Here is a 52,534-nt window from a genome sequence, read left to right as displayed (position 1 = left end):
ACTTGCTAAAAAAAATATCCCTGGTGGTCCACTACAAGATTTCGAATTAGAAGCCTGGGTACATTTACAATCTAGAAATGCAGATCAAATGGGACGTGTGGAAATCATTCTACTCGATGAAACGAGCAATATGGTAGCCCAGATTAATATGAACGATTTATATTGGGAGGCTGAAATTACTAAGGCGCATATGACGCTTGGTGATAATGCAGTACCTGGAAGTAGACGTCTTTTAGTTGAGACCACTGGTGCGTATTCTAATACATTTAATCAATTTTATGGTCGGCTACGTATCGCTAGGAGAGGCAGAGAATGGTCTGTTTATGTAGCGCGTTTTAGAGACGGTACAGAGATTGATGATGCATCTTTAGTAGAGCGTTGGACGGATTCTGAGACTAATCCAAATCCTATGACGTCACGAAAAGTTGCACAAGTCATGATTGCAATTTGTCGTTGGGATAGAAATACACCGGTTTATACAATGCAAATTGACGACCTTAAAATTTGGAAGTTAAACAACATTGATACTAATGCTGTGCCGTACATTTTCGACACAGGAGATAAAGTGGTTATTGATTCAGAATATGGACATGTAACGATCAATGGTAAAAATGCTATTGATTTAAAAGAAGTAGTTTCTGAGTTTCCGCTGATAGTTCGAGGAGAAAATCGTATTGATATTAGACCTACGGAATTAGATGCAACAATTAGTTATAGGGAGCGATTTAAATGAAAAAGGTCAGTGGGCTATTTCATATCGTGGATTTTAAAACAGAAAAGATCATTGCAGTTTTACAACCAAAAGATTATTACGATGATTTAAGACATTGGGAATTAAAAAGTAATATTGATACCCTGACATTTAAAGTATTAATAGACAATCCTAATGCAGATGCCCTAATTCAGCAAAATTTAATTTTAAGACAAACTAGAGACGGTCGTTTTATTCCGTATGTTATCGAGGAAGCTATTCAAACAAAAGATGGAAGATTTATAGAAATCTTTTCATCTGCTGTATGGGTAGAAATTGCTCAATCAGGAATTATACGGCCGCAGCGTATCGAAGGTAAAACAGTCAATGAATTTATTGATATGGCTCTTATAGGTATGAAGTGGAAACGTGGAAAAACTGATTATGCAGGATTCCATACAATGACTATCGATGAATTCATTGATCCACTTACCTTTTTAGGAAAAATAGCTTCTTTATTTAAATTTGAAATACAGTACCGTGTAGAAGTTTTTGCTAATAAAATTGTCAATTGGTATGTCGATATGATAGCAAAACGAGGACGGTATACAGGTAAAGAAATTAACCTGGGAAAAGACTTAATTAATGTCAGAAGAATTGAAAATACCCGAAATATATGTACAGCTCTTGTAGGTTTTGTAAGAGGCGAGGGTGACAGTGTAATTACCATCGAAAGTATAAATAATGGACTTCCTTATATTGTAGATAACGAAGCCTTTCAGCGTTGGAATGTAAAAGGATTTCACAGGTTCGGATTTTACACACCCGAAACAGATAACCTGAATATGACACCACAACGTTTACTTACTTTAATGGAAATGGAAATAAAAAAAAGAAAAGCTGCTTCTGTTTCGTATGAAGTAGATGCACAAAACTTAGAACGTGTAAAAGGATTTGAGCATGAGCAAGTAGGTGAAGGAGACACGATAATTATTAAAGATCCAGGGTTCAAGCCTAAGCTTTATTTGGAAGCAAGGGTGATTGCTGGGGACGAGTCTTTTAAAGATCCTACTGCAGAGAAATATCTGTTTGGTAATTACAGAGAAATTACAGATCCGAACGAAGAAATGCGAAAATTATACAATAGACTCCTGGGGCAATTAAGTGGTAAGGCAAACAAAGAGTTGTTGGATCAACTAGAAAAATTGGTTGAAGAAAACGGAGAAACCATCGAAACTATACGAAAAGAATCTGAAGCAGTTAAAAAGTTGGCAGAAAAGGTTCAAGAAAACTTGAAGAATAATACTGTTAATATTATTGAATCTAAGCAGCAGCCTACAGATAATCTTCAAATTGGTAAGACGATATGGCGAGATATTAGTAACGGTAAACCTGGTGTTTTAAAAGTATGGAACGGGAAAGATTGGGAGCTCCTTATTCCTGATGTGGAATCAATTAAAAAAGATACGCTGGAGCAGGTTAATAAGGATATTAAACTCGCAAAAGAAGAATTAAATAAGAAAGTGGAAGAAGCGCAACAAGAAACCACTGGCCAATTTAATACAGTAACAGAAAGTCTTCAAAAAGTTACGAGAACTATTTCTGACGTACAAAGAGATCAAGGTGAAATTGATAAAAAAGTAACCCAGGTTGAACAGGATTCTGAGAAATTTAAACTGTCTATTGAAACATTAACGAAAAATAGTAGTGAGACTACAAATAAAATTAACACCTTAGAAAGTGATGTGGACGGAAATACGAAAGTTATTTCACAAGTTAAAGAAAGTGTAGCAAACATTAATGACGATGTAAGAAACTTGTTAATCGGCTCTAAATCTTTTGATGGTGCTTTGACCTTTGCACAAGCAGACAATCGTTGGTGGTTTAAATCAGCAGATAAAGTTAAAATTTCGAATGATGTTTTTCAAGGTAATGCAGTTGTTGAAACCCAATCATCATGGACTGCTTTAGCTTATAACTTCAAGGATTTAGTAGATCGAAAAGTTGTAAAAGTAGGAGATAAAGTAACCTATTCAATTTTTACTCGTGTAAAAGGTTTACCGGATGGCCAAGATTTACAACACACTTTCTATTTTGCACCAGGTGCTACTGGAATTCGTCCAAATAAATCTACTAATCAATGGCAAAGAGTAAGCGTTTCGTTCACAGTGACAGCAAGTATGATGTCATCACCGGGAACGGATAACGAGAGTCATTTTCGTGTAGAGCCTGATGCAAATCCTCCTGCTGGTTGTTGGTATCAGCAGAGTTCACCACAATTGACTATAGGCAGTAAAGATTATTCGTGGCGACCTGCTCCAGAAGATATTGCAGATGGTAATGTTTTTACCAAGATAACAACCGAGATCAAAGAAGAGGCTGGGAGAATCTCTAAAAAATTGGAGCAAGTTGAAGATCGTACTGTTGGAGTTGAAAACTGGCTTATCAACACTGGGCCAAACGAAAAACCGCAAACAATTGGAATGATTGGAGGCGCACAAGTAAACAAAGCTAACTTCGTTGTGCAGCCTGGTGAATACATTGTATTAGAATGTTTGGATCACACTGACTCTTTCTATCAATTTCATTTAGATAATACGAAAATGGGTGACTTTGAAAAAGATAAAGATATGACTATATCTCTGGACATACAAAATGATGCTCAAGTTGATTTCGTTTTATTCCAATTCATTAATGGTATATGGAATGAGTCTGTACAAAAAGGTTTACCTGCATCTAACGTATGGAAACGCGAGTCCTGGACTTTTAAGATTGACACAAGAGCTACAGGTTGGGGATTAAGGATAAGATTTGCTAGGAACGCAAATTCCGTAGGAAAAAGACTACGGATGAAGAAGCACAAACTTGAAAAAGGGTCGGTCCCTACAGATTTTACGAAATCGACTTATGAGTTGGAACAAAGTTTCAATGGCGTAAAAGAGCGTATTGAAAAAACGGAATCTATCGTTAATGATGCTGGTGATCGTAACTATGTACGTAACGGAGATTTCACACACTATTGGGCTGATGACGGCCTGCAATGGGATAAGAACCTAAACGGTAATTTGCGCGCTGGTAATTGGGCAACAGGTTATAATGCTGGAACAACAGATCCTACAAAAGGTTATCATATGCACGTTAATGACAAAAAGTTTGGGTATCCTGTAGTTGCTGTAATTAACAAAAACGGTCAATTCGGTCAAGCTAAAAGATGGCTTGGAATGCCTCAAGAAATGCCAGCTAGTTTCCGAAATGATTGCCAGCCAGGTGATACGTACACGATTGCCTTAGATGTATGGACAGAAACAGCAAACAACAGAATAGCGGTAGGATTACACCACTTTATTGAGGGTAACAATACAATGGGCTTTCATAGTGGAGGTACGCCAGAATTAATCGTTGAACCTGTTAAAAAGTGGGTTCGAGTTCATACAACAATGAAATTACATGATAAATCAGATATGAAAAAAGGTTTTAGTTTATATATTTATGGTGATCGTTCTGCTGATGGTAGTGAGTGCTACTTCAAAAATGTATCCGTGTTAAAAGGATCTATGCCAAAAGCATACGCTCCGTCTCCAGAAGATGGGGTAAAAGAAAATGTATTCAGCCAGAAAGTAACGGAGATTACGCGGAACGCCGAAGGGATAACAAGTGATGTAAAAAAAATACAGGAAATACAAACTCAACAAGGGCAAACACTGACTCAAGCTACAACAACGATCCTGCAACAATCTGAAGAATTGAAGCTAGCAATGAAAAAGAAAGATGTTGAAGCTTATGTAGGTGGTTTAGGTACTGTCAACGAGTTGCGCGATGCTAATTTTACGTTAGGACCGAAATATTGGTTTTGGAATAGCGGTAATGGGGCTACTGGTGCTGTTGATACGAATTTAAAATACAAAGGTATGAATACATTTGCAATTACCGTTACTGGCCAGTCCCAAGATCGTTGGTGGGGACTTACAAGTCAATTTATTGAGTGTCAAGTTAACGAAGACTTTGTTGCATCAGGTTATTTCAATACTGACGGGAAAACACCTATTGATAGTGTCGGTGCATTTATTGAAATTGAATGGTGGACTGCTGACAAAAAAACTCGCATTAAGACAGCTAGAACGAATATCACTGTTGTAAATCATACATGGGTTCGTGCTGTATGCACAGATAAAGCACCAGCCAATGCAGCGTTTGTGAGATGGCGTTATTACGTTACAAGAAATGGGCGTTTATGGTGTGCTGCTCCTATGTTACAACGTGGCACTATAGCTACAGAATTTTGGCTACATCCGAAAGATCAAACGGATGCTGACAAAATGCTAGAAGATATAGCCAATAGAATAGCTACTGAAGATTACAATAAAAAAGTTACAGAATTAGAAAGAAGTATTAGTACTAATAAAGAGGGCGTTTCAATCATTTCCGAAAAACAAGAAACGTTTATAAATGAGACTTACGCCGCTTATGTAAAAGAAACGGGTTCTAAACTTAAGGTTCTTGATGAAGGAATCCTTGCAGAAGTTAAAAAAGGTAATATCATCGCAGCTATTAACTTTTCATCGGAAAAATTAGAAATTGATGTTTCAAAGGTAGCTATTAATGCCGATACAATGGTGAAATGGTTAACGGCAAAAGGTATTGATACGAATCTTATTAGAATTGATGGTGATAAGATAACCATTGATAAAGATGGTGTAACTGTTAAAATGCTAGACTTCCTATTCCAAGACGAATGGGGAACGAAAACAACTGCGGTATCAAGACGAAACCTAATAGCAGATCCTGACTTTTCTAGTGTTACAAAGAAAAACATCGGACATAACGATTATTATGGGTTTGAAGGTGGATACGGCCTTACTTGGAAGTCATGGGGAAATGTTGTAATAGAAAAGAATACGCATATATTCGATTACGAGCAAATGGTAAATGCTGCAAGGGTAGATATGTATAACTATCCCGAAACAGTCGTGAATAATGGGATACATCCTGGTAACGAATATACAGTTTCTGCTCACTTTAGAACAGCTATGATAAATGGTGTACGTAAAACAGGGAAACCTCGTTTACAAGTATGCTGCGTTAAATTCCGAGACAATGTAAGTTACGATATATGGAATGAACAAAAAATGGATTTTCCTGAACCGTCTACATTTTATGGAGAAATCAGAAGATACTCTTTCACTTTCAAAGTGCCAACAAACTATATTCCGCAACAGCACGCATTAATTATTAAAGTTTGTTCTGGAAATGCTGACATGAGACAAGGGACAGCAATTTGTGTAAGTGGTGTAACGTTATACAGTGGCAAATATGCATCTATGTATAATTGGGATCGTGCTGCAGCAGAAAGAGCAGATGGTATTCAGCCGTTTAACGCGCTTGCTGTAGGTGGTGTGAATAATAATATAGCTCCAGCAGCAGACGGACAAACATTTGATATAAGCACTGAAAAAGAAGTTAAAATCTATAGAAACATCCGAGCGATGCAGGGAATTAACTTAGGTGGCGGTGGATTCCAACAATGGGGGCATATACGTTTTACAGACGGTAATGCTGGAGCAGGTTTTTATACGAGTACTCCAAGTGGTTGGAAATTTAACGCACTTGGATAGAAAGGAGAAATAAGAATGAATGAGAATCAAATGATGCCACTTCAAGCAGGTGAAGGCTTTCCTTTTGTGGGGAGGCTGGTGGATGCAGAGCGCACAGAGACAGGGATTTTTGTTCAAATACCTGCTGATATGTTAAATAATGCAGGTCTTCTAAAAGGTGTTAGCAGGGTTGAAGTATGGAGAGAGATGGATGGGACAGTAAAGTTTCGAATTGCCACGCTGTGTGAAATATGTAAACGAGGGGCGCGTTTGTACCCGCTAGATATGGGATTTGCGAAAAAGAACATTTGTTTAGAGTGTTATGCATCAATTACAGGGAATTACCCATCTCAAGAACCGCCAACACCAGCTAGTGAAAATAACACACAAACAGAGCAGGAGCAGCAATAGCTGGTCTTTTTTATTTTGCTTGAAAGGAGGTGAAATATGGATAGAATACAAGCGCTTATTAAAAGCATAAATATTAGTGATATCATCACCTCGACCGATTTTAGAGCTGCTTCAGTAGTAAGTGGTGGAATAGGCACGTTTTTAAGTCTGGTTTACGGAAAGACAAACTTGATTTGGATCTTCATCTTAATGATGGTTGTAGGTTTAGACTGGATTACTGGTAGTAAGGCATCTAAATTAGATGGAACATACTCATCACAATATGGCATTGAAGGCATCGCGCGTACCGTGGTGCTTTTTTTATTGCCGTGTTTAGCGCATATGTTTGATATCGCTTTTAAGCTACCTGATTTCTTCTTTTTCATGGTCACAGGTGGCTTGATTTATCACATTTTTAATAGTTTTACAGCAAACTGTGTAAGAGTTGGTTGGGATAAATGGATTCCGACCTGGTTGTTAGAGAGCGTTGCGAGTGAAATTCAAGCGAAAATACAACGTTCTGATGCGAGAAAAGATAAGGGAGGAAATGTAAATGAAACAGAAATTAAATAACCGTGGCTTATGGGTGGCACTCTTTGCGCTGCTAGGAATGGTTTTAATGGATACTGTTCCACATTTTAATGCAGGACGTTATCAGGAATACGTGGACATAATTCTAGTAGTCTTAATCGCTTTAGGGGTTATTTCTAATCCTGAGAGCGGGAAATGGTTCAGTGATACAAAAGAACATCAAGACAAGTAAAAACGTTGTACGAGTCTAAGAGAGGCGTTAAAACACGTCTCTTTTTTCGGTAAATAAAAAAAGAAAGAGGTAATTATTATGGGATATATTGTAGATATTTCAAAATGGAACGGTAATATTAATTGGGATGTAGCAGCACCACAATTAGATTTAGTTATTGCTAGGGTACAAGATGGTTCTAATGTTGTTGACCATATGTATCAAAAGTATGTAAGTGAAATGAAAAAGCGAGGTGTTCCGTTTGGAAATTATGCTTTTTGTCGTTTTGTATCTATTGCTGATGCAAGGAAGGAAGCGCAAGACTTTTGGGCACGTGGTGATAAAAGTGCAAAGTTCTGGGTTGCTGATGTAGAAGTACAAACGATGGATGATATGCAAGGCGGTACACAAGCATTTATCAATGAATTGCGTCGTTTAGGTGCTAAAAAGGTCGGTTTATATGTAGGTCATCATACGTATGTGTCATTTGGAGCAAGAAATATACAAGCAGATTTTGTGTGGATTCCTCGCTATGGAGAGAATAAGCCTGCATATCCATGTGATATTTGGCAATATACAGAGACAGGAAATATTTCTGGTATCGGGAAATGTGATATTAATAAATTAATTGGTGATAAACCATTATCTTGGTTTGTGGGTAGTTCTGTATCAAGCATCACCGCTAATAGCTCCGTAAAAGTGGAAGGCATTGGTATTGCAACATCAAAATACCCTGATGGATATGGTGTTAATTTATATGAGAACCCTGCTGATCCGCAGTATACAGGAAATATCACTCAAAAAATTCCATACCTTATTTTTAAAGGATATTGGGGTGGTGGAGATAAGGATATGATTTGCTTAGGTTCTGAGAAGCAGTGGGCAAAATTAGAGCATTTTGATGTAGAATGGTTCCATGCTTACTCAAAATATCCTCCTGGGTACGGAATTGCGGTACACAGTGAACCTGAGTGTATTAATCATATTGATGACATCGACGGAACGGTTCCATACCGTGTTTGGGGTAAACATTTAGATGCTATTGATATTGGTGGTAATAGATGGATTAAAGCGGAACATATAATGATAAAATAAGAGAAGCCGTCCTGAATGGGACGGCTTTTTTACTCTATTTTTGTTAGGTCGTCCTAACAAAAATAGAACAATGAATTATACATATAATAGACAGTTAAACATGTACGCTGAAGTTGGGATTTGTTTTGGTGTCCTGCAATGTTTAAAAGAAGCTTATATATCAAAGTATAAAGTCTATTTTTTATTTGTTAGGTCGTGATGACATTACATACCTAACAAATAAAAAATAGAAAAGTGATACGAAATATATAGTTATAAAAAAGTAATTTACCCTACCTTTTTCATTATTTTTTTGTTATAACTGTTGTCAGTTAGCAACGGTTATGGTATAATTATAAATGTAAAGGAGGTGACAACATGAAAGAGTGGTTGGAAAATATAAAAACAGTCCTCGAAATCATCACATTATCTTATGGCATCTACCAAATGACAAAAAAAGATAAGAAAGATGATAACGAAGACCAGTAAGAAAAGCGACTGACTGGTGTTACAGCACCAGTTGGTCATCTAAATTATAACACAAACTCTTTCGTGGATGAAAATGACAAAAACATCCAAAATAATCTTATTACTAGTAACCATGATTATAATTAACTCCGTTTTAAGTTGGATTGGAAGTACACTAACAATTGCAGCAGCGATTATTGTATCTTTATTTACACTATTGGCAATCGTCCGTTTGCGATGATTGCCAAATCAAAAAGCAGGTGAATGTATGGCAACGTACCATTTTAACAGTAGAGAAGAATTAATGCAGTTCATGGAAAATGATATTTTGACGGTTACAGAAGCAAGTGAGTTGATGGGTTTTTCACGTCAACGTTTTAATAAACTAGTATCAGAAGGACGGTTAATTCCAATTATGAAAGCCAAAAGTATGAAATCCCCTAATTTGTTCCTTCGATCTGATGTAGAGCAGTTGCACCAGGAGCTAAAAGCATTGAGAGGAAAATATAGACCGCACGAAGAAAAAGGAGCAAAATGATTTGCTCCTTTTTCATTTGAATTCTACATAAAATGTATTCTCAATTATTCCAAAAGCAACCTTACAAGGAAATGGATTTTTCCCTGCAGAAGCTGCCTGCATACAAGCAAGAACCCATTCTTCTAACTCTAAAGGTAGTCGGTATGCTTGGACAGTACTATCGTCATTTTTAATCGTGATAATAGGGGTATTTACCCTCGTTGTGGTAAAACCATCTGTTGTTACCATCGCTAAAGCATCTCTAGCATGGAAGCCCGCACTTAAAACCTCATACACTATCCCATGCTGTTCATCTATAACCATAGGAATATTTAAAAAAGCATGGTTATTTATATCATCATGAATAACTGCTCCTGCACCATTTTTCCTTAATTGATTTCCTGACATTTTGCACACTTCCTTTACAACTTATATAGTGTAATTGTTTAAATCTATTTTATTTCAAATCTGTAAATTCATCTATCTTAAATTTGGTATTTAAGTTATAAGCATCGGTACAATATACAGTTCTACTATGGATATCTATACCTGTGACTGTTATGTATTGTTCATGTAAGAACCCGTTACGATAGTATTCAATATTAATTTCTTTATTGCAGTGTAGAGACTCATTTAATGCTCGTTCAATTCGTTGCTTTGTATCATCAGTAATAGTAGGTTTGGATACCTTGTATTGTTCTTCTAACATGCGATCAATTCCTTCAAACTGCTCCGTAAGACTTGTGAACGGAAGCCACTTGACCATACCTCTCCCGCGAATCTTTGGTGCTCCCCAGTTTTCCATACCAAATCCCTCAATTCTTGTTATTTGTATACATTTTACACGAATGTATGTTCGATTGGAAGTGTGAAAAAGTTATTTGAAAAGAATAACTAAGACTCTTGTGATACTTGCAGCATGTTATTTGCGAGTTTGAAAAATCCTTGTGAGAAAACAAAGATTTTCCTCTTATTTAGGTTATATAAGAAGAGTAGAGATAAAAAAATTGTCTAAAAGTTATAAAAATGTGATCAAAAACTTCATTTTTGTCGAAAATGTTAGAAGTGGGGTGCAAAAAAAATACTTTTTTTCTTTTCTTGTAAGGGTTATATGTGAACTATAAGTAGATGAGATTTTGAAAGGAGTGTTGCCATTGGGCTTTTTTAGAATTTAGTAACAAGGAAGAAATATATTTTATAAGGGGGAAGAGGAATGAAAAAAATTGATTCAAATATTTTAACACAACTATATATTCTTTATGACATCTTAGCGAAATTAGCTCCGCTACATAGTTACGTAAATTGGTACATGCCAAAAGAGTTTGGTACTTATACCAATTCAATTGGTAGTCTAATTTCAACAAATTTGTTCACAGCAGTTTTAGTACTGGTTATCGTCTTTTTAATAGCAACAATATTCCGATTAAAAAAAGAGATTCGAAGCGTTGATAAACCAAAACCGAAAACGCGATGTGAAAGGTATCAACGCTCCGTAAAGTGACTGGCATCACTTTAAACATATTGTTAACAACAATAACTTAACATAACCCTAAAAAATAAAAAAGGGAATTACACAGAAGTTAGCCTGCTGCGGGACGACTTCTGTGTAAATATATTAGATTAAAAACAATTTCTTCTCTTTAATAAACCAATCGGGAATTTCTTTCTTTTGGTTTAGAATGCTTTTTGGAATCCAATGTACTGCAACTGCAGTATTTTTCACTTCTACTACGTACCTAGTAGCTTTTTGGGTAGTTCGTAGTAGTTTTATATCAGCTAATAAATAATAGGATTCTAAAGAGTAGCGCTTTGTGTATCGAATAATTGATTTAGTACCAGGATCGATATTATTTTTAAAGCCGATTACTTTATAAATTGCATTTAGCAGTTTTCTAGTAATAGGTTGGCCATCTTTTGCAAAAGGAAGCAGTACATTATGTACATATGCTGCATACTCCCGTTTAGTAGACTTCAGAGAGTCTAACATTTCTTCCATTGCTGCTAATTCAGCATTTAATTTCATTACTTTACGAACCTGCTCCCAAACAATTTTTAGAGAAGCAGATAGATATTCTTTAGCCTTTCCACCAAAACGAACAGCACCTCTTTTTGCCATATACCATGCTTCTTGCATAAGTTCTTTATGGTTTATCGTGTCCATGTCTTATACCTCGCCTTAAAAGCCGAATACGAGGCCAGATACAAGATAAGTGAACGTTACTAGGAAAATAGCAAAGGAAATAGTTCCGTAAAACCAAAGGCGATCTGAAGCAGCCTCATCTATACCGAACCATTCGTTAACCGCATTGTATTTGTCAGATACAAAGTGATAGAACATTCCGAAAAATTCCCTTTTATCTTTGCGTTGTGGTACAATAACCTCATTATTTGTGATTTTGTATAGGGTGTTTGCCATTGTAAATCATCCTTCCATTTCATAGATAATGTGTAGGGAAAGCTCTTTCGATGCCGCCAAGCTGGGAAGAGCTTTCCCTTTTTATTTAATTAGAAATCCATATCTTCTTTATCAGATGGATCAATACCACCTTCAACTACTTCTGCTTCAATAATTGTTCCCTCTGATAAAAATGCTTCTTCACTCTCTTTTTCATTTTGGAGATCCGTGTTTGGTTTTACCATAATCGAACCATTCTTTATTTCTTCTAAAGAAGATTCTATATTACTTAACTTATCCATGAGTATACGGATAAGTTGTTGATCTCTGTTTTGATTCTGGACTAAATCCACCACATATTCAGTTAAATTACGTTTAGAAGACTTTTCATCCAAAATTTCATAAACATCATCGGGCATATTCTTGCAGATTAACTGCATTTTTTTGCGTTTTTCCATTTAAAACACACCTTATGCTTCTACTTTTTTTGTTTCATCAATACTGCGTAACTCCAAAGCATTTAAATTTATTGTACGAGCTGTTGGAGCGAAGACTTCGTTATCTTCTTCCTCAATAATGTCACTTAAAAAGAAATGGTTGTTTTGAGCAGCTTCTTCATTCATATGTTTTAATAGATTTTCCTTAATGTAAGGCTCTAAAATCGGCGCTTCTCCACCAAAGTATATGAATTTCAAAACTTCATCACTAGATGCTGGGATGAATTCGTTTAAAACTTGAGTCACAAGTAAGCTAGCATACTCATTTAGCATTTCAGTAATTTGATCTGTTAAATCAGTTTCTTCACCATTGTTTTCATTTTTAAGCTTGTATGTTTCTTTGCTGTAATTTTTCACAATAAAGTTTTCGAATGAGCGTAGGCTACTGAATTGTTCTATTAATTTTTCTGTACGGAATTCTTCAATATTACCTAAATATGGTTTAATATCGATTACTTTGAAAGAATCACGGCTTGTTGGAGTCGTTAATCCTACCCCTAACGCTACCGCATCCGTTGAACCACCACCAATATCTACTAGAACTACTTTAGAGTTTTCAAATCGAATAGCAGATTTACGTTTTTCAATAGTAATTGCTTTTGCGGTATCATCTTTTTTAACCATTCTATATTTAATAGCATGGCGAGCAACTTCAGATTCAGTTCTACATTTTGCTTGTTTAACATTAATTTTTAATGTGCGTTCCATTCCTGGTGTATGTACTGTTACAACATGTTCTTTTAAGAAACGGTCCGACATTTTGTTTTGAGCAACACTGAATTTAGATTCTCGTTTTAACAGCCAAATTGGTAGCATCATGCTCATGTAATCGATATCAATCTCGTTACTATCCTTATCCCCTTTAAGTGCATGATAATAAGCTACAGCACTCAAAAATGATACATAAGGGATTGGACTTTTAATTTTGTCATGCATACGTTTCACATGTACGTTTGATACAGTTTGTGAAACCGCTGCTTCACCTACTAAGTAATATTGTTCTTCTCCATCAATCGTTGTAGAAATTAACATTTTCTTCAAAAGGTCTGTAGGTTCTTTAACAGAGTCCACAAAGTACGTTTCTGCTTTTTGTTTACTGATAGGTGCAACGTTTGTTGGCATCTCAAAATAGTAACCATTCACCATAAAATTGTTATTACTATTTCCGAAATCACCATTAAACCTTGAAATGTTCAAGACGTTTAATACACTCATTTTTCATCCTCCTAAATTAACAAGTAGGGTTTTAACACCACTTATAAGGTAATTTTACCATAATTAACCGTGAATGCAAGAATAAAATGAAATTAACCCTACTTAAACACCACTAGTGAACAAAAATAAAAGAAGCATCTTATAACGATGCTTCTTTTATCATGTTAACTTCTCCACAACCGCTCATAGCCACTAACAACAGTGAATGAACGTTCAAAAACAACATATCGGTGCATAGCTTCAATGCTCTTCATACCGAGCAGGACTTTTATCTCCGCAAAGTTAACTCCATCGCGTAACGAATCTAATATGTGACGGTTACGTAGTGTGGTGGGGGAGAGGTGGTGAATACCTGCACGTTTAATCTCTTTCTGGATCATACGTTGAATGGCAATTTTCGTTAGTTTCTTTGGGGATTCTGTACCGTAATCCCACTGAAATGTACTTGTCGCATGGTGAAACGTTACAAAAAACGGATCATTTGTATTTTGGCGCGGCTGCACGGCTTCCGGAATGTCTCTGTATGTAGCCAAGAGTAATTCACGATCTGCAGCATTCAAAGGGATTGCCCGTTTAACACCACCTGAAGATACAGGGAATAATACGCCTTGGCCGAAATTGATATCTTGCATAGTTAGGTTGGTGAGATCATGAATACTAAATCCGTAGTAGAGCATTAGATGCACTAAAAATAGATTGCGATTCATAATATATTTTCTTCCGGTTATTTGGTAGGGAGTTAAGCCCTCGAAACTTTTCACGGTTTGCAGCAAGCGATGAATTTCTGTATCAGAGGCAAAGTTTCTTAGTTGTAATAAATCCTGTTTTCCACGATCTACCGATTCCAGGAAGATACCATGATAATCTAGGAAGTTTACAATTACACCGCTCAACCTTTTTAGCGAAGCAGGCGAGCAATTCCTGGTCGTCTTTGCAGAATGTAAATGTTGGTTCAATTGGCCTGTAGTTATATTTCGTCTGAAGGGGCGTGTTAGAGCGTCTTCGCTATTTTCTATCCAGCAAGCAAATAATACTAAGTCATATCTATATCGGTGCATAGTAGACAATTTACGGCCATTTCCTTGCATATACAACAGGAATTCATTTATCGACTGGTCCCAAGTCAAAAATATCATCTCCATTTTTTAAAAATCGTGTACCACTATTGATGAAAGAAAAACAACAAGACGTCCACAAGGGATTCCTGCTGCTTTACTTATTTTAGTATTCGTTTGTACCACGGTTGTTTTTCTGCAGTGGCAGCTGCTTCCTGGAACTTTATGAGTGTATCCATTTTTTCAGTAAGTTCTTGCAGCTGTCCCTGGAGTTCCTGATTTCGCTTATCAGATTGTTGTAATTGCTCGTGAATTTTTTCTGCGCGTTGATCAGATTTGATAACTTGTTCAGCTAATAGAGTGTTTTGTTCGTATAAACTGCTTTGCTGACTAATTATTGTTTCTAAATTTTTCAGAAATGGCTCTATCTGTGCTACTGAAAAATTATTCACCACTTCACCAGCATCCTCTGCATCATGGTAAACGGGCATAGAACCTTGCAACTGTTCTAATATCTCGTGCGTTTGTACACCACTTGCATATAAATCTTTTATCTTTTTTAGTATTGGTAGTCCTTCACTAAAGATCATTTTCTTTCTACCTACTAATTTCACTTTAAAAAAATCCGGATACGTGTGTAAATACCTTGAAATCGAAGTATGACTAATCCCTAACGTATCAGCTGCATCTTGTATGGAATACCATTCTTTCATCACCACACCATCACCTCACCAGTACTAATTCGACGTGCGCGGCCAATGTCTTGCTAAAAGGTTGCAATTAGTTAACAAAAAGGGTAAAAATAGAGCCCTACTGTAATAAATACAATAGGGCTCTTGTAATATTGGCGTACTACGATTTAATACAGTCTGTTGGCGCAGTCTGTATTCTAGTTATGGATGCAATCACTGTTATTTTAAAATATATTATAACGGCTGTAAACATACAATTGCCCTAGAATAAATTCAGTTTTTCTAATAACCAGTCTTGAACTTCTTCTTTTAAATCAATACCTACAGCGATAGTTCCCAGCACTACACCTTTTCCGATAAGACTTATATCTACTGACATAGCTACTTTCCCAGTCTTAATTTCATATGTAACTGTTTCAATGTGTTTTTTAGGAACACGAACAAAATTAATTAGACCTGAGGATTCTACATATCTATCTGTAATTTTAATTTTATTATCTTTCCAAGAAAATTCTGTATCTGTTACTGTTTTAGGATTTTTAGTACTGAATAAGCCCATAAGTAATAGACCTCCCATATAGTATTATTACAATCTTAGCATATGGGTAGAGATACTTATAGTCTGCTTTAGGCATACAAAATAAGCGTATTACCGTACCTGTTTTTTAGATAATACTTTTATTTTACGATTTCATTAAAGGAGATTCTCTTAAAATTTTTGCTGTTTCTTGTAGAGTAAATCCCATGTTCATATATGTTCCAAATGTGTTAAAGTTCTCTACTGTCAATTCAGATACATTAATTTCCTTTTGCAAGTCATTAGCTTTTTGCAACAGATATTCTTTTAATTCATCTATATCTTTTTGCCCTATAGGACGATTTTGTTTAGTACTAGTAGCAGCTGCTTCCTGCTCATGTAACCAGTCAGGGCTCATTTCTGTACGTGATGGTATGCTTTTTGGTGTGATGGTATCACTTGATATTTCTGTTTTTAAGGATTTCTCTAAAAATCCACGGAAATTCGTTTTTATTTGAGATTTTAATACACGAGAAAGTACTGCATTAAAAGTAACCTCTGACATCGCTACTTTATATAATTCAAATAATTCTACAATGATATTTAATTTATCATCACTCAATCTATCAATATTTTTTTGAACAATAATTTTAGTAGAATCATGTAAATCAGTATTATTTAATCTATTAAGGATAGATTGATATTTAGGTTTTAATTTAGAAATATTAGGTTCTAATTTAGAAAGATTAAGTTCTAATTTACTTTCATTTTGCTTGTTACCGTAACTTTCATTTTGCTTGTTACTGTAACTTTCATTTTGCTTGTTACTAATTTTTTTCTGCTTCTCAGCTAGTTTTTGTGCTTTCTTCTCTGCTGCAGCTTTTCTTTTTTTCTCTGCATGTTTTTGTGCTCGCTCTGCTGCAGCTTTCTGTTTCTTTTCACGTAGTTCGTTAATTTCCTGTATATATTCCCATTTTTCCTGTAAGTCATCTAAGCTAGGCTCTAATGGGTAAAGGCGATTAGCTTTATTTTTAGTAGGAACTTCAAGTAATAGTCCAGCAATATGCAACTCTGCTTTTATACGAGTTACAGTAGATTCTGCAACATTAAGCAAATACTCTAGTTCTGTATTGTCCGCAATACAATATATATAACCGTCACTATCTCTATAGGACTTAGTACCTTTTAATGTTTCCCCGTTAGCAGCCGCTTCTTCCACCGCTAGTTCAGTTGCTGTAGTAATATTTGCGAAGTAGTTAATTTTATTTCTTAAAAAAGAATATAGAATTTTTGCGTTGGGTGATAATGTACGATAATTTTGATCGAACATGAGGAATTCAAAAAATTTAATGTAGGCATCTTTAGTAGCTTGTTTTCCAGATATTTTGTTACCTTGCTTATTTTTAGACATAAAAAAACCTCCAGTTTGTTCCCCGGTAAAAATGGGTACAGCAAACTAAAGGTTATATCTAGACGATTTTTTCAAAATGTGATAATATCGTTATAGATAACAACACATTTGAATACGTAAGACATAGCCTCTGCTGTTCCGAGTTTTCTCTGGTGTTTTGAGTTGGCCGCTCTACCATCGAAAACTGTATGCCGGGGTTTTTTCTTTTTTATTTTAAAAGTTTTGTTGAATTTTATATGTATCTAGCATCCATCATAGCAGAATTTTGTTGAAAAAAGAAGGGGCGAACTAAGTAGTAAGCCTAGGTTAAATGTATAATTGACCAATCATGCCATGAATTTTTATATGAACAGTATATAGCAAGATGTATGCTTTTAGCAACGTCTGTAACTCGAAAAGAGAGGATTATCTAATAGATATCCTCTCTTTTTTATTTATCTGCGATAAAGCATATATTCAATTGAAATATAAAAAACCCCTTAACTAGATTATTAAGGGGAGTGACACATGGCCACGATTTGAGTTCGCACTCAAAAAAAAAAAAAAATAGGGTGATGGACTGTTAGTAGCAATGGCATTAGCGATATAACAGTCCATACCTGCGTATCTTAACACGTATAGACTTCATTAGATATAGGTAATATGTTGTTTATATTACATATAATGTATATGTAATATTGCATATTAGAGTTAAAGTGAGAAAAATCCCTATATTTCTACTATTTATTGTATATTGAAGAATATTTTACCTCTAGAAACGGAAATAGATGGTAGGTACTATATAATCAAAAGACAGTAAGTACAGCGGTTACAGCGTCTGAAAATACAAAAAAGAGAGTCATGAGACCCTCTTCTTCATACGCTTCAAAAAAAAATATAAATTTTAAGGAACAAGTGTTCTGTTTTTCTCGTATCTTTGTTAAAATGAAGTAAGTTAGTCAACATAAATGAATACATCTGCAACATTAAACTTTCGTGACGAACCTTGTTCTGCGGATATTTTATTTAACGCTGTAATGATTAATTCTAATGTAGAGATATTAATGCGGCTACTTTGGTTGCTTACCATGTCAGCAATTGTATTGCTTCTTACAGTAGAAATAACGGAAAGACGGTACGGTGATATATCTAATTCGTTTAGCGTTTTTTCTAACGTGAAGTGAATTCGTCCCATTCTATATTACTCCTTACCCTCGTTTAGTTAAATAAATTATACTATACATGTTTAGTGTTTTTCATATTTTGTTTGAATTTTAACAAATATAGGTTATACTCTCTTTAGGAGCTTAACCCCAGGAGTAAGTGTATAGGAGAGTGAGGTTTTCTATGGATACATTGTCACTTTTGATTGAAATACATTCGGACATGAAGAAAAAAGGGATTACCAGTAATCAAGTGAAAGATAAATTAAACGTATCTAGTGGCTTAGTGAGTCAGTATTTTAGTGGGGCAACAAAGATTAGCTTTATAAATTTTGTGAAGCTTGTTCGTTATGTGTATGAAGAAGAATCATTAGTACAAGAATATATGTTAAGGTTTTGCGAAGCTACATCTAAACCGTTGAACTTGTGCATCGCAATGGAATTTGCTAGTTCACAAAGTAATATTGAATTGTTAAATGCTGTAGTTACTAGGGGTAAATCTTTTAGCAGTAAAATGGTGAAAGAATGGTCCTTACATTACGAGTTTCTCAGTGAGCGTGCGCAAGGGAAGCTCGTGGGAAAAGAATTGTTTAAAACCCTATCAAAGAGCACAATTAAGAGTACCTATGCTGAAATGAAAGTTTTAAAATCGATTATACTAATGTACTCGTTTTCTGATATGCAAGAATTCACTAGTCTAATAAAAACGGTACCTTATGTAGAAAACAAACAAGATGTACTGGAAGATCAAAGCGAAGAAGAACCAACCGTAGAAAGTTTAAAAGCAGGCTATTTTAAAGATGCATGTGATATCCGAATGAAAGAATTACAACTAGTGGCGAACCTCATGGATAATAATATTGAAATTGTAAGAGAAATTGGGCAAGGAGTTATTCAAAAGGAAATTTCGAAAGAGTTTCCACGATTTTTAGCATCCATATATGAATTTCTTGGGATTTCTTATATGTTTGAGGATGTATTTATAAGTCAGGTGCTAGTACAAAAAGCGATTGAAATTCTGAAAAATGAAAATACAGATAGATTTAATGATAAAATTGAAGAGTGCCAGCAAACATTAGACTTTATCCAAATAAATTATGAAATAGATTTGGATAAAATTAACCCTGCGGATTTGGGAGAAAAAGCACATTTAGCAATCAAAAGAGGGAATATTGAAGAAGGAATTCAAATACTTAATGATATCAAAAAAGATAAAGGTTCATGGACGGGGTTCCAATGGTATTACATGGGCTTGGCCACGGGTGAAGAGTACTATTTCCTACAATCAGTTCTATGCTTTGAGCAACATGGGAATAAGTTCTACGCACAGATACCTAAGCGTTTTATAAAGGGTTATCTATAATTACCTTAACATTTATGTTGAAAATTCCGGACTTAATGTTACAATAAGAATATATTATTTTCAATTTATTTATATATTTTCCAATCTTGGGTAGAGGTGAACAGAATGAAAAAAGTACTAGCAGCGTTGATTGCGCTATCCGTAACTATGGCGGTAGCAGGAAATGCAAGCGCAGAAAAAGCTTCAAAACAAGAAAGTAATAAACAAGTCTACTACATGGCTGATCCAGGAGGGTCAGTAGGCTAAATAGTAATTCTTTGAATGACACCGTATATAGCGGTGTCATTCAGTGTTTCAAGGGATGTTTAAGTTTTTTATAAAAAGAAAAACGCTAAACTTTTTAAAAAAACAAGGGGGATTTGAAGTAATGGAAAAGATAATCAATGCGATAAGTAACGCAGCTGCTAATCAAGATGGAAAACAAAAAGAGGTCGATTTACATAACGTTTTATCTGAATGTCTAGTAACAGGTGATATACCTGCAGGATTATATAAAAAAATTGAAAAATATATGAAAGAAACCGCATGAGGAAATCATGCGGTTTCTTTCATTTCGTTGAGATGGTTTGGAAATACCCACTTATTATATTTGCAATTTGTTCTTTCTGTTGCGAAGTTAATTTTTGTCCGTCCCAATTTAGATTTGTAGCTGCTAGTATAGCTCGTAAGTTATCGTTTAAAGGTTCTTCTATATCTGAATACCCGCTTAGATAATTCGGCGTAGTTTTTAATATTTCTGCCAATTTAGCCATTTTATCAGGCGGTGGAGTTCGATGTCCTTGTTCGTAGTTTGTATATGTACTTCTTGCTACATCTACATATTTACAAATTTCATCTACTTTTAATTTATGTTTTTTTCTTAGATATCGTACTCTCGAAGGTATAAAACCTTTTTCCTTTTCCGCTTTTCTATCTTCGCTAAAATCAACGTGTTGATCGGAGTTTTGAGAGATTGAGTGCTTATCTTTGTCTGTATTATTCACATCTGCATCTCCTTTCACATTTTATGCCCATGTGCCTATTATCTTCTTTTTGTCTTCTAATTGCAACATTACGTTTATTTTTCCATGAAAAAATATGTAAAAATACATAAAGTGGTTGTTTTATGCCAATACATGGTATATAATCAATTTGAAAATGTTGCTTATAGCATACAAAAAGCGAGGGAGATATATGGACAAGAATGAGAAAGTTCTCCTTATCAAAACTGCGAGAAAGAACAAAGATTTAAAACAATGGGAAATAGCTGAAATGGTTGGCATTAATAGAAGTTACTATGCAGGTATTGAGGTTCTCTCTAAGACACCTAGCTTACGAGTAGCCACTTCTATAGCGGATATATTAGATATAGATGTTAAATTTTTTTTGAAGTAATTTTATGCTTAAAGCAACATATTCTTAGTGAATACATAGGAGGCGCTTTAAGTGGGAACTGCAACACTAAGTCAGCTATACCAAATTATTCGTTTTGAATCATGCGAAAGTAAGGTTAAAGCAGAAGCGATAAGAGAGTTAGAAAGGAGGGAACGTAATGCACGATGCAATAGAGCTGGAGATTACTGATTATGTTCTTGAATCCGATTTGAAGGGTGGGAGTCTGAATGACGAGAGAGGAAATGATTACTCTGCTTTTTATGAATAGTAACTATAGTTACTATTCATGCTCCGACGAACAATTAACAAATTTATATAACGATAAATTCAATCATGGTAAATAGGTGGTGAGATGGTGAAAAGAGCAACAAATTATGCAAATAGAGGAAATGCTTTAGAAATAGCGATTGGAACGGCCAATGCACAGTACGATGCCAGGGGAATCGCCTTAATCGATAAAGTTGCCACACCTGTAAAAGTTAAGAAATTAGATCAGCGTGGGCAAATAGAGAATGGTTGGTACGATCATAAAAGTACTGTCGATTACAAAGGGCTTACAAATGGAGTGTCAATTGCATTTGATGCCAAAAGTTCGATGAATAAAACGAATTTTCCGCTAAAAAATGTGAAAAGTCATCAAATATCATATTTACGAAAACATCAACAGCAAAAAGGAGTCAGTTTCCTTTTGATTGAGTTTTCGATATATCAAGAGCATTACATATTAATGTTTGATCAATTAGCCGAATGGTGGTCGGAATCGGTGCAAGGTGGTAGGAAGAGTATTCCTTATCAATATTTTGTAGAAAATTGCATCCGATGTGGTCCGGGGCGAGGAATTGCTCTAGATTACCTTGCTTCACTACCACAAGTTAACTAGGAGGAATTCGCATGATAGCTGAAGGGGATCGGATTTATGTAGAAGATTTGCTTTTTAGTGGATGGGGATCAGTGCAATTTATCATTCCTGGTGAGATGTTTGGTATTCAATTGCAGATGGAGCAGCCGGATTCAGACGGGCATTACATCAAAAGAGTAGGCATTGAACATATAAAACAAGGACCTAATGGTGATCCTGTTGCTTCGCAAATTGAATTACAAGATGACGCAGTTGTATTAGCAGAAAGTACAGTTGAAACTCTTAATTTGAAAGTGGGTCAAAGTTATCTCCTGAGTAGAAGTAAATATTCAAATAGCGAATCCAGTAATACTTGCTATATATATCGGGTTGGTGATGGGAAGTTTTTGGGATGCCATCTTAGGGAGTGTTTTGTAAATTGGCGGCAGTTTGATGGTGGAGTGCCAGTGGTATCTGAGGAAAAGGCAGATCCTGTAGTTTTAGAAGTAATGAAGGATGCTACAGAAAATGAATTGATAGAACAACTATCTCTGTTTGATTTTTAAACTTGGTGAGATGGTGATGAAGTGAAGAATACAAAAATATAAGTTAAGGGAGAAATGAAAATGAGAACAACAGGTATTGTAAGAAGTATGGATAGATTAGGCCGAATAGTTATTCCTAAGGAACTAAGACGTACACTTGAAATTGCAGATGGGGATTATGTAGAGGTATTTAGAGATGGAGAAAACGTGGTTGTTAGAAAGCTGCAAGATACAGGTATCGCACGGAAAGTTGATAAGTTAGGACGTCTGGTTATACCGATGGAACTTCGTAGTGCCCTAGAAATTGATATTACTGAGCCAATTGAATTCTTACTAAATGAAGATGAGATTGTTTTAAGGAAGTATAGACCTGCGTATGCATGTCAGTTAACAGGCGAAATTAGTCAGGAAAATTATATTTTGGCTGGAGGGAAGTTAATTTTAAGTCCAAAAGCATTGCAAGAAGTGGCTGCTGAGATTAATAAGTTATCAATGTAATAGTGCTGTTGAATAGGTGGTGATGTGGTGAATAAGCAGCTAAATATATTCGATGTAGAACCGGGAATTGTAAAATTTGAAGCTCGGAAGGCTCATGTGAAGCAGCGGAAAGGGAAAGTGAGTTTCGCTGATATTTTAGCAAAGATACCCAAAAACGCCAAAGACATAGACGAGCTTCCTAAAAAAGCAGTGAAAAAAGAAGGACCTGACAATAGGTTTGATTTGTTTGTAGATTATACAACTGCTTTATGGCGATATCAGAGATCAAAAGCAAAAGATTTTAGTTGGGAAAAAGCAGTAGAGTTGTGTAAGGAGATGCGTGATCGAGGAACTGCGGTAGAATTACGGATTTACTTAGATAGCGGTTTCGAACCATTGAGAGTAGAACAATATCTTAGATAACGAGAGGGGAAAATAAAATGAAAAAATTTGAATTTAAACAAGAAGTGAAATGTACATGTGGATGTAATCGTATTTTAGGGATCGTACTTGCAGAAATAAAAGAATCTGGTATGTGGGCTATTGCTAGGGAGGAAGGTATAGCCATTATTCATGAAAAAAATATAGATGCGGTTAAAGAGCCACCTGTAAAAATACCTAAAGAAATTGCTGATATTCTTGGTTTGAAACAATATTCAAGTGCTCCAAATGCTATGTGGGAGATATTAGATAAGCAAGCGAATGAATTGTTTAAAACAAGTTGGTTATTTGAAAAAGGTAATCTTATAAAACTTGCAAGAGCAATTGAATATGGTTATGAAGTTGAAGCGCCAGTTATCCGGAAAAATGATTATGTTGTATTCGAAAATAAAGATGTGAAATGGATCGCTAAATGCAGCGGAGTTGAAGGAAGTGAAATTGAATACGCTTATGCCATCGAGTTCAAATTAGGTAAGTATGATCATGATGATGGTGGGAAGGTGACGATGGACCTGTTTGATGTACGAGTTGCAACAGAAGATGAGGCAAAAGCATTGCGACGTGCTGCAGCATTTATTAAAAATAACAGAAAATTCAATCAATTTATGCCATTTGACATAGCAGTAGACAAATCCGGATATGTAGTTCGAGTGGAAAAAGAGACTGATAAGGATGGGAATGAGGAGGATGGATATTTATCTGCCTCTCGATCTGCAGCAGAACTAACTCTTCGTTATTTAGCAGAAGACAGGGTTGACCTATAAGGATAATGGACAAGCAATGCATCATAGAACAGCTCATAAATATAGGCATTTTTAAAAAAGGAAACCGTCAACTTTGGGAACTAAACGTTTCTGAGTTGACACTCCTTTTAAAAGAAAAGGATATACAAAATAAGGGGGAGACATAGATGACTGTACAGTATCGCTATCGATTATCTATCCAATTAAATAGTAAGCATCATGAATCGGAGGTTACAGCCCATTCGGAAGCGCAAGCTTTATCAATGTTCTATAAAGAATTCAAGTTACATAAGACAAACATGCCGTACCCAGATTTTAAAAGGATGGCAACGTGTGAATACATTGGGTTAGATAATCTGGAGCAATTTTATAGCAAGGAAAAAGATTTTTTGAGAATGTGTAAGTTTAGAAAAATCGAGTTTACTTATATGGGAATGCGAGTCGAAATAGCGGGGAAGATGGCCACGATTGTAGGGAATCACAAAACAGATTTGTTAGTTGTTTATGATGGGATGCCACATGAATGTAAAGCTGATCCGCGTTGGGAAATCATCTATTTCGGTAAAAATGGAGAGGTTGTAAGGGATTGTCGTAAAGCGAAGGAAGGTCGTGTTGTATGTATCCATTCATAATTGTATATGAGCTGCCGCCAATGGAAGGGACGCTTAGTGTTATCGAAAACGCAAAAGATGAACACGAGGCTCGCTATATCGCATGCAGCTTATTAATACCGGTGGCAAAAATTAAGAGTGTAAGGAGAGGTTGACATATGAACATTGCCAAGTTGTTTAAAATGCAAAAAGAGTTTGATGTAAGAGTTTTAGAAGATAAAGAGCTTAGTTGGGCAGGAACGTTTCAATCAAGAATTTTAGCATTCATCGATGAAGTAGCAGAATGTATGAAGGAATGGCGGGGATTTAAGTTTTGGAGTGAAAACACTAAACCGAGAACTTATGTGAGAGAAAATTGTCCTGATTGTGCGAAAAAAGGATACAGAAGAGGGAATCCGCCAGTTGATGAAAAGTTAGGTACACATGGGTTAGGAAACCATTGGTATTATTGCGAGAAATGTGCAGGGTATCTAGTAGTTGATAAAAATCCTCTTCTTGAAGAATACGTTGATGGGTTACATTTTGCGATTAGTTTATGTATCCATACAGGAGTGAAGGTAAACTTACCGGTAGCGATTTATTGTGACAATGTAACAGAGCAATTTTTAGAAATATACTCATTAGCAGTTCGGCTAAAAGAAGATCCAACGCCATTAAATGCGGATGTCTTGCTAAGTCATTATTTAGGGTTAGGAGAAATGCTAAGCTTCAAATTAGAAGAGATTGAACGTGCATATATAGAGAAAAATCAAGTGAACCATCTACGTCAAGATAACGGATATTAAGGTTAATGCGGACTTGTAAGTCATCATTTTGAATTTAAAGGGGATGATGTGTTTTATGAAATCGCTATATGACTATTATGTCACTCCAGAAGAATATGAAATAGCAGCTGAGCGTGGGATTAGTCGTGAGTTACTAGATCGTAGAATTAGGAACTGTGGTTGGGATAAAGAAACTGCGATGATTAAACCATCTAGATATAATGCGACAGGGTGGAAAAACGTAAAGGAAATCGCTTTGAAAAACGGGATATCTAGATCGACATATACAGCTAGAATAAAGAGAAACTGGAGAGTAATTGATGCAATAACCACACCTCCTATAGATAAATACCAGGCGTTAGAGTTAGCCGAGAAAGCTAATTCTAAATGTCAAAACAAAGTGTTAAATGATGAACAAATGAAAATAGCCTCATTAAATGGGATTTGCTATAGGTTGGCACGTGACAGAATAAAAAAGCAAAAATGGAGTGTAGAAGAGGCGATAACAACTCCTGTGTTAACACGGGAAGAATGCGCAAAAAGAGCTAAGGAATCCTCGCCCTGGCTTAAAATGCGTATATATTAAACCGAATAGTCAGTCTAATGGATTTGGACTCCAACAAAATTTGAATTTTGTACAGAAATGAGGAATGGGAATGAGAACAATGAAGCCGCGTAGATTTGAGTATTTAATTTCTTACACTAATCATCTCGGAAATGGATTTGCCGAAGGAACGTATTTATTTGTTAGCCGCTCGAAACTAAATAGCAAAAAAGACGTTTTAGACTTAATGGAAATATTGAAAGAAGCAAGTGGCGCTCATACGGTTACTATAAATAACATTCAATTGTTAAGAGAAAAACGAGCGTTATAAAACTAAACAAAAGCGTTATTTGGTTGGAAAGGGGAATGAGAAATGGAAGGTGTTAAGTTTCGGGCGTGGGACAAGGTTATGGAAAAAATGTATGAAGTTGGATTCATAGACTTTGCTAAACAAAGAGTGCAATTGGCCCATATAGTTGATGGCATTTGTTATGCGGTGTATATCTCTCCTCTAAAAGATGTCGAACTACTTCAATACACGGGGATTAAGGATGCAAAAGGTAATGAAATTTACGAAGGAGACGTCGTAGATCAAGAATTTTATGACCGAATAGATGAAGGGAATGGATTTACAGGAGTAGTTAAACAAGAAGAGGGTGTCTGGTGGATTGATAATGAGGTAGATAATGGGACGCAATTATGGAGTGAAATAAATCTAAATCGTATTAAAGGGAATAGATTTGAAAATCCAGAGTTGCTGAAAAATCTAACAAAATAGTTAATTTGTATAAATCGAGGTGTTGGATTTGAAAGAGATATGTGGATTAATGGCTACCGTAGCAGTTTTGTTTTTCATTTTAGGATTATGGGGCGGAGCAGTATTACTTTAATACAAAATTCTTATTTGAATTAAAGGTGGGTAATTATGGCGAATGAAAAACGAAAAATGACAAAATGTGATTATTGGGTTTCTTATGTATATAAGCGTAATAGTGGTAGCGATTTAGAACATGGTAATGACCATATAAACATTGCAGAAGTATATAGCGGTATTGAATGGATAAGAGAAATCGAAGGGCGGATTAGTAAAAAACATAACTATAAAACAGTAAAAATAATAAACTTCGTACCACTGTTTAATGAAGAGGTAAAAGTGAAGCCTCAAAAAATCGAGATGGACGCAATGGATGTAATTGAGAAATCTAGAGAATTTAATGAAGTGACAAGTAGTATCCACTTAACTCAAGAACAAAAGCTAGACTATGTGGGCAGTTTAACGGAGACAGAGATGCGAGGTATTTTACAGGCATGCACTACTGTTTGGGTGAGTAAAACTGAATAAAATCTTTATTTTGGAAAAGGAGCTAAAAATCATGAAAGAACAAATTAAAAAGAATTTTACTTACCATCCGCCTAAAGAGGGACAAACAGAGAAGTTTGTAGATATTAGAAATGAAGCTTTACATTTCGCAAATTTGATTGATGGATCATGCCCGAATAGTCGTGAAAAGTCATTAGCTTTAACAAAACTTGAAGAAGCTGTTTTTTGGGCTAATGCAAGCATTGCAAGGAATTAATTAAAACAAAATCGTTATTTGATAGGGGGGCGTCAAATTGAGTGCAGATCAAGAAACTAAAGAAGTAAAGGATGTTTTGAGAAGATTTTCAAGAGAAGAGCTTGAAGTGACAGCGGCTGAGTATATCAAATATGAAGCAATGAGAGGGAACGTATGCAAAATTAATCCTTCAGACATAAAAACAATGACAGATAACCAACTTCGTAAATTTATATATGAGAGAGATTTTCCAGGTGAGAAATGGATAAGATGACGTAATTTTAATAAAAAACGCTATCTTGTATGGAAGTGAGGTGAAGGTAATGGAGTTAGTTTTATGGATAATTATCGGTATTTTGTTTGGCCATACCGTTTGTATGAAGTTGGATTTAAAACACTCAAAAGAACGTTTAGATACTTATAAGGAAATGCTGGATATACAAAACGAAAAGATTGATAACTTATGGAGTTATATTAATAAAAGTTAGTTGGGAGAAAGGTGAGATGGAATGATAAAGATCAGTAAATCTGAAGAATTTGAAGAAAAACTACGTCGGCACAATAAACGAATGGAAGAAGATGAAACATATAGAGCAGCTACAAACATGATTACATTTCCTGCTGGTCATAAGCTTGAATTAGTGATTGAGGTAACGGATGAGTATTATAGTCATAATTTACACAACTTGCTCAGAGGGAATATAGAAGGTGCTGAATTACTGGGGTTCAAGGTGACTGAGCTTGTAATTAACCCAGAAGAAAGAGAGAAGAGCGCAGTAAGAAAATTCTTAAGGCAGGCAGCACATGATTATAAATTGTAATCAAAACGCTATTTTATTAGAAAAGGTGAATTGATGTTGCAACTGTTAAACCTATTTTTGAAGTTTCCTTTTAGGATGAAATGTAGAAAGAAAGGACACGTTCTCAAATATCGAAAAGGGTATTGGGGATGTGTGAGATGCGGAATTAGAAGTAAAGATAATTATAAGAGTTTAAAAGAAAAAGGGATGCTATATAACCCTAAATGAGAGGAGCGCAAAAGAACATGGCCAGAAGTCCTTTGATTTGGTTTGGAGGAAAAGGAAAGTATGCAGAACACATAATTAATAAGATGCCAGCTCATAAGGTGTACGTGGAGCCATTTGGTGGTGCTGCCCATGTAATTTCACAAAAGCCACCAATTGGCCATGAAGTTTATAACGATATTGATGGTAATGTAGTTAACTTTTTACTTGTAGCAAGAAGCAATCCAAAAGAGTTACAAAAAGCTTGTGAATCACTACCGTATAGCAGGCAACTGTATGAAAGCTGGAAGAAAGAGCATTTACCTCGAGATCCATTCGAAAAAGCGGTTCGTTGGTTTTATCTCAATAGGTCAGGTATATCAAAAGGGAATGCTGACGAAGTACCTCAGACGGGTTGGAGAAACAGTACGAAAAGCAATCAAAATCCAGCAAGGGGATATTTAGGTGCTTGCTCGATTATTGAATCGTTTGCTAAGAGAATGCAGGGCACAATGATAGAGCAATTAGATTTTAGAAGCATCATTGAGAAGTACGATAGCAAAGAGACATTATTTTATGTCGATCCTCCATATATCGGTCGTGAAAAGTTCTACGCTGGAGGATTTACAAAGAAGGACCATATAGATTTAGCCAGCTTATTAAACAAAGTAAACGGGAAAGTTATTTTATCTTATTACGATGATCCGCTATTACACGAACTCTATCCGAATTGGGAAAGAGAAACATTCAAAGCTCATAAGCAAGTTGTCGGCGGATCCGGAGTTGCATGTGAATCAGAAGAAATATTGTTTATGAATTTTAGAACCGAGCAAATGAGCTTGTTTAATTAGAACAAAAACTTCATTTTAATAGAAAAGGAGAATTAATATGGACGACAATTTTATGATTAGGCATATTTTTCAAAATGAAGAAGATGAAACATTTCTTATGTTAGAAAGTTCTATCATGCAAATCGAAGGAGCAAATAACGGATTTGTTCAGCAAACATTAAAAAACTTTAAGGATAATGGGGACATATTCAATTTTATTTCGCGAAATGCTTCGACAGGGCTAAAAGATAAGAATAACAAGATGATATATGTAGGTGACATTGTTCGATGGGAAAAAGTTACGTATACAGATTGCAGTAAGGAAACAGTAGAAGATACAGAGTTAGTTGAGGGTGTTATAGATTGGTTAGAAACAATGTTTGTGTTAAAGACAGATGCTACAAGAAGATTAATGCTTTTACCACATGTAGTTGAAGATCAAAGTGAATTTGAAGTGATCGGGAATATCTATGAAGACCCAGAGTTAATAAAAAACTAAACAAAAATTTCATTTTCTAGAAAAGGGGAATGGATATGGATGAGGACAAAGTCGGAACATGTGACGTATGCGATGAAGAAAAGACAATGGTTCGTTACAGTCCAGCTCGTACTGAGTGGTTATGCGAACGTTGTTACGACTATACAGCGAGCATTATGTTTGGAGAAATAATGGATGAATAAAAGAGCAGCTAGAAAAAGCTAACTGCTCTTCGGAAAAACGTTAAGAAGGAAGTTCAGAACTCAAATGTATTTATAGTATGGACAAGGCTTATGGATTTATTCAAGGGTGGTAAAGAATGTGGGAAGAAGTGAAGAAGGGGGAGTATGTAATGTCACTTTTTTATAAAAGTTCCAGATCTACACGTAAATTAGGTCCTATGCGTTTTGCTAAAGATATAAATCGAATTTCTAGTGAAGTAATTGAGTACAAGCTAGATGAGGAAGAGTTAAATAAAATTAGACAAGAGCGGCCAACTCATACCGGAGAAGAATTTGAAACATTAATTGCAGCAGGACATAGCGAAAATAGTATTAGAGAGATGTGGGGCTGGGATTATAGACAGTTGAGTCTCTTTAAGAGAAGATGCGGAATTAAAAGAAGATACAGCAGCACTATGTAATTAAAAATTCCATAAGGGGAAAGAGGTAAGCTGTATGAAATCAGGAGTGATTAGTAAAAAGAGAACGAAATATAAAAAGAATAATCAACAAGAAAAGCTAACGTTACATGATATTAAGTATCTCATGGGAGCTTATAATCAGAGATGTAGTGGGAAAACAATTAGAGTAATTAGATAGATAGTAAGAAAGGGGCAATATTACAATATGAGCGTAAAAGAACCTGGGAAAATAGGACGAACAAGAAAGAAGAAATCAATCTCCTCAGCGTTAAAAGAGGTTGATAGAGATGCCACAAAAGAAGCAGTAGAAGCTAAACTATATCAATACAAAGAATATATGTATGAAATGGAAGAAGAAAATTTACCCAAGATTACGCCAAGTTATAATATTGCTCCACCGACGTTTACGAATTCGTTTCATAGCAGCACGGAAGATACGGTTATTCGTAACATGGAGATAAATGAGAAACGTACAGCTTTTATGGGTAAAATAATGCGTGCGGTAAATAGACTTAATAAAAGGGAAAGAACATTAATTGTGAAAAAATACCTCGATTTTGAGGATTACATAGATAAAGAGATTTGTGAGGAGTTTCTGGATGTATCAGAACGCACATTTTATAATATACAATCCGATGCGTTTTATAAATTAGCAATACATTTGCGTGAATTAAAGTATCTAAATAAGGATAAAAACACTCCAGAATAGACGGGGTGTTTTTTATTTGCAGTAAAGAAGCAGATAAATTGCATAAAATATGCTTAAAGAATACATTGTGGATGTGGTATTATGTTATTGTAGAGAAAAATATCTTAAGCAGACAAAGTGTTTTAGACTTGTTACCCTCCGTGACCTCTGAGGATGTGGCATTTAGTTTAATTGAGCGCTCACATGCCTCTCCATATATTCTTTTATCTAATATATTCTAAAAGAGTATATGGAGGGTGCGTCAGCCTGTACCCTCAACTCCATCTGGTCCCTATATTATGCGAAGGTACGAAAAACAGGTGAGGAGCTTCATAACGAGGCTCCTTTTTCAAAAAGGGATTTTTATTTTGTATCCTATTGAGAGCAAGAGTGTCCGCTTCTTGCTCTCACATGATACAAAATGCCATTGTATTATTTCTCTTTGTTGCTATATCGGTGTAGAAGCTGATGTAGCAACATGAAATCCCATTCAGGAATGTATACTAGACTTTACGAATTATATGGATCAAAATGGTGGTTGCGAATTGAATGAATTTACGTTCTTGATTTCTAATAAAGAGTGTATAAGGTAAATTCAAATTCATTATCGCTTTCACCTGTTGGTTTATATGTAACTACTCACAAAGTTATTTCGTCTTTAACAACGTTTCTGGCACAAGATCTTCAACTAACAGAGAGAGACTTTTGTCTCTCTTTGAATTAATATCTGGTTTGAATGATTAAATGATATTGATTCAAAGAGGTACAAAATCTCAAATTAATATAATAAGAATGAAAAAGGGAGCTCTAATTGATAGGGCTCTTTTTTATTTACGAAATTTAAGTAATAACGATATAAAATGAGAGACCAGAGATAAGATTAGTACGTTCTGTCGAATGAATTCGAGGAAACAAACTCAAACTCGAATGCCGGTGAGGAGGTGGTGAGATGAGAGATGGCTAGAAAAAGAGATCCTAGACGGAATCAGGCAAAAAAAATATGGATAGATAATGAAAAAAGCGGTAAGGAAAACAAATTAGTAGATATTGCAAAACAAATTGGAGTACCTGCTAATACAATTCGAAAATGGAAATCCCAAGATAATTGGGAAGAAGAATTAGAGGAAGAACTAAAAGGGAACGCTCCTAAATCCAAAGAGAGCGCTCCTATTAGAAAAAGGAACGCTCCTAAACCTAAAGGGGCTCAGCCAGGCAATAAAAATGCCGTTGGTAATAAGGGAGGTTCAGCTCCTTTAGGTAATAAAAATGCCGTTGGTAATAAAGGTGGTGCTGCTCCATTACGTAATGGTAATGCAGTAAGAACTGGAGAGTATCGCAGCCTATGGCAAGATGCCTTGGATGAAGATGAGAAGCAACTGCTCCAAATCGAGGAGATTGATCCAATACAAGAGCTTATCGATGCGATCCAGCTCTATACTTATCGAGAAATGTTTATCATGAAGCGTATAAAGGCAATACGTGAAGGTTTAACACCTGTTCAGAAACGCACTTTAACAGCGCGCACTCCTATAGAAAGAGAAATAAAGGTAGAAAATCTATTGAGTGATGAATATAGAACAATGACTATTACGGATTACGAAATGGTTGAGCAATCTATAGAAGAAACTGAAGGTGACCGTATTGCTGCTGTTTTAGCGCATGAAGAAGCTTTAACACGAATTCAGGATAAAAAATTAAAAGCAGTTGAAAAATTGGATTCAATGGCCAATATTACGCCTCGTAAATTGGAAATAGAAGAAAGAAAGCTTGCTATTTTAGAAGAAAAATGGGAAAAGGAAAAAGGCAGTACAGGAAATCAACAGCAACAGACAAAAGCATGGGCAGGAAGTTTGGAAAATATCTTTGCAAAAAGAAAAGCGAAAAGGAAAGAATCCTAGTCGCTTAATCACGGTCCCTATACAACGCTTCGATTGCGTTTTGCTTGTCTTCTGGTCTGACGCTACGATAACGAGTAATCATTGCAGGACTTTCATGTCCTGTTAAGGTTTGAATAGTTTTATCATCAATACCAGCATCAACGAGATCAGTAACAAATGTATGTCTGAATTGGTGAGGATTTACTCCGTAATCATTGCAAATGTGCTGAACCCGTCTTTTACTAATTCTGGTTTGTCTGTTACTTAGGAAGAGAGCTTCTGCTGTACTTTCTCTAGACTTTAAGTAGTCTGCAATAGCATAACGTGCTTCTTTATGTAATGGGATGATGCGCTCTTTATTTCCTTTACCTTGACGTACTCGAATAGTTCCTTGTCTTTCAGAAAGTTTAACATCGTCTATATCCAGGGCAACTAACTCTGCAATTCGAATTCCTGCATAAATACAAGTTAGGAGAATGGCCTTATCGCGTTTGTTACCGCTACGGTCCACTTCTCTCATAATACGAAGTACTTCTTTTCGTTCTAATGCAACAGGAGCTTCACGGTATAAGTTAGGTGCTTTAACTATACGAATATCTTTAATACAATCTGTTTTCTTAGCGAACTGAGAGAATGCTCTAATTGCAGCATAATGGCCATTAATGGTAGATGCACTTTTCTTTTGTGAAGTAAGGTCATCTAAGTATTGCTGAACATCAGAACGAGAAAAATTATATAGATCAGTTTCAACTGCTCCTAGCCATTTTTCGAAGTGAAGCAGCTTGTAATGGTAGCCACGAATTGTTTCGGGGCTTTTTCCATGTTCTTTTTCGTAATTGATAAATGAATCTAGTATATGCATAAAAACACTCCTTTTAATTACACGCCATATTTTATGGTAGATAAATGCAGGCATATGATTGGTAAACCTGCATTGTTATGTCAGCTATTATTTATATTATAGCGTGTAATATAAATTACACGCAATTATAATTTTGAAAGGGATGATTTAATCATGAAGGTTAAAGTCTCAAGTATTAACGATAAAAGTAATTTATCGGATATATTTTTTGGGAAGCGGTACTCGGCAGATGTAACTTTGAAAGAAACGGTATTAGGACAAGAGAAAAGTCACAAAGAATATCTGGAGCTACCAGATGTTATTAATGTGAAAGTATCAGCCTTATTTAAGGAAATAGAAGAATATATCGATAATTCACGTGAAGGTGGAAGTTTAGAGGTTAGATTAGATTTTTGTAAAGATGAGACTGCGGTAGGATGTCATATTTATTACGGTGAAGATAAGATAACCACATATCACGTTGTGAATGGTTTATTTGAAAAAAGTAAATCGTCATTAGCGTATGGTATTCTAGATCAAATTAAACGTTGGTTCGGTTGGGGAAATGATTCGAAACAAAAGTTAATACTGTATATCAATCTGGATGACTGGGAAGAAGAAGTTATTGCGATTCTTAGAGCGTATTCGGATATTCAGGTTGTTGATATGGGTACTCCTGAAAAAGAATAGCAAGTGGGAGGTTCATAAAATGATTAAAGCAATAAGCATTGATACTTTAGTAAATCGTTACTATGAAAAGGTTAAAAGGTTCGTCATGCGCTCAAAAACGATTTCGCTTTATGAAATAGACCGGGAATTTCAAGTAGGACATGTAGTAGCAGCGTATATTATAGAACGCTTAGAAAACGAAGGTGTAATTGCGCCTTATGAAACTTGTATGCCAAGAAAAGTATTATTGAGGAAATAAACAGTGATAGATTTTAATGGTTTGCCTACAGAAGAGGAAGTGCTGCAGGACATCATTACGCAGTTACTAGAAATATATGTAGATGATCCGGTGGCGTTTGTAGAAGATATTCTTGGAGTTGAACCTGATCCTTGGCAAAAAGAAGTACTTAATGACATAGCGAATCATTCGCATGTGAGTGTTCGTTCTGGTCAAGGGGTAGGGAAAACTGCAATGGAGTCCTGGATCTGCATTTGGTTCCTCTGCTGTAGACCGTATCCGAAAATTATATGTACTGCTCCTACAAAACAACAATTATATGACGTTCTGTGGGCCGAAATTGCAAAATGGCTTAACAATTCTCAAGTGAAAGACCTGCTAAAATGGACGAAAACCAAGATTTATATGAAAGGTTATGAAGATCGTTGGTTTGCTACTGCAAAAACGGCTACACGTCCTGAAAATATGCAAGGTTTCCATGAAGATTACATGCTATTTATTGCAGATGAAGCTTCAGGTATAGCTGATGATATTATGGAAGCGATTCTCGGTACATTATCAGGTTCAGAAAATAAGCTGTTTATGTGTGGAAACCCGACTAAAACTAGTGGGGTATTTTTTGATTCTCATAATAAAGATAGAGCACTATATAAGTCTCATAAAGTATCTAGTGAAGATTCACCGCGAACGAGTAAAAAGAACATTGAAATGCTTAAGAAAAAGTATGGGGAAGGTTCTGATGTATATCGGGTTCGTGTAGAAGGTGAATTTCCTCGTGGTGAGGCTGATGCATTTATTTCTTTAGAAACTGCAGAGGCAGCACGTATGAGAGAAGTGTATACAGTTGAAATTAATGAGAATGAGGAATCCGTTGTCAAAGAAGTTATTCCTGACAGTGCAGTTGTAGAGATTTCTTGTGATGTTGCGCGTTTCGGCTCGGATGAAACTGTAATAGCAACTAGAAGAGGTTGGAAGGTGCTGCCACTGCAAATTCATCATCAACGGGATACGATGTATGTCACAGGTTTAATTTTAAAAGAAGCAAAGAAGTATTTCTTATGGTGCAAAAAAACAGGTAAACGAATTCCTGTTCGAATAGATGATACTGGTGTCGGTGGTGGGGTAACGGACCGATTGAAAGAAGTCGTAGAAGAGCATGATTATCCTATCGATGTTATACCAATTAATTTCGCTTCTAAGGGTAATGCTGACTACGCTGGTATTGTCAGTTTAATGTATGGTCATTTCAGAGATGAATGTTTAGAAAATGTTCAGCTTCCGGATGATGAGGATTTAATAGCGCAACTATCTGTTCGTAAATACTCAATCACTAGTGATGGACGTATTCAAATCGAGAGTAAAAAGACTATGAAAGATAGAGGTTTAAAATCTCCGGATAGAGCAGAAGCGGTGGTAATGGCATTTGCTCCACTTTATAAAAAGCAGAAAAGGTCTTCTCGTCCAGAGAGGAAACGAAAAGATAGAGAGAGGGGGGTAAAACATGACGAACCAAATGAGAGCACAGGTAGTTAAAGTTAGCGGTATATCTGCTACGTCACAGCAAATATATGATGATCCTTTTGAAAACGCATATGAAAATGACGGTATTATTAGGCCACCTTATAACATAAGAGAGTTAAAATTGGTGGCTGAAAACTCAACTATTTTACAGCAATGTGTAGAAGCGTATGCTGCTAATATTGTAAGTTTTGGAATGGTTCCTAACTATTCGTTTGATTATAGAGCGGTCGATAAATCGAAACAGAAAAAAGCGGATGAAGAATGGGAAAAACTACGTTTCTTCTTAAAATATCTAAGTTTCGACGAAATCCCTGAGACTATTATAGAGTGGGCTTTAGCAGATAGAGAGAAAACTGGAAATGGTTATCTAGAAGTGATTCGTAATGGTATAGGTGATCCGTGCGCTATTGAATATGTAGATTGTGTAAATATGCGTGTAACAAAATTAACTGATATTGTGGAAACAGAAGTTACTGTTATGGAGAATAATCAACTAATAACAGTTCCAGTTCCAAAAAGATTTCGTAAGTATGTACAGATTTCAAATGATAAAAGGTCATTTTTTAAAGATTATGGTGATCCGCGTTTCATGAATAAAGTTACCGGCGAGTTCACTAGTGACCATAACGGAGTTGATGAAGCGAACGAAATTATTCATCTAAAAAATGGACCTGGAGCATATGGGAAACCGAGATACTTAGGTCATTTAATTTCAATATTTGGAGCTAGAAAAGCAGAAGAATTGAACTATTATTATTTTAAAAACGGTAGACATGTTCCTGCTGCTGTTATTGTAGAGAATGGTCAATTGACGAAACAGTCTTATCAAGAGATACAGCAGTATATGAGTGGTGTGCAAGGAGTAGATAATTCTCATAAGTTTATGTTGTTAGAAGCTGAAGGGATTGAAACAGAAAGTTATGCAGGTGAAGAGGATGTTAAGCCTGTTAAAGTGCAAATTAAATCATTAGCCGACATGCTTCAACAAGATGCTTTGTTTTTAGATTACGATACAAAAACTAGAGATAAGCTGCGTTCTGCATTTCGTTTGCCGCCTTTATATACTGGAGAATCGCAAGAATATAATAAGGCAACTGCCCAAACAGCTAAACAAGTAACTGAGGAACAGGTATTTGGCCCGCAACGCAATCTCATTTCCGGTAAATTTACAACGTTATTTTGCCAATCATTAGGTTTGCATTATGTCTCTATAATGTTAAAAGGTCCGAGTACTTCTGATCCTGTAGAGAAGGCAAAAGCCTTGATTCCTTTGATAAACGCAGGAACTATTACGCCAAATGATCCGAGAGATTTAGCGGGAGAAATATTAGGCAAAGAATTAGAACCATTAACATTTGAAGGGGCTAACGAAAAGCCTTTCCAATTGATTGTAGGGGCTAATAAGAGTACTAATAAGTCTATAGATAGCGGAATGGTACCTTTAGAAAAATCAGCAAAGCAAGAACTAATTCATTTCTTAAAAGATACACGTGATGCTATGGAAGAAGTAAGAGATATGTTGAAAGAAGTGAGTAAGAAGTGAATGCTTTAGATCGTGCACTTAATTCAATTAGTCTTATTATTAAATCTGTAGAAGAAGATGAAGATATTTTGAATAGTGTTCCTGAAGATATGCCTGGAGCGGAGAGCTTGCAGGCTTTTATTGATGAATACGAAAAAAAGTTAGCTAAACTGCTTCGGGAACAAATGAAGTATTATGTTGATGCTATTAATAAATATGGAGCAGCAGAGGATGTAGTAACAGAAGACCTCCTTACTTACTTAGATGATGAATTGTTTGTAAACGATGATTTCGAAAGTGATATGGCGAGTTTATCAGAAGAAATGTTATTTGCAATTATTTTGGTACTTTGCGAAATTATTATGGAAGCTATAGATCCGGATATTCCATTTGAGGAATTATCAGGTACAGCCGCTACTGCTGTAAGGGCTTGGACAATTCAATTAGCATCTTTTTTATTTCTTACAACTCGCAACGGCATTATAAGTGCTATTACTACTGCTATAACAGGAAATTTAACATTATCAGCATTAATTACTGCTATACAAGACCTTTGGGTATTTGGAAGAAATAGAGCGGCCAGCTTAGCAGAAAACGAGGTCTTAACTGCCTTATCTATATCGCAGCAAGAGAGTTATGCTCAAAGTCCTGCTGTTACAGGTAAGATGTGGGTTCATACCGATAGACAAGAGGGGGAACCGCGTGCGAACCATCAGAAAATGGATGGCGTAGAAAAAGGTGTTTTTGAAGAATTTGAGATCATAGATTCAGATGAAACATGCATGTACCCTCGCGAACCTAAATTATCTCCAGCAGAAAGGATGCATTGTAATTGCGTTATTTTTCCTGTGTTGAATGGCGAAACATTAAAGTTAAGTAAAGAAGTTAAAGCAGCACTTCGGGAGGAATATCTTGCCGAAAGGAGATTGAAATCTTGAAAAAAAGCTTATTAAGTGCATATCAGAAAGAAGTTGCAACGGGTGTGGCTCTATTTTTAGTAGCATATACATTCGGATTATTCACAGGGATATTCCTTAATAATTAAAAGGAATTCAGAAAATAAACTGTTTTATATGCTGCTTGAATCAATTTAGTGTCTTATTTTTTGCTAAGGAAAGATAAGGGGGAAAGCTAATGTTATATGGAGAGAAGCTGTATAAAGAGATTTCCAAGTTAGTTGACAATGTAGAGAACGGTGCTAATAGAAGACCAGACTTAATCGGACAGAGCGGAACCATTACACGTAGCATTGAAATAATCGACGCAACAGAAACTGAGCATGGTGTGTCAGTACGTGTGAGCGATAATGTAGGCGAGGTATATTGGACCGATTTGAACGATGTTGAGTTGAATTAAGGAAATATAAGCGCAAACGTGTTGCGTTTAGGAGGAAGGGGTGCAGGAATGAAGCCTACTTGGAAATTACGTTTCAATTGTCCTAATTGTGAGCAGGAGAATGTACTTGATTTAAATAACACATCGTTTAGTTGTAATTGTGGGAAAGAATATACATTAATATCAGGGACGAATAGATGTGTTATACAAGGAAACACCAAAAGGACGAACTGGAAGATGATTAACAAAACAAACGAACATAGAAACGGACAAAGAGGAGGATGAGGGATGAGTAATCAATATGTTGATGAACAAATTAAAATGATGAAAATTGAAATGGAACAATTAGCAAAAAATATTAGTGATTTACAGAGAAATCAAGAAGATCTGGTTCAAACTATGAGTAATAACAACGTAAATACAGAGTCAAAAAAAGAAGTTTTTTCTGAAATAGGTGCAATAATTCATTTTGATAATAAATTTGAATTAAAAATTGACAAGGAATCTGCATCTTGTTTAGAAGACATGAATTTTCAAAATGATGTTTACGTTGATGTTGTAGATATATACGGTATTACATGTAGTATTAATCTTAATAAGATTGTTCTAATTGCATTTCCTAGTTATGTGGCATTGAGAGGGGGTGAACAAATTGACAGTACGAGAGTTGAAAAATGCTGAAATCACGCATATTTCATATGTAGATAAAGCGGCAAATAATAGAAAATTCTTTTTAACTAAATCGGCAGCAGCAAAGCCAAACTTTCAAAAGGAAGTAAAGATTATTACAAAGGCTGACGATGCACAGAAGTTAGTATATGGCGTAGTATACGAGCCAGGAACAGAAGATTTGCACAAGGACTTCATGACTGAAGTCGAAATTGAGAAGGCTGCACACAAATTTATGAAAGATGCACGTAACATCGATACGCAACATGATTTTGCTCCAGGAGCAGGTGAAGTAGTGCAAAGTTATATTGCTCCTGCTGAATTTGAAATAAATGGCGAGATCATCCAAAAAGGATCGTGGGTTATTGTTACTAAGGCAACTGATGAAGTTTGGGAAAAGATCCAAAATGGTGAAATCACAGGATATAGTATGGCGGGAACAGCAGAAGTTGAAGATCAAGAAGAAGTAAGTAAATCAGTAAGTACCTTTTTTAAGTCCTTAACGCAACATATAGGGGCTTTTTTTAATGGGGAAAACATTGCATCCATTCAAAAGGGTGAAGTAAGAGATAACTACACTAGAAATCAACAGAACCGTAATGTCTGGGCTGCATGGGATAGTTTAGAAGATGCTTATTATGGATCTAGATGGGATAACTATACAAACGAAGCTATTGATTTTAACCGCCTAGAAAGTGCTATTCAAGATTTTAGTGAAATTATCCAAGAAATACGAAATGGCGGAGATATAGCTATTGCAAAGGCGCTAGAAAATAGACCTGCTACTTCTTTAGCTATGGAAATTGAAAAGGCCGGGAAGAAAATAAGCGCTGCTAATCAAGCTGATATTGAAGCAGCTTATACAGCGTTACAAAATATTATAGATCGCATTAGCGATGAGGAGGAAGATGAAGTGAAATTAGAAGATATTACAAAGGCTCTTGCAGATGCAGTTGCACCTATCAATGAACGATTAGAAAAATTAGAAAAGGCGCAGCAAACAGATCCAGTTGTTGAGCCAGCACAAGATGAATTAACTGCTGCTATTACAAAAGCGATAGCACCAGTAACTGAAAGGTTAACTAAAATTGAAAAAGCTCGTGGTATCAGCCAGCAAGGTGATCCAGGTGTAGGGCAACCGATTCAAAAAGAAGCACATTATTTAGCAGGACGTCTGTAATAAACGAGGAGGAATTTATATATGAATAATCAACAAATCTTAAAAGATGGCGCAACAACAACTCAGGATGTAACTAGTGGTTTATTAAGTCCTGAACAATCTAAAAAATTTCTTAAACAAACTTTTGAAGCAACTGCACTTGGTGGATTAATCCGCACAGAAACAAGAAAAGCAAAAACTGGTGAGATTGATAAAATTGGTATTGATTCTCGTATCATTCGTAAGAAAACAGAAAATACGGATGATGGTAAACGCGCAAAGCCAAAGTTCTCAAAGGTTGAGTATTCAACTACAGCTATTCGTTTACCTTGGGAAATTACAGAGGAAACTTTACGCGAAAACATTGAGGGTGAAGGATTTGAAGCGACTGTAACTAACCTAATGACTACACAGTTAGGGCGAGATATGGAGGATATTTACTTAAATGGTGATACAGCAACACCTGCTGATAATCCAGATCATGAATTTTTATATATTAATGATGGATGGATTACACAAGTTGCAAAATCTGGACATGTTGAAGATCGTGCTGCTAAAGATAAAGGTGCGGTTAGTATTAACTTATTTTATGATATGTTACAACAAATGCCTGATAAATATAATGATGGAACATTAAAATGGTTATGCTCTCCATCATTTAAACAGAAATGGGAACAACATTTATACAACATGCACATCTCTAATGGTGGCGGCCTATCTGACTCAATTATGAAAGCACCTGCAGGTATTGAATTACTTCCAGTTCCACGTATGCCTGGAGATAAAATTATGCTAACTAATCCAAAAAACCTAATCGTAGTTAATACGTACGATGTGAAAATTCGTAAAACTATTGAAGGTAAAGAAGCAATTATGCAGGATAAACGATTCTATGTTGTACATCTTGATTTTGATAGCATTATTGAAGAAATGGATGCAGCTGTACTAGGGACTGGTATCAAATAATGGCTTATAAATTAATGTTAGTACCAGGAGTTTTATCGTACAGCGGCTTGGTAGATGCTACACGAAAAAATCCTTTAGTAATTGTAGATTCTAAAGAAGTAGCAGATTCGATTGTAGCAACCGGGTATTTTTCATTAATAAATTCTCAAACAAATAATGAAATCGAGGAGACAGGTTCGGCTAGCTCCTCCGATTTTCATGAGAATAAATATACTGAAACGGATTTAAAGAAATTAAGCAAGTCTGAACAAGAAAAAATTATTATTAAACTAGCAGCTGATAATGAAGTTCCGCAAACGAAGAATGAATCAGAACGTATCGATTTAATTCTTCAATTGCAGGAGCAGGAGGCGTGATATGGCCATTATTACACCGGAACAGCTTATTGATTACACTGAATTCGATGAAGTGAAGCAGAGAAATCCAAAGCTGCTTCGAATGGATATTGTAGAAGCTCAGATCGATATTTTTTCATTAACCTTTGTTGATTTTCAAGATAAAGAAAAGTTTCCGGGGATCCCCGAAGAAGTTGAAATTGCCTGTTTGAAATTAGCGCAATACTACGCTTTGGTTAATTCTGATGAAGCGTCAGTAGAAGGTGTGCAGTCCCAAAGGATGGGGAATTATTCAGAACAAACAACGGGTTATGTAAAACCTAATGTTAAAAAGTTGTTGAATGAATGGATTTTAGAAAAGAAACGTAATGGAACAGTATCGTTACGTTTAAGGAGCCTGTAATTATGAGTAGTAGAGCTTTTAAGCGGCTTCTTATCCATAGCTGTACATTAGTTAAAAAGGGCGTCATTGTTGGTAAAGATGAAAATGGGCGTAATCAACATGAAGATCAAGAAATAACTGATGTACCTTGTCGATTGGATACTATCCGTAAAAAGATAGAGAAAACCGATAAGAGTATAGATACAGTAGAAAAAAACATTCTATTCATGCTTCCGTCTGGTGATGTAGCAGCTGCTGTACAAGTGAAAAATATAAGGATGAGAAAAACCCCTAATGATATTGTTCTATCGGGGGTTTTTAGCATTCCTGAAAAAAATCCTATATACGGTAGGAAATCTATACATCACTATGAAATCGAACTTGAGAAGGTGAGAAAGTGATGAAATTAAAAGTTACGCACGCTTTTAATATGGGGCTTATTACAGATCAACTGAAAGAGGCGCGTAAGGCGGGTGTAGAGGCTGCTAGAGAACCATTTGCAGCAGAAGCGAAGCGCATCACGGTGGATGAAGATCATGTAGATTCTTCTCGCTATGTCAACTCTATTAGTGTATTAACTGACTTCCCTGCTACAAATAAGACTGGCAGAGGGACAATTAAGCCTACTGGTGACGATATAGTAAACATTATTACTGAAACGCGAGATGTTACTAAGTTGGAAACTGGAACTGCTGTTCATTATGCTCCACACCTTGAGAGAAGATATAACATTATCGGGCGAGGATTGGATAATGCAGAATCTGATATGCATGAAGCTGGAGCTGAAGGGATTATAAAAGTATTTTCTAAATAGGTGTGTGATAAAAATGAGCTCTTATGTAAATCCAATACCACCTGTTCGAAAATTATTAGAAAAACACGGCATGACTTGCTATGGAAATAAATTCCCTGAGGATGCTGAGTATCCATGCGTTTGTATTCGTTTGGCAGGTGGAAACGGATATACACGCTTACAGCTCATTGCTCGATCTGAGGATGATGATATAGAAGCGATGAATTTAGCTATAAAAGCAATGAATACATTAGAACGCTTTATATCAGATGTGCAGGAACTTCAGGTTATCTGGTGTGAACGTACCAGTAACCCCGTTCCTTTTACAGATAAAGAATCAAATAAAGAGGAAGCCTGGTGCTATTTAAATTTAGAGCATCTAGGATCTTAAAGGAGTGATAGTATGGTTCAAAAAACTGTTGCTGAAGAAAAGAAAGAAACCGTAACAGAAAAAGGAGATACGAAAGAAAAAAAGCAGCGCATTTTACTCTGTGAAGGTCCAGCAGAGGGGAATGGAGCTGCTTATTTAATTTTTCGTGATGATTTACAAATTCATACGAATACGGAACTAACTATAGGAAAAGACATTACAGAACATGAAGCAAAGCTGCTTCTTAGTGAAAATACATGGAAATTCAAGGAGGTAACTAAATAATGGCTGAATTATTTAAAGTTGATTCTACAAAAATCGTAGGTGGACCAGGACGTCTTGTAACTGCTGCATATGGGACAAAATTACCAGAGTCAATTGAGGACTTAATTGATCCTACAACATACGTTCTTAAAGCTGGTTGGGAAGATGTAGGAGCCACTCAGGAAGGAATTAAAGTTACACGCTCTTACGATGAGGAAGAAACGGAAGTTGACCAAATTCAAGGGCCAGCAGAAACAACTATTACAAAATGGAGTCATGATGTAAGTACATTACTGGCGGAGAACTCTATTGAAAATAGAAAGTTGGCTTTAATCGGTGGTGCGATTATTCAAAGTTCACCTAAATTTGGAACACCAGTTAAAACTAAAGGTGCTCTCGGTATTGGTGCAACCATCATTACTTTAGCAGTAGCAGTTGGAGCTGATTTCAAAGTAGGAGGATTCCTGAAAATAGGCAATGAAACAAAGAAAATCGTTGCAACATCAGGTAGCTCTATTACTGTGGAAACAGGTATCTCAGCTGCTGCAGAAGAAGGTGCTGATGTAACGCCAATTATTGCACTAGGAACGAAAAGAATTGGTTATGGTACGGTTTCCGATGCTCCTATGCGTTCTGCAGCGTTAATTAGTAAACACGAAAAAACAGGTGCATTAACAATTGTAGTATTACGTAAAGTAAAAGTTTCTGGTGAATCTAAAGAGCAAACGTGGGGAAAAGAAAAACGAACAATTCCTTTATCTCTTAAAGCCTTTGCAGAAAGTAACGTTGCTACAGAAGAAAATGTTTATTACGAAATCGAACAAGTAATTTAATAGTTATATAGATGCTAGGAGGAGTACGGTATGGAAAAGATTTTTAAAGCAATTGATACAAATAAAACGATTGGGGAAGTAACACTATCTGATGGTAGTGTTCTTTCTTTACCTAAAATTACATTAAGTAAACTCTTTGAGATTGCAGCATTTATCTGCAAGGATGGTAATAGCTTGTGGAAAGATATTAGGGAAATATTCGCCATGAATGAATTAGGAGTAATGGAGCGCTTGGGCGCAATATTAAGTGTAATGAAGCCAGAGCACTTAGTTAAAATTCATTCTATTCTATTGGAAATTAACGCTGAAGAAGCAATATCCCTAGATCATGATGAAATTCTAGAAATTACTGTTGAATATCTTGAGAGTATTAACATGGGAAAGACCTATTCGTCGATCCAAAGGTTGGCCAAAGTGTTCAACAAGACTCTTCCGGATTGGGATCAGCTAATGGCCAAGTTGGACAGCCTAGTACCAGAGGAGGAGACGTCGGCTGGGAAGGATTCTTAGAAGCAATAGTTGACCAAATTGAATTCGTGTCATCTTACTATGGTTACACTGAAGAGTATGTATTAGATCACACTCTTTACTGGTTAAGGAGAAAGGTAGAACAGGCGTTACAAGAAAAATATGATGCGCATACTAATTCAGTGCGTGGCCAATTCCAAAGCTATTTGCTGCTTCTGGATTCATTATTTAATAAAGGAGCAGAATTTAATAAAATTTTACCTCCTACCCGTGAGCAAGCAATTGCAAATAGTCAGGATAATGCAGATGATACGGTAGCGAATGAACAAGAACAGTACGATAAAACACAATGGTGGTTAACTCCTAATGAGAGTTAGCCTCTTTTTTGTGTAGAAAGGAGTGTGAAGTATGAGTAATGTTGGGAAAACAACCATTGAGATAATTGCAGATTCTAAAAAAGCTAGACAAGCATTTTTTGAGTTACAAAAAGTAATGGATAAGGGTACTGCAGATTTCGGTAGACGATTAAAACGTAATAATCCATTTAAAATTCTAGAGCAAACTATTAACACAGCTTCTAAAAGTATTGAAACTGGATTGAATAAAGTTGAAAGAAAGTTTTCTAGATTAGAAGCAGTAGTTGAGAAGGCTCAGAATCGTTTTGATGCGTTTAAACCAAGAATAGATATAAATGGTCTCCAACAAGATTTAGCGGCTGCACAGGACGGTATTAATAGCTTATCTGATTCTGTTAAAAACTTTGATACCGCTATCAATCTACAAGTAGGCATTGAAGGTTTAGAAACTACAAATAATACACTTAATGATCTGGAAGAGCGCGTTACGAACTCAGTTAATTCTATTTCTCAAAAAATTGAAAGTGTAGCTGCCAATACGAATCAATTAGATTTCTTATCACAATTACCTGGCCAAATAGAAGAGAAAATAAATTCATGTATCCAAGTGCTAACTACATTAGAAAATAAAGTATCTGCAGTTGTGCAAAGTATAAATACGACGATACATTCCATTTCAGATCCAGTAACCGTTAATGTTAATACAAACCAATTAGATCAATTAGAAGCAAAAATACAACGTTTAGAACGATTACAAGCCCAATTCGCTAGTACGCAAAGTGATACATTCCATGATTATTATGATTATTTAGATCGTGCAGCAACTCGTATGAGTCAAACTGACCAGCAACAACGAAGACATATGCAACAGCCACGTCAATACACTCCTACTTCTTCCATGATACCAACAGCGGGAGCCGGAGTTGCCAGTATTTCAGCAAGCGCTGCCGCTGCCGCCGCCGTAGCCGCCGCTACTGCCGCAGGTGCAACTGCAACCGCCGCTGCAGCAGCTGGAGCAGCGGCCGCTAGAGCAGCTAAGGCAGCAAGAAAAATGCAGCAAATACTTGCTAATATGCCAGAACATTTAAAGGCTTGGCATACTGAATTTATGCAGATGGAAAGAGACTTAAAGGCACTAGGTCGAGCAGCTCATAGTTTAGATCAAATGGCGGATGCCGCTGTTAGGAATAGAGTAAGTTTGGATCGAATGATGAGTGCGAATTCGGCAGCTAAAGGTGCTGCTAAGGACATTCAGAACTTGAATTCCCACTTGAAAGAAACGCAATTCGCTATTTTAGGTCTGAATAAAGAGGGTAAAGTACGTATTAGCGCTGAAGAATCGCAGGCTCAGTTAGCTAAATTTAGACAAGAAGTTGCTCAAACGCGAGCTAAATTACGAGAATTACGTGATGCGGGTGACATTTCATCTTATGAAGCAGGTAATAAGGCACTCCAGAAACAACTGAGTGAAATCAGAAAAGCTATGAGTGCTGCTGCTATGGGTGGTAATGAGTATAATGCTATGCTCCAACGTTTAGGTGTCCATACGCAAGATGCTGCTAATAGAATGGTTATTATGGCAGAAACACAACGTAATTCGTTCATGCATTCCATTCAAATGATGAATGCAATGAAAACGCAAAGTCAAAAAATGATGGATGCACTTGGTGATACAAGTCATATCCAAAGAATCGATAGAGCATTTTTGCAAGTCGGCCACCGTTTAGAGACAATGGCGAAACATGGTAGTGCTGCTCATATTGCATTAAGTCAATTAGGACCAAACGCAAGTATGAAGGCATTACAAGATCGTGTTGCATTAATAAATATGGGTATTTTACGAATGCAGCAGGTTGCCATGTATGCAGGAATAGCATTACTTGGATTTACTGCAATCATGGCGAAGGCCGCTGTTGGTCCAAGTCCGGATGAAGTTCGTAAACAACAAGGTGAAATACAAGATGCCTATAATGAAGCGTATAACAAACGTTTAGAGGAGCTTACTAATTGGGCTGGTTTATTTGAAAAAGTTGAATTAAATGCAGTTAAACCAAAAGCTTTAAAAGAAAATCTCCAAGCCCAAGTAAGTATCTTTGAAAAATGGGTCGATAATTTAAAAGATCTTACACGCCGTGGTGTAGATAAAGGGCTAATAGCAGAGTTAGAAAAAATGGGCCCTAAAGCACTTGGAGAAATCGAAGCACTAAATTCCATGACAGATAAAGAGTTAAATAGTTATGTTGAGCTCTGGCGTAGAAAAGGGCAACTAGCCCGTGAAAAAGTAACTGATGAGCTATCTTACTTAAAAGAATCAACTCAACGACAGATAAGGGAATTAGAAGAGTCCTTAAAACCACTTGGGCTTTCTTGGGAAAAATTCAAAAATACTTGGTCTAAAGCAGCGGAACCATTTGTAGAAGTATGGGGGCAAGCAGCTGCTAAAGTTTTGGATGTTGGAACAGCTATCGGTGAACTAATTGTAAAATTAAATGAGTTGAATCCTAGTATTTCTGCTGCTGCAGGTAATTTTATGTACTTGATGACAGCAATGACGTTCCTTTTAGCTCCTATGGCAATAGGGATTGGTAGAGCGGATGGGATGAAAGCAGCCTTTTCAGCTTTATGGGTAGTTATTAGTGATCTAGCTCTTGGTTTACTACGTATAGTGGGAATGGCTTCGCTCATATCAGCATCAATCGTTATCGTTGTCGGTTCTTTAATGAAAATGTGGGATGCTTCAGAAAAACTCCGGAATTCAGTCACAAACGGATGGGATGCAATAAAGTCTTCTTTCTCTGAAGGGTTTAATTCAGTTCAAAGTGACTCGGATAAAACTATAAGTGTTTGGCGTCAAATGGGAGATGCACTTGCTGGTGCAGTTGATTTTATGGTGATGTGTATTAAACCATTTGCAGAGATTTTTGGTGGTATGGTTGCTTCTACTATTGAATGGGCAGGAAAGTTATCTGGAACATTCTCTAAAGTTCCAGAAGGGGCTCAGCATTACCAAGATTTAAAAGATAAAGCAATTCTGCACATGATGGAGCTAAGAACAAAAACCGGTGAAGAAGCGGAAAAAGCGAAGAGTGAAACCATCCAAGCATTCCAGGAGATGACGAACGAAGTTATAAAAGAATTGGACGGGAAAAAAGGACAATTCGAAACAATGTTTGCTCAATTAATGGGTGTTGTGCCTGAGAGTGCTCAGAAAACGCTTGAAACAGTTAAAAATAATATTGTAGATTCCATAAACAAACAAATTGAAGCAGCAAAAACTGCAAATAAAGTTCTTATGGAAGGTGTGCAGAAGTACCAGGGCGACATCTCTAAGATGCCAAAAGACTTTGCTGAACAATATCGTCAGGCAATGGCAGTAGCAGATAATAATATAAAGTTATTCTACGATAAAGCAAGTCAATTAACTGGATTAGCCGATAGTATAAATAAAGGCGGACTTTTAAGCGTAGAAGCAGGTAAAAAGAAGTTCGGGGAAATAATGACCACCTTCAAAGAGGGTATGGATGGTTTAACAAAACAAACGGATGAAATGCGTGAACGAATCGAAAAAGAATACAATCTAGGGAAAATAAACGATGGTGACCGCAAAGCAACTTTAGATGCTATTGATCTATACGAAAAGAAACACGTTATGGATTTAATCGGTATCCGTAATGAGGGCACAAAAGCTCTAGAAAATAATTTGAAAGCTGAAGATGCTGCTCTTGTATTAGCTAATCCTCGTAAAAAAGAATTAGAAAAAGCTGCTTGGTACGAAAAATATAAAGAATTGTTATTCGGAGCAGAAACTTATGGTGAGGCCATGAGTCGCTTTAACAGTGAGCAAGACAAAGCGGAAAAATCACATAAAGAAGCCTTAGCTAATTATGAAAAACAGTATGGTCGAGAAAAAATCGAAAATATAAATCAATATACTGCGGAGTTATCTAAAGGTACTAAATCCTCAATTATGCTTGCTGAAACTATGGCAAAAGAAATTGATGGGAAGATGAAGGTTGATTTAGGACCTGCAGGAACATTCACGGTCAAATCCTTTGTTGATAAGCTAAAAAACGGTGAGTTACAGGCGAATGATGTAGCAGTAGCGAACGCTAATAAACTAAAAGATGTTTACAAAGTGGATTTATCCGAAAGTGGAATGTCTTCTATGCAGACCTTTACACAAGGACTTATAGGAAAAGACACTTCTGAAATTAAACAGGCATTAGGTGTAAAACTTGCTAATGATACTAATATCGACCTTGGAATTTATGGCCAAATGACAATTGGCACCTGGATGCAAGGGCTACAAAACGGAACTTTATCTTTTGATACGGTATTTCAGTATTTTCAGCAGCAAGTTAAGAATGGCGTAAAAGTAGATGCTACTGCAGAAGGACAAGCAAATATACAAACGCTTGTAAACGGAATGAATATCGGAGCCTTATCTGTAAGTCAGGTAGCGCAATTGATTGGTTTAGATATTAAAAGTAATGCAAGTGTTGATCTTGGAGCAGAAGGCACATTTACAGTCCAATCTTTAATACAAGGTATGCAAAGTAAGCAAATCGATGCCCAAACAGCTGCGATGATTATCAAAGAATTAATCGCTAACGGTGCGAAATTAGATGCTACGCAAATTGGTTCTGATATCTCTAATACACTTGGATATGGATTAGGTTCCAACCCTTCTCCTGTTAATGCAGCTAATCAACAACGAGGTGGAGTTGAAGGCGCGTTAGCCGGCACATCTGATGGTGGAGGTGGAGCAAAAAGCGGTACGAACCTTGGAGATGGAATACTATCTAAACGTGGTTACATAAAAGGTAGTGCTTTAGATGTTGTTGCTGCAGCCCAAGAAGGTATGAATACAATAAACGGTAATCCATCTGGTCAAAAAGGTGGAATTGATTTTGCACAAGGTATCGGTTCTCAAAAAGGTAATGCGCAGAATAATGCCCAACAAAACGTGAATGCTGCTCATGGAGCATTCGGAAATATTAACGGTGATCCGTTCGGTTTAAAGGGTGGTAATGGATTTGCTAGTGGTTTAATGTCAACTCGCGGTCAAGCACAAAATGCAGGTAGCGATGTTGCATCAGCGGGAGAACGAGGGTTAAAAAATTCTAATACAGAAAGTCTAGGGTCTCACTTTGCATCTGGTTTTTCTAGTGGTATCCGCAACGGAAAAAGTCTTGCACAAAGCGCCGGAGAAGCTCTAGCTTCAACAGCTTTTGAGGCTGCAAGAAGATGGTTAGAAGTTCGTTCGCCATCTCGTAAGGTTAAACGTGAGATAGGTTTTCATTTCGGAACAGGATTTGCAGCAGGTATTGGAGAGTCCACAAAAACTGTTGTAACTGCTTCACGCAATCTAGCGCAATCTGCATTTTCTATGCTAGATAGCTTTACGGGAGCTATAGATGGATCTTCTTTTGTAGAACCTTTTGTAGATAATGTAGCAAGCATGACCAACAGGGTTATGGCACATGCCCAAACATTTGGAGATAGAATTACTGATGTAATGGATAATGTAAAAGATACATTAAGTCAAAAAATTAGTGGGAATATAAACTTTGATGTAGCTTCAGAAAGTATTAAGAAGACGTTACAAAATGTGCAGATGAATTTATCGGATAAGTTTATGCATAATCTTGACGGTAAAATTCCTTCTTTATCAGCTAGTAGCATACCAAATCTAAATAAAATCATCACTGCAGTGCAACCTGCAACTTCTAATAATAAAGAGATTAATCTAACGGTTAATCTTACATCTCTAATGGATGGCAGAGAGGTTGCGAAAATAACGGCTCCATATACTACTGAAATTCAAGAACGAGAAAAACAGCAAAGAGATCGATTTAAGGGGTGAGAATATGAGTGAATACCAAAGTTTCACCTTTAACAATCAACGAAAAGATTATATTGTAATGCCTGTCGGTCGAAAACGTCCTGCATGGGCACCAGTCAAACGTAATTTTTTAAATATTCCAGGTCATCCTGGATCTATATTACTAAATACTGAAATTGAGGCACGTCAAATAGACGTGCCTCTTATTGTTAAGGGAGAAAACATAGGAGATTTACAAAAAGTTAAAGAGGATTTAGCGGATTGGTTAGTCACTGAACGCGAATGCGAATTAGTGTTTGACGATGAGCCGGATCGTACTTATTTAGTTGTTGTAGACGGTTCGTTTGATGCTGAAGAGTTGGTTAATAGAGGGAAAGGAACAGTTACCTTTATTGCACCTATGCCTTATAAGTTAGGAAAGGTAAAAAAACATAAATTTGCTAAAGAAGGGGTCGCAGAATTAACATCTTCTTTCGAAAATACTGGCACTGAGGAAACGCCGCCTCGTATTGAAATAAATGTTAAACAACCTGCTACATTTTTAGATGTATTCTTTGACGAATCTCCAGGAAATCGTAACTATTTTAGACTTGGACATCCTCTAACTGTAATGCAAAAGCCTGCTCAGCAAAGGGAGCGCGTCATGTGGGATGATATGTCTACTGTTATTGGTTGGACACCAATTAAGGGCACATTTGATGATATGAAAGGTACAGGAGAATTAAAAGTAAAAGATGGGACTGGCCTATATTGTCCTTATTATGGCGAAGAAGGAACAGCAGGTTTTCATGGTGG

The 52,534-nt window shown here is 36.2% G+C and carries 70 protein-coding genes and 1 pseudogene; 58 read left to right on the top strand and 13 right to left on the bottom strand.

Going from position 1 to position 52,534, the window contains the following annotated elements:
• The 8 genes and pseudogenes from RT27_RS10225 to RT27_RS10195 all read left to right on the top strand — a co-directional run.
• Window positions 1-733: pseudogene (locus tag RT27_RS10225) on the top strand (phage tail domain-containing protein); the annotation flags it as partial.
• Window positions 730-6,303, top strand: a complete 5,574-nt coding sequence (locus tag RT27_RS10220) for a phage tail spike protein (RefSeq protein ID WP_043936012.1) — start codon at window positions 730-732, stop codon at window positions 6,301-6,303. The pseudogene RT27_RS10225 and the gene RT27_RS10220, both read left to right, overlap by 4 nt.
• Before the next feature lie 15 nt (window positions 6,304-6,318).
• Entirely contained in the window at window positions 6,319-6,693 is a 375-nt protein-coding gene (locus RT27_RS10215) for a hypothetical protein (protein ID WP_043936011.1), read from the top strand.
• Window positions 6,694-6,729: 36 nt separating this feature from the next.
• Complete coding sequence (locus RT27_RS10210) at window positions 6,730-7,245, top strand: phage holin family protein (protein ID WP_043936010.1); 516 nt, start codon at window positions 6,730-6,732, stop codon at window positions 7,243-7,245.
• Entirely contained in the window at window positions 7,226-7,435 is a 210-nt protein-coding gene (locus RT27_RS10205; RefSeq protein WP_043936009.1) for a hypothetical protein, read from the top strand. The genes RT27_RS10210 and RT27_RS10205 overlap by 20 nt, the downstream gene beginning before the upstream one ends.
• A 78-nt stretch (window positions 7,436-7,513) precedes the next feature.
• Window positions 7,514-8,509, top strand: coding sequence for a glycoside hydrolase family 25 protein (locus RT27_RS10200; protein WP_043936008.1), 996 nt, complete (start codon window positions 7,514-7,516; stop codon window positions 8,507-8,509).
• A gap of 541 nt (window positions 8,510-9,050) precedes the next feature.
• Window positions 9,051-9,197 (top strand): hypothetical protein, encoded by a 147-nt coding sequence (locus RT27_RS34800; protein WP_156137706.1) that lies wholly within the window; start codon window positions 9,051-9,053, stop codon window positions 9,195-9,197.
• Between the two features lie 27 nt (window positions 9,198-9,224).
• Window positions 9,225-9,494 (top strand): helix-turn-helix domain-containing protein, encoded by a 270-nt coding sequence (locus tag RT27_RS10195; RefSeq protein ID WP_043936007.1) that lies wholly within the window; start codon window positions 9,225-9,227, stop codon window positions 9,492-9,494.
• Window positions 9,495-9,506: 12 nt separating this feature from the next.
• Here RT27_RS10195 and RT27_RS10190 read toward each other — a convergent pair whose 3' ends face one another.
• Together RT27_RS10190 and RT27_RS10185 are read right to left on the bottom strand one after the other, a co-directional pair.
• Window positions 9,507-9,881, bottom strand: coding sequence for a hypothetical protein (locus RT27_RS10190; RefSeq protein ID WP_043936006.1), 375 nt, complete (start codon window positions 9,879-9,881; stop codon window positions 9,507-9,509).
• Between the two features lie 49 nt (window positions 9,882-9,930).
• On the bottom strand, window positions 9,931-10,278 hold the full coding sequence (locus RT27_RS10185; RefSeq protein ID WP_043936005.1) for a YolD-like family protein: 348 nt from the start codon (window positions 10,276-10,278) through the stop codon (window positions 9,931-9,933).
• A gap of 408 nt (window positions 10,279-10,686) precedes the next feature.
• On the opposite strand from RT27_RS10185, the gene RT27_RS10180 reads away from it, so the two are divergent.
• The gene (locus RT27_RS10180) at window positions 10,687-10,974 is read left to right on the top strand and encodes a hypothetical protein (RefSeq protein WP_043936004.1); all 288 of its coding nucleotides are present in this window, start codon (window positions 10,687-10,689) and stop codon (window positions 10,972-10,974) included.
• 114 nt (window positions 10,975-11,088) lie between these two features.
• Here RT27_RS10180 and RT27_RS10175 read toward each other — a convergent pair whose 3' ends face one another.
• The 9 genes from RT27_RS10175 to RT27_RS10135 all read right to left on the bottom strand — a co-directional run bounded on the left by RT27_RS10175 (window position 11,089) and on the right by RT27_RS10135 (window position 18,429).
• Entirely contained in the window at window positions 11,089-11,634 is a 546-nt protein-coding gene (locus RT27_RS10175) for a hypothetical protein (RefSeq protein ID WP_043936003.1), read from the bottom strand.
• A 15-nt stretch (window positions 11,635-11,649) separates the two neighbouring features.
• Window positions 11,650-11,889: a hypothetical protein gene (locus RT27_RS10170; RefSeq protein ID WP_043936002.1), complete on the bottom strand. Its 240-nt coding sequence runs from the start codon at window positions 11,887-11,889 to the stop codon at window positions 11,650-11,652.
• An 89-nt stretch (window positions 11,890-11,978) separates the two neighbouring features.
• Complete coding sequence (locus tag RT27_RS10165) at window positions 11,979-12,326, bottom strand: hypothetical protein (protein ID WP_043936001.1); 348 nt, start codon at window positions 12,324-12,326, stop codon at window positions 11,979-11,981.
• A gap of 12 nt (window positions 12,327-12,338) precedes the next feature.
• Window positions 12,339-13,580 carry a ParM/StbA family protein gene (locus RT27_RS10160; RefSeq protein WP_043936000.1) on the bottom strand — a complete coding sequence of 414 codons (1,242 nt, stop codon included), beginning with the start codon at window positions 13,578-13,580 and terminating at the stop codon, window positions 12,339-12,341.
• 164 nt (window positions 13,581-13,744) lie between these two features.
• A complete protein-coding gene (locus RT27_RS10155; RefSeq protein ID WP_231577680.1) occupies window positions 13,745-14,716 on the bottom strand; it encodes a site-specific integrase in 972 nt (323 codons plus the stop codon).
• Between the two features lie 80 nt (window positions 14,717-14,796).
• The gene (locus RT27_RS10150; protein WP_043935998.1) at window positions 14,797-15,348 is read right to left on the bottom strand and encodes a hypothetical protein; all 552 of its coding nucleotides are present in this window, start codon (window positions 15,346-15,348) and stop codon (window positions 14,797-14,799) included.
• Between the two features lie 241 nt (window positions 15,349-15,589).
• Window positions 15,590-15,886, bottom strand: coding sequence for a hypothetical protein (locus RT27_RS10145; protein ID WP_043935996.1), 297 nt, complete (start codon window positions 15,884-15,886; stop codon window positions 15,590-15,592).
• 124 nt (window positions 15,887-16,010) lie between these two features.
• Window positions 16,011-17,255 carry a hypothetical protein gene (locus RT27_RS10140; protein WP_043935994.1) on the bottom strand — a complete coding sequence of 415 codons (1,245 nt, stop codon included), beginning with the start codon at window positions 17,253-17,255 and terminating at the stop codon, window positions 16,011-16,013.
• 934 nt (window positions 17,256-18,189) lie between these two features.
• The gene (locus tag RT27_RS10135; RefSeq protein WP_043935992.1) at window positions 18,190-18,429 is read right to left on the bottom strand and encodes a hypothetical protein; all 240 of its coding nucleotides are present in this window, start codon (window positions 18,427-18,429) and stop codon (window positions 18,190-18,192) included.
• A 152-nt stretch (window positions 18,430-18,581) separates the two neighbouring features.
• Between RT27_RS10135 and RT27_RS10130 the strand changes: the two genes are divergently transcribed.
• The 3 genes from RT27_RS10130 (at window position 18,582) to RT27_RS34790 (ending at window position 20,289) form a co-directional block, all read left to right on the top strand.
• Window positions 18,582-19,760, top strand: a complete 1,179-nt coding sequence (locus RT27_RS10130) for an AimR family lysis-lysogeny pheromone receptor (RefSeq protein ID WP_043935991.1) — start codon at window positions 18,582-18,584, stop codon at window positions 19,758-19,760.
• 96 nt (window positions 19,761-19,856) lie between these two features.
• Window positions 19,857-20,006 carry a hypothetical protein gene (locus tag RT27_RS34795; protein WP_156137705.1) on the top strand — a complete coding sequence of 50 codons (150 nt, stop codon included), beginning with the start codon at window positions 19,857-19,859 and terminating at the stop codon, window positions 20,004-20,006.
• Window positions 20,007-20,127: 121 nt separating this feature from the next.
• Window positions 20,128-20,289 carry a hypothetical protein gene (locus RT27_RS34790; RefSeq protein ID WP_156137704.1) on the top strand — a complete coding sequence of 54 codons (162 nt, stop codon included), beginning with the start codon at window positions 20,128-20,130 and terminating at the stop codon, window positions 20,287-20,289.
• Between the two features lie 19 nt (window positions 20,290-20,308).
• On the opposite strand, the gene RT27_RS10125 is transcribed toward RT27_RS34790, so the two are convergent.
• The gene (locus tag RT27_RS10125) at window positions 20,309-20,743 is read right to left on the bottom strand and encodes a helix-turn-helix transcriptional regulator (protein WP_043935990.1); all 435 of its coding nucleotides are present in this window, start codon (window positions 20,741-20,743) and stop codon (window positions 20,309-20,311) included.
• Window positions 20,744-20,933: 190 nt separating this feature from the next.
• Here RT27_RS10125 and RT27_RS10120 point away from each other — a divergent pair, with 190 nt between their 5' ends.
• From RT27_RS10120 to RT27_RS10020, 26 genes are all read left to right on the top strand, one after another.
• Window positions 20,934-21,134: a helix-turn-helix transcriptional regulator gene (locus RT27_RS10120; protein ID WP_043935989.1), complete on the top strand. Its 201-nt coding sequence runs from the start codon at window positions 20,934-20,936 to the stop codon at window positions 21,132-21,134.
• A gap of 51 nt (window positions 21,135-21,185) precedes the next feature.
• Window positions 21,186-21,323, top strand: a complete 138-nt coding sequence (locus RT27_RS34785) for a hypothetical protein (RefSeq protein WP_156137703.1) — start codon at window positions 21,186-21,188, stop codon at window positions 21,321-21,323.
• A 163-nt stretch (window positions 21,324-21,486) separates the two neighbouring features.
• Window positions 21,487-22,014: a Holliday junction resolvase RecU gene (locus tag RT27_RS10115; RefSeq protein ID WP_043935988.1), complete on the top strand. Its 528-nt coding sequence runs from the start codon at window positions 21,487-21,489 to the stop codon at window positions 22,012-22,014.
• Between the two features lie 11 nt (window positions 22,015-22,025).
• The gene (locus RT27_RS10110) at window positions 22,026-22,538 is read left to right on the top strand and encodes a hypothetical protein (protein ID WP_043935987.1); all 513 of its coding nucleotides are present in this window, start codon (window positions 22,026-22,028) and stop codon (window positions 22,536-22,538) included.
• Window positions 22,539-22,598: 60 nt separating this feature from the next.
• Window positions 22,599-23,015: an AbrB/MazE/SpoVT family DNA-binding domain-containing protein gene (locus RT27_RS10105; RefSeq protein ID WP_082044837.1), complete on the top strand. Its 417-nt coding sequence runs from the start codon at window positions 22,599-22,601 to the stop codon at window positions 23,013-23,015.
• A gap of 27 nt (window positions 23,016-23,042) precedes the next feature.
• The gene (locus RT27_RS10100) at window positions 23,043-23,417 is read left to right on the top strand and encodes a hypothetical protein (RefSeq protein WP_043935985.1); all 375 of its coding nucleotides are present in this window, start codon (window positions 23,043-23,045) and stop codon (window positions 23,415-23,417) included.
• Between the two features lie 17 nt (window positions 23,418-23,434).
• Entirely contained in the window at window positions 23,435-24,199 is a 765-nt protein-coding gene (locus RT27_RS10095) for a hypothetical protein (protein WP_043935984.1), read from the top strand.
• 5 nt (window positions 24,200-24,204) lie between these two features.
• Entirely contained in the window at window positions 24,205-24,345 is a 141-nt protein-coding gene (locus RT27_RS36095; RefSeq protein WP_082044838.1) for a Fur-regulated basic protein FbpA, read from the top strand.
• The gene (locus RT27_RS10090) at window positions 24,346-24,810 is read left to right on the top strand and encodes a hypothetical protein (protein WP_043935983.1); all 465 of its coding nucleotides are present in this window, start codon (window positions 24,346-24,348) and stop codon (window positions 24,808-24,810) included.
• Window positions 24,795-24,944 carry a hypothetical protein gene (locus RT27_RS35180; protein WP_197077996.1) on the top strand — a complete coding sequence of 50 codons (150 nt, stop codon included), beginning with the start codon at window positions 24,795-24,797 and terminating at the stop codon, window positions 24,942-24,944. The genes RT27_RS10090 and RT27_RS35180 overlap by 16 nt, the downstream gene beginning before the upstream one ends.
• Window positions 24,945-24,947: 3 nt before the next feature.
• Window positions 24,948-25,574, top strand: coding sequence for a dUTP diphosphatase (locus RT27_RS10085; protein ID WP_043935981.1), 627 nt, complete (start codon window positions 24,948-24,950; stop codon window positions 25,572-25,574).
• A gap of 55 nt (window positions 25,575-25,629) precedes the next feature.
• Window positions 25,630-26,139: a hypothetical protein gene (locus RT27_RS10080; RefSeq protein WP_043935980.1), complete on the top strand. Its 510-nt coding sequence runs from the start codon at window positions 25,630-25,632 to the stop codon at window positions 26,137-26,139.
• 70 nt (window positions 26,140-26,209) lie between these two features.
• Complete coding sequence (locus RT27_RS10075; RefSeq protein ID WP_043935979.1) at window positions 26,210-26,428, top strand: hypothetical protein; 219 nt, start codon at window positions 26,210-26,212, stop codon at window positions 26,426-26,428.
• Window positions 26,429-26,470: 42 nt separating this feature from the next.
• Complete coding sequence (locus RT27_RS10070) at window positions 26,471-26,875, top strand: YopX family protein (protein WP_043935978.1); 405 nt, start codon at window positions 26,471-26,473, stop codon at window positions 26,873-26,875.
• Between the two features lie 147 nt (window positions 26,876-27,022).
• The gene (locus RT27_RS10065; protein ID WP_043935977.1) at window positions 27,023-27,439 is read left to right on the top strand and encodes a hypothetical protein; all 417 of its coding nucleotides are present in this window, start codon (window positions 27,023-27,025) and stop codon (window positions 27,437-27,439) included.
• 31 nt (window positions 27,440-27,470) lie between these two features.
• Entirely contained in the window at window positions 27,471-27,674 is a 204-nt protein-coding gene (locus RT27_RS10060) for a hypothetical protein (RefSeq protein WP_000662953.1), read from the top strand.
• A gap of 37 nt (window positions 27,675-27,711) precedes the next feature.
• Window positions 27,712-27,927, top strand: a complete 216-nt coding sequence (locus RT27_RS10055; RefSeq protein WP_024086080.1) for a hypothetical protein — start codon at window positions 27,712-27,714, stop codon at window positions 27,925-27,927.
• Window positions 27,928-27,976: 49 nt separating this feature from the next.
• On the top strand, window positions 27,977-28,141 hold the full coding sequence (locus RT27_RS35175) for a hypothetical protein (protein WP_043935976.1): 165 nt from the start codon (window positions 27,977-27,979) through the stop codon (window positions 28,139-28,141).
• Between the two features lie 21 nt (window positions 28,142-28,162).
• On the top strand, window positions 28,163-28,474 hold the full coding sequence (locus RT27_RS10045) for a hypothetical protein (RefSeq protein WP_043935975.1): 312 nt from the start codon (window positions 28,163-28,165) through the stop codon (window positions 28,472-28,474).
• Between the two features lie 224 nt (window positions 28,475-28,698).
• Entirely contained in the window at window positions 28,699-29,508 is an 810-nt protein-coding gene (locus RT27_RS10040; protein ID WP_043935974.1) for a DNA adenine methylase, read from the top strand.
• A gap of 37 nt (window positions 29,509-29,545) precedes the next feature.
• Window positions 29,546-29,986: a YopX family protein gene (locus RT27_RS32375; protein WP_052497693.1), complete on the top strand. Its 441-nt coding sequence runs from the start codon at window positions 29,546-29,548 to the stop codon at window positions 29,984-29,986.
• A gap of 35 nt (window positions 29,987-30,021) precedes the next feature.
• Window positions 30,022-30,168, top strand: coding sequence for a hypothetical protein (locus tag RT27_RS34780; RefSeq protein ID WP_156137702.1), 147 nt, complete (start codon window positions 30,022-30,024; stop codon window positions 30,166-30,168).
• Window positions 30,169-30,317: 149 nt separating this feature from the next.
• Window positions 30,318-30,608, top strand: a complete 291-nt coding sequence (locus tag RT27_RS10030; protein ID WP_231577678.1) for a hypothetical protein — start codon at window positions 30,318-30,320, stop codon at window positions 30,606-30,608.
• 34 nt (window positions 30,609-30,642) lie between these two features.
• Window positions 30,643-30,786 carry a hypothetical protein gene (locus RT27_RS35170; protein WP_197077997.1) on the top strand — a complete coding sequence of 48 codons (144 nt, stop codon included), beginning with the start codon at window positions 30,643-30,645 and terminating at the stop codon, window positions 30,784-30,786.
• A 27-nt stretch (window positions 30,787-30,813) separates the two neighbouring features.
• Window positions 30,814-31,317: an ArpU family phage packaging/lysis transcriptional regulator gene (locus tag RT27_RS10025; RefSeq protein ID WP_043935973.1), complete on the top strand. Its 504-nt coding sequence runs from the start codon at window positions 30,814-30,816 to the stop codon at window positions 31,315-31,317.
• A gap of 935 nt (window positions 31,318-32,252) precedes the next feature.
• A complete protein-coding gene (locus RT27_RS10020) occupies window positions 32,253-33,194 on the top strand; it encodes a phage terminase small subunit-related protein (protein WP_043935971.1) in 942 nt (313 codons plus the stop codon).
• Window positions 33,195-33,198: 4 nt separating this feature from the next.
• On the opposite strand, the gene RT27_RS10015 is transcribed toward RT27_RS10020, so the two are convergent.
• Window positions 33,199-34,035 (bottom strand): tyrosine-type recombinase/integrase, encoded by an 837-nt coding sequence (locus tag RT27_RS10015; protein WP_043935969.1) that lies wholly within the window; start codon window positions 34,033-34,035, stop codon window positions 33,199-33,201.
• A gap of 153 nt (window positions 34,036-34,188) precedes the next feature.
• Here RT27_RS10015 and RT27_RS10010 point away from each other — a divergent pair, with 153 nt between their 5' ends.
• The 20 genes from RT27_RS10010 to RT27_RS09910 all read left to right on the top strand — a co-directional run.
• Window positions 34,189-34,704: a hypothetical protein gene (locus RT27_RS10010; RefSeq protein ID WP_043935967.1), complete on the top strand. Its 516-nt coding sequence runs from the start codon at window positions 34,189-34,191 to the stop codon at window positions 34,702-34,704.
• Window positions 34,705-34,723: 19 nt separating this feature from the next.
• Complete coding sequence (locus RT27_RS10005; RefSeq protein ID WP_043935965.1) at window positions 34,724-34,942, top strand: DNA translocase FtsK; 219 nt, start codon at window positions 34,724-34,726, stop codon at window positions 34,940-34,942.
• A 3-nt stretch (window positions 34,943-34,945) separates the two neighbouring features.
• The gene (locus tag RT27_RS10000) at window positions 34,946-36,454 is read left to right on the top strand and encodes a DEAD/DEAH box helicase family protein (RefSeq protein ID WP_082044839.1); all 1,509 of its coding nucleotides are present in this window, start codon (window positions 34,946-34,948) and stop codon (window positions 36,452-36,454) included.
• Window positions 36,423-37,985 (top strand): phage portal protein, encoded by a 1,563-nt coding sequence (locus RT27_RS09995; protein WP_043935964.1) that lies wholly within the window; start codon window positions 36,423-36,425, stop codon window positions 37,983-37,985. The genes RT27_RS10000 and RT27_RS09995 overlap by 32 nt, the downstream gene beginning before the upstream one ends.
• Window positions 37,982-38,902, top strand: coding sequence for a phage minor head protein (locus RT27_RS09990; RefSeq protein ID WP_043935962.1), 921 nt, complete (start codon window positions 37,982-37,984; stop codon window positions 38,900-38,902). The genes RT27_RS09995 and RT27_RS09990 overlap by 4 nt, the downstream gene beginning before the upstream one ends.
• Before the next feature lie 196 nt (window positions 38,903-39,098).
• On the top strand, window positions 39,099-39,320 hold the full coding sequence (locus RT27_RS09985) for a hypothetical protein (protein ID WP_231577679.1): 222 nt from the start codon (window positions 39,099-39,101) through the stop codon (window positions 39,318-39,320).
• 267 nt (window positions 39,321-39,587) lie between these two features.
• Complete coding sequence (locus RT27_RS09975; protein ID WP_043935960.1) at window positions 39,588-39,980, top strand: hypothetical protein; 393 nt, start codon at window positions 39,588-39,590, stop codon at window positions 39,978-39,980.
• A complete protein-coding gene (locus RT27_RS09970; RefSeq protein ID WP_043935959.1) occupies window positions 39,952-41,148 on the top strand; it encodes an XkdF-like putative serine protease domain-containing protein in 1,197 nt (398 codons plus the stop codon). Before RT27_RS09975 ends, RT27_RS09970 begins: the two co-directional genes overlap by 29 nt.
• 21 nt (window positions 41,149-41,169) lie before the next feature.
• The gene (locus RT27_RS09965; protein WP_043935958.1) at window positions 41,170-42,093 is read left to right on the top strand and encodes a P2 family phage major capsid protein; all 924 of its coding nucleotides are present in this window, start codon (window positions 41,170-41,172) and stop codon (window positions 42,091-42,093) included.
• Window positions 42,093-42,449, top strand: coding sequence for a hypothetical protein (locus RT27_RS09960; RefSeq protein ID WP_043935957.1), 357 nt, complete (start codon window positions 42,093-42,095; stop codon window positions 42,447-42,449). The genes RT27_RS09965 and RT27_RS09960 overlap by 1 nt, the downstream gene beginning before the upstream one ends.
• 1 nt (window position 42,450) lies before the next feature.
• Window positions 42,451-42,831 (top strand): DUF3199 family protein, encoded by a 381-nt coding sequence (locus tag RT27_RS09955; protein WP_043935956.1) that lies wholly within the window; start codon window positions 42,451-42,453, stop codon window positions 42,829-42,831.
• A 2-nt stretch (window positions 42,832-42,833) separates the two neighbouring features.
• A complete protein-coding gene (locus RT27_RS09950; RefSeq protein ID WP_043935955.1) occupies window positions 42,834-43,211 on the top strand; it encodes a hypothetical protein in 378 nt (125 codons plus the stop codon).
• On the top strand, window positions 43,211-43,624 hold the full coding sequence (locus tag RT27_RS09945) for a hypothetical protein (RefSeq protein WP_043935954.1): 414 nt from the start codon (window positions 43,211-43,213) through the stop codon (window positions 43,622-43,624). The genes RT27_RS09950 and RT27_RS09945 overlap by 1 nt, the downstream gene beginning before the upstream one ends.
• Before the next feature lie 13 nt (window positions 43,625-43,637).
• Entirely contained in the window at window positions 43,638-43,994 is a 357-nt protein-coding gene (locus RT27_RS09940) for a hypothetical protein (protein ID WP_043935953.1), read from the top strand.
• Between the two features lie 12 nt (window positions 43,995-44,006).
• Complete coding sequence (locus RT27_RS09935) at window positions 44,007-44,258, top strand: hypothetical protein (RefSeq protein WP_043935951.1); 252 nt, start codon at window positions 44,007-44,009, stop codon at window positions 44,256-44,258.
• On the top strand, window positions 44,258-45,070 hold the full coding sequence (locus RT27_RS09930; RefSeq protein ID WP_043935949.1) for a hypothetical protein: 813 nt from the start codon (window positions 44,258-44,260) through the stop codon (window positions 45,068-45,070). Before RT27_RS09935 ends, RT27_RS09930 begins: the two co-directional genes overlap by 1 nt.
• Window positions 45,071-45,100: 30 nt before the next feature.
• Window positions 45,101-45,580 carry a hypothetical protein gene (locus RT27_RS09925; protein WP_043935947.1) on the top strand — a complete coding sequence of 160 codons (480 nt, stop codon included), beginning with the start codon at window positions 45,101-45,103 and terminating at the stop codon, window positions 45,578-45,580.
• Window positions 45,508-45,915, top strand: a complete 408-nt coding sequence (locus tag RT27_RS09920) for a hypothetical protein (protein WP_156137701.1) — start codon at window positions 45,508-45,510, stop codon at window positions 45,913-45,915. The genes RT27_RS09925 and RT27_RS09920 overlap by 73 nt, the downstream gene beginning before the upstream one ends.
• A 31-nt stretch (window positions 45,916-45,946) precedes the next feature.
• Entirely contained in the window at window positions 45,947-51,760 is a 5,814-nt protein-coding gene (locus RT27_RS09915) for a hypothetical protein (protein ID WP_043935945.1), read from the top strand.
• A 4-nt stretch (window positions 51,761-51,764) separates the two neighbouring features.
• Window positions 51,765-52,534 (top strand): distal tail protein Dit (locus tag RT27_RS09910; protein WP_043935944.1); only part of this gene is annotated, 770 nt, incomplete at its 3' end.

The organism is Bacillus sp. L_1B0_5, from assembly GCF_000836715.1.
Taxonomy (GTDB): domain Bacteria; phylum Bacillota; class Bacilli; order Bacillales; family Bacillaceae_G; genus Bacillus_A; species Bacillus_A thuringiensis_S.
Note: the sequence above shows the minus strand (reverse complement) of the source record. Positions and strands in the feature narration are given on the sequence as shown.

What these genes read in the sequence shown, in the direction of transcription:
- RT27_RS34800 (WP_156137706.1), top strand. Translation starts at nt 9,051, where the DNA reads ATGACAAAAACATCCAAAATAATCTTATTACTAGTAACCATGATTATA.
- RT27_RS10085 (WP_043935981.1), top strand. Translation starts at nt 24,948, where the DNA reads ATGAACATTGCCAAGTTGTTTAAAATGCAAAAAGAGTTTGATGTAAGA.
- RT27_RS10040 (WP_043935974.1), top strand. Translation starts at nt 28,699, where the DNA reads ATGGCCAGAAGTCCTTTGATTTGGTTTGGAGGAAAAGGAAAGTATGCA.
- RT27_RS10070 (WP_043935978.1), top strand. Translation starts at nt 26,471, where the DNA reads ATGGAAGGTGTTAAGTTTCGGGCGTGGGACAAGGTTATGGAAAAAATG.
- RT27_RS10020 (WP_043935971.1), top strand. Translation starts at nt 32,253, where the DNA reads ATGGCTAGAAAAAGAGATCCTAGACGGAATCAGGCAAAAAAAATATGG.
- RT27_RS09940 (WP_043935953.1), top strand. Translation starts at nt 43,638, where the DNA reads ATGAGCTCTTATGTAAATCCAATACCACCTGTTCGAAAATTATTAGAA.
- RT27_RS10220 (WP_043936012.1), top strand. Translation starts at nt 730, where the DNA reads ATGAAAAAGGTCAGTGGGCTATTTCATATCGTGGATTTTAAAACAGAA.
- RT27_RS10190 (WP_043936006.1), bottom strand. Translation starts at nt 9,881, where the DNA reads ATGTCAGGAAATCAATTAAGGAAAAATGGTGCAGGAGCAGTTATTCAT.
- RT27_RS10195 (WP_043936007.1), top strand. Translation starts at nt 9,225, where the DNA reads ATGGCAACGTACCATTTTAACAGTAGAGAAGAATTAATGCAGTTCATG.
- RT27_RS09935 (WP_043935951.1), top strand. Translation starts at nt 44,007, where the DNA reads ATGGTTCAAAAAACTGTTGCTGAAGAAAAGAAAGAAACCGTAACAGAA.
- RT27_RS10120 (WP_043935989.1), top strand. Translation starts at nt 20,934, where the DNA reads ATGGACAAGAATGAGAAAGTTCTCCTTATCAAAACTGCGAGAAAGAAC.
- RT27_RS10145 (WP_043935996.1), bottom strand. Translation starts at nt 15,886, where the DNA reads ATGGGCTTATTCAGTACTAAAAATCCTAAAACAGTAACAGATACAGAA.
- RT27_RS34790 (WP_156137704.1), top strand. Translation starts at nt 20,128, where the DNA reads ATGGAAAAGATAATCAATGCGATAAGTAACGCAGCTGCTAATCAAGAT.
- RT27_RS09955 (WP_043935956.1), top strand. Translation starts at nt 42,451, where the DNA reads ATGGCCATTATTACACCGGAACAGCTTATTGATTACACTGAATTCGAT.
- RT27_RS10170 (WP_043936002.1), bottom strand. Translation starts at nt 11,889, where the DNA reads ATGGCAAACACCCTATACAAAATCACAAATAATGAGGTTATTGTACCA.
- RT27_RS10140 (WP_043935994.1), bottom strand. Translation starts at nt 17,255, where the DNA reads ATGTCTAAAAATAAGCAAGGTAACAAAATATCTGGAAAACAAGCTACT.
- RT27_RS10110 (WP_043935987.1), top strand. Translation starts at nt 22,026, where the DNA reads ATGATAGCTGAAGGGGATCGGATTTATGTAGAAGATTTGCTTTTTAGT.
- RT27_RS10165 (WP_043936001.1), bottom strand. Translation starts at nt 12,326, where the DNA reads ATGGAAAAACGCAAAAAAATGCAGTTAATCTGCAAGAATATGCCCGAT.
- RT27_RS10205 (WP_043936009.1), top strand. Translation starts at nt 7,226, where the DNA reads ATGAAACAGAAATTAAATAACCGTGGCTTATGGGTGGCACTCTTTGCG.
- RT27_RS09925 (WP_043935947.1), top strand. Translation starts at nt 45,101, where the DNA reads ATGGAAAAGATTTTTAAAGCAATTGATACAAATAAAACGATTGGGGAA.
- RT27_RS10095 (WP_043935984.1), top strand. Translation starts at nt 23,435, where the DNA reads ATGAAAAAATTTGAATTTAAACAAGAAGTGAAATGTACATGTGGATGT.
- RT27_RS10210 (WP_043936010.1), top strand. Translation starts at nt 6,730, where the DNA reads ATGGATAGAATACAAGCGCTTATTAAAAGCATAAATATTAGTGATATC.
- RT27_RS09975 (WP_043935960.1), top strand. Translation starts at nt 39,588, where the DNA reads ATGAGTAATCAATATGTTGATGAACAAATTAAAATGATGAAAATTGAA.
- RT27_RS35175 (WP_043935976.1), top strand. Translation starts at nt 27,977, where the DNA reads ATGGAGTTAGTTTTATGGATAATTATCGGTATTTTGTTTGGCCATACC.
- RT27_RS10090 (WP_043935983.1), top strand. Translation starts at nt 24,346, where the DNA reads ATGACTGTACAGTATCGCTATCGATTATCTATCCAATTAAATAGTAAG.
- RT27_RS10105 (WP_082044837.1), top strand. Translation starts at nt 22,599, where the DNA reads ATGAGAACAACAGGTATTGTAAGAAGTATGGATAGATTAGGCCGAATA.
- RT27_RS10215 (WP_043936011.1), top strand. Translation starts at nt 6,319, where the DNA reads ATGAATGAGAATCAAATGATGCCACTTCAAGCAGGTGAAGGCTTTCCT.
- RT27_RS10155 (WP_231577680.1), bottom strand. Translation starts at nt 14,716, where the DNA reads ATGATATTTTTGACTTGGGACCAGTCGATAAATGAATTCCTGTTGTAT.
- RT27_RS10150 (WP_043935998.1), bottom strand. Translation starts at nt 15,348, where the DNA reads ATGAAAGAATGGTATTCCATACAAGATGCAGCTGATACGTTAGGGATT.
- RT27_RS09915 (WP_043935945.1), top strand. Translation starts at nt 45,947, where the DNA reads ATGAGTAATGTTGGGAAAACAACCATTGAGATAATTGCAGATTCTAAA.
- RT27_RS10005 (WP_043935965.1), top strand. Translation starts at nt 34,724, where the DNA reads ATGATTAAAGCAATAAGCATTGATACTTTAGTAAATCGTTACTATGAA.
- RT27_RS10015 (WP_043935969.1), bottom strand. Translation starts at nt 34,035, where the DNA reads ATGCATATACTAGATTCATTTATCAATTACGAAAAAGAACATGGAAAA.
- RT27_RS36095 (WP_082044838.1), top strand. Translation starts at nt 24,205, where the DNA reads ATGGACAAGCAATGCATCATAGAACAGCTCATAAATATAGGCATTTTT.
- RT27_RS10025 (WP_043935973.1), top strand. Translation starts at nt 30,814, where the DNA reads ATGAGCGTAAAAGAACCTGGGAAAATAGGACGAACAAGAAAGAAGAAA.
- RT27_RS35180 (WP_197077996.1), top strand. Translation starts at nt 24,795, where the DNA reads ATGTATCCATTCATAATTGTATATGAGCTGCCGCCAATGGAAGGGACG.
- RT27_RS10135 (WP_043935992.1), bottom strand. Translation starts at nt 18,429, where the DNA reads ATGGGACGAATTCACTTCACGTTAGAAAAAACGCTAAACGAATTAGAT.
- RT27_RS10010 (WP_043935967.1), top strand. Translation starts at nt 34,189, where the DNA reads ATGAAGGTTAAAGTCTCAAGTATTAACGATAAAAGTAATTTATCGGAT.
- RT27_RS10080 (WP_043935980.1), top strand. Translation starts at nt 25,630, where the DNA reads ATGAAATCGCTATATGACTATTATGTCACTCCAGAAGAATATGAAATA.
- RT27_RS10060 (WP_000662953.1), top strand. Translation starts at nt 27,471, where the DNA reads ATGAAAGAACAAATTAAAAAGAATTTTACTTACCATCCGCCTAAAGAG.
- RT27_RS09945 (WP_043935954.1), top strand. Translation starts at nt 43,211, where the DNA reads ATGAAATTAAAAGTTACGCACGCTTTTAATATGGGGCTTATTACAGAT.
- RT27_RS10160 (WP_043936000.1), bottom strand. Translation starts at nt 13,580, where the DNA reads ATGAGTGTATTAAACGTCTTGAACATTTCAAGGTTTAATGGTGATTTC.
- RT27_RS09960 (WP_043935957.1), top strand. Translation starts at nt 42,093, where the DNA reads ATGGCTTATAAATTAATGTTAGTACCAGGAGTTTTATCGTACAGCGGC.
- RT27_RS10185 (WP_043936005.1), bottom strand. Translation starts at nt 10,278, where the DNA reads ATGGAAAACTGGGGAGCACCAAAGATTCGCGGGAGAGGTATGGTCAAG.
- RT27_RS10130 (WP_043935991.1), top strand. Translation starts at nt 18,582, where the DNA reads ATGGATACATTGTCACTTTTGATTGAAATACATTCGGACATGAAGAAA.
- RT27_RS09965 (WP_043935958.1), top strand. Translation starts at nt 41,170, where the DNA reads ATGAATAATCAACAAATCTTAAAAGATGGCGCAACAACAACTCAGGAT.
- RT27_RS10180 (WP_043936004.1), top strand. Translation starts at nt 10,687, where the DNA reads ATGAAAAAAATTGATTCAAATATTTTAACACAACTATATATTCTTTAT.
- RT27_RS09995 (WP_043935964.1), top strand. Translation starts at nt 36,423, where the DNA reads ATGACGAACCAAATGAGAGCACAGGTAGTTAAAGTTAGCGGTATATCT.
- RT27_RS32375 (WP_052497693.1), top strand. Translation starts at nt 29,546, where the DNA reads ATGGACGACAATTTTATGATTAGGCATATTTTTCAAAATGAAGAAGAT.
- RT27_RS09985 (WP_231577679.1), top strand. Translation starts at nt 39,099, where the DNA reads ATGTTATATGGAGAGAAGCTGTATAAAGAGATTTCCAAGTTAGTTGAC.
- RT27_RS35170 (WP_197077997.1), top strand. Translation starts at nt 30,643, where the DNA reads ATGAAATCAGGAGTGATTAGTAAAAAGAGAACGAAATATAAAAAGAAT.
- RT27_RS10200 (WP_043936008.1), top strand. Translation starts at nt 7,514, where the DNA reads ATGGGATATATTGTAGATATTTCAAAATGGAACGGTAATATTAATTGG.
- RT27_RS10175 (WP_043936003.1), bottom strand. Translation starts at nt 11,634, where the DNA reads ATGGACACGATAAACCATAAAGAACTTATGCAAGAAGCATGGTATATG.
- RT27_RS09930 (WP_043935949.1), top strand. Translation starts at nt 44,258, where the DNA reads ATGGCTGAATTATTTAAAGTTGATTCTACAAAAATCGTAGGTGGACCA.
- RT27_RS10045 (WP_043935975.1), top strand. Translation starts at nt 28,163, where the DNA reads ATGATAAAGATCAGTAAATCTGAAGAATTTGAAGAAAAACTACGTCGG.
- RT27_RS10065 (WP_043935977.1), top strand. Translation starts at nt 27,023, where the DNA reads ATGGCGAATGAAAAACGAAAAATGACAAAATGTGATTATTGGGTTTCT.
- RT27_RS10115 (WP_043935988.1), top strand. Translation starts at nt 21,487, where the DNA reads ATGGTGAAAAGAGCAACAAATTATGCAAATAGAGGAAATGCTTTAGAA.
- RT27_RS10075 (WP_043935979.1), top strand. Translation starts at nt 26,210, where the DNA reads ATGAGAACAATGAAGCCGCGTAGATTTGAGTATTTAATTTCTTACACT.
- RT27_RS34780 (WP_156137702.1), top strand. Translation starts at nt 30,022, where the DNA reads ATGGATGAGGACAAAGTCGGAACATGTGACGTATGCGATGAAGAAAAG.
- RT27_RS09950 (WP_043935955.1), top strand. Translation starts at nt 42,834, where the DNA reads ATGAGTAGTAGAGCTTTTAAGCGGCTTCTTATCCATAGCTGTACATTA.
- RT27_RS10030 (WP_231577678.1), top strand. Translation starts at nt 30,318, where the DNA reads ATGTCACTTTTTTATAAAAGTTCCAGATCTACACGTAAATTAGGTCCT.